Consider the following 57,671-nt stretch of genomic DNA (forward strand, 5'->3'; position numbering starts at 1 on the left):
CTGCGCCGATGGTAGTGTGGCATTTGCCCATGTGAGAGTAGGTCATCGTCAGACTCTTAATACCAAACCCCAGCTTCCAACGAAGCTGGGGTTTTTTTATGTCCGAAATTATAAAAATGATCGCAAAAGCAATCAGGGAAGCCATATTTCGAAAACACCACCACCTAAATCACCGCCATTGTGGAGCTTGATGTAGCCGCTTCGATCTCCTTCGTTGTGAAGGTTGGCAACGGCAGATACGAAGAAAAGGCCTAGGCTGGTACTTCCAGTATCAAAGTTCAAAGATTTGAAACTAAGGGTCCCTGTATGGTGCATACTCTCGGGGTAACCCTCTCCATCATCTTCTACCCCGATAACAAGGTAACCTCCACGTTCCGTTGCGGTTAATTTGATCTGGCTCTTTGTATACCGTATTGCGTTGTTGATGGTGTTGTTTAAGACGCCGGTAAGCAGATCTGCATCAAAGAACCCGTTGATGGCATCGGATTCAATAGAACACTCAATTCCCAACCCTTCCAGAAGTGGCGTATGCCTGGCAAGGTGTTCAGACAAGAATTCCGAGATCGGATGCTCTTCTATATGGGCTGACAGGTTGTTTTCCCCAAGTCTGTATATTCCCAGCAGCTGTACCAGATCGTTATGAATCCGCTCAGCTTCATATTGGAGGGTATTAAACTTTGAGGATTCGTTCAGCTTTGCTTCATTTTCGGTTCGTAGCTCATCCAGGGAGTTGAGCAGCATCCCAAGCGAGTTTTTCATATCATGTACTGCCAGAGCGAGAACCATAGAAAAGTCGATATTTCGGTTTTTCATGAAGTTAGTGCCTTCAGTTTTCGTTGCAGAGCCAGGTAACGCCTATATTGCCCATGCTGCTCCGGAAGGGCAGCCAAACGTCTAAGGTGATGCTGACAGCGTTCGATCAGCATATCGGCTGTACCTGTTTCTTCATATTGTTTGATTAACACCTGAACCAGATTGAGATTAAGCGCGGGGTGATTGGGGATTATCTCAAGTGCTTTAGAAAAAGTACGCTCAGCCTCTTTGAAGGCACCGGATTCGAAATCTGCGATCCCTTCCCGGTTAAGGCCGCGGGCTTTGATTTTCATACGGAAGCTGACGGGTTCGTCCAAGAGGTTTTCGATCTTTCTGGCAGCTTCAGGATCTTGACCATATCGCTCATGTAGACACCCGAGCAGCTTTATCGCTTCGCTTGCATGGTCCAGTCGATATAAGCTTTTTGCATAATCCAGCCCTGTGTCCAGATCCATAGGGCCGGTCTGGTTTACTCTGTCCCTGATGCTCTCAAGTATCGAATTGGCTTTTTCCGCCTCCCCACGCCTCGCCTTTATCCTGCATTGGATGATGAGGCTACGAAGTTCGATGACTCCGTTGTCCGAAAACTGTCTTTTCATGTTGTCTAGAACTGCAGTTGCTTCATGCGCTAATGCTTCGCTCTCTTCATCCATCTCACCGTCGCTCAGGTCACAAAGAGCTTGAGCCAGTGCGATATGGTGGTCAGAACTGTGGTGAATAGAATGGGCGCCAAGGCGAACCGTTTGCCGCCATGCATCTGCAGCTGCTTCCATGTCCTGATTGACTTCTGCCAACTCAGCCAGGTGTTTTTGTCGAAGCAGGGCGTTAGGAGAGTGAGTTGTTGCGTGCTCTAGAACCTTCTGGGCTTGACCGGAGCGATTTTGACGCTCCAGTCCCTCGGCTAGAAGATCGTAGGCCTCCATGTAATCAGGGTGGACCGTGATCAGCTTTCGCAAACTTTCAACTGCTTCATCGTAGCGATGGTTGGCAAGAAGCACCCTGTTGCGCCCGACTCGTGCCCATGAAAGTTCGCGTTGGGACAGAACGTCGTCGTACACCTTGATCGCGTGCGAGAGGTCCCCTAACAGAAAGTAGAGTTCTCCCAAGGTTTTCATCAGCCATGTTTTGTGGCGTGGCAGTCGGCTGAGGGCTGTGATGCAGAGCGAAATCGCTTCCGGAAAGTTTTCCCTGTCCATTTCACGGTTGATCGGTAGTAAGGCGTTGCGTTGGCTAATCAAGCTACTGAGGCGCTTTTCCAGCATTGTGCGGTTGATTGGTTTCGTGAGGTACGCATCTGGCTGGTATTCCCGTGCCCCCATAACCATTTCTCTGGAAGACTCCGAGGTAACCATGAGAAAAAGCGAGGACCGTTTCAGAAGCTTTTTATGACGAAGCTCCTCAAGAATGTGTTGACCGTTTTTGCCCTTGCCCAGGTTGTAATCACAGAGCACTACATCTACGTGGTTGTAGGTGCAGTAATCTATGGCGGGTTTGGCATGGGCGACCAGTTCAATATTATCGGCGCCGCAGCTGCGAAGCATGTGGCGCATGGAAATCCTGAAGTTCTCGAAATCGTCAACCACCAGATAAGAGAGCTTCGCGAACACACTCTTGACAGGGGCACTCATGAGCGTTTTTGCTTCAGTAACTTGTTCACCAAGGCTCTCAAGGCTGCTGGCTTAACTGGCTTGTAGAGAATCTGGTAACCACGATCAATCGCGTCATCCCGTACTTCTGGAGCCATATACCCGGTTATCAGAATGCCTGGTACGACGTGTTGTACCGATTCACGTATGGCATCCATTGCGTCCAGCCCGTTTTTGTTGTCATCAAGCTGGTAATCCGCAAGTATGATGTCGGGCTGCATACCCCCAAGCTTTTCCAGAGCGGTATCCAGGCTTTCAGCAGGGGTGATGTCGCATCCCCAGTTCCCTAACAAGGCGACCATTCCCTGCAGTATTGCAGGGTCGTTGTCGATGCACAGAACGTTCAGGCCACTTAGGCTGGAAACGCGCCGAGACGTTTTTGCGGCAATTTTCTCCGTGGCTTGGTGTGCCTCTACAGCTTGCGCGAGGGGAACTGTTATGGCAAAGACACTGCCTTTGCCCTGTACGGATTGGACATTTACAGGATAGTTCAACATGCCGCTGATACGGTCGACAATTGCCAGGCCCAGACCGAGACCTTTTTTGTCTCTTCCGTGTTGAAAGCGGCGAAACTCCTCAAAAATCAAGGTTAATTGATCTTCGGGTATGCCCGGACCAGTATCCCAAACCTCGATGCGCAGGTAGCCCTTCAGGCGCCTGCAGCCCATCAGGATTTTGCCTTGTGTCGTATAGCGAATTGCGTTGGAGAGGAAGTTTTGTATCACCCGCCGGAGCAGTTTCGAGTCTGAGTAGATCCATGCGGTGCTTGGTACTACATGCAGCTTGAGGCCTTGATCTTCTGCAATCGCTGTAAAGTCTGTTGCCAGATGGCGCATGATATCGTTAACCGGGAATACTCCTAGGTCTGGTTCCAGTGCGCCTGCGTCGAGCTTGGAAATATCGAGAAGGGTGCTGATGATCTCTTCCGCTGCTCCGAGTGAACTGTCGATGTGGTCGACAAGTTCTTCTGTCTCAGGACTGCTGGCTTTACCTGCAAGTGCTGAAGTAAAAAGGCGAGCAGCATTCAGAGGCTGTAAGAGGTCGTGACTGGCGGCCGCCAGAAAGCGGGTTTTACTTTGGTTCGCTTTCTCCGCAACCGACTTGGCTTTTAGCATCTGCTCGTTGATAACTTGCAGTTCCTGGGTTCTCTCTTTAACCCGCTGTTCAAGATAGGTGTTCGTTTCTTTGAGCGCCTGCTCAGTGCGGCGCATGGCTGTAACATCCTGGAATGTCGTTACATAACCGCCGCCGGGGATTGGGCTGCCATCTATCTTGACGACGGTTCCGTCTGGCCTCTGGCGCTCGTAGGATATACGTTTGCCTTCTCGCATGCTGGCATAGTGGTCTGAAATGATTTCATCAATACGCCGTGCTGGTAGGTGGACGTTTGTCAGGTTGTAGCGCATCAGATCTTCTGCAGGTCTACCGGCTTTTACAAAACCTTTCGGATAGCTGAATAGCTCAAGGTATCGTTGATTCCAGACGACCACCTGCTGTTGCTGGTTGACCACTGACACGCCAAGGCTAATGTTCTCAATAGCGGATTGCAGCAGCTCTCGGCTGAACGTCATGGCTTGCGAGGCTTCGTCGACGATGCTAACCACGTCTTCGATCTGCATATCGCGGCCCGTGAGGGTTGATTCCAAGACGACCCTTGCGGTAGAGGCCCCGATTACCGAGGCAAGCTGTCGCTCTACGTATTTCATCAAATGGGAGGATGCAGGGCGGTGCAGGTGAAGCCTCACCGCATTGCGGCGCTCATAATTATGAAAAATTGTTTCAGAGCGCTCCTCGCCCATAAACCTGTCGCTAAGTGCCTGAAGGTCTGATGTGAGTATTTCACCTTGCCAGCTCTGGTGATGGACGGTGTCGCCTTTCGGGTGAGGGTCTTGAAAGAACGAGGCAATCTGAATCTTCTCGCGCACCCTTTGCCGCGTGACTAGCGACAGCAGGACGTAAACCAGAGTGTTTGTTCCCAAGCTCCAGATAATGCCGTGACTGGTCTCGTCGAGGTCCAGCCCGAACAGCGCGGTTGGTCTGGTCCAACTCAGGCCCCACATGCCTTCGTTGATGAGTGAATCGCTAAACCAGCCTGTTGATGCAAGTGCGGGCAGCAGAAGGGTGTAACACCAGATGAAAAAGCCAAGCCCCAGACCCCAGGCGGCGCCTGTGGCATTCCCGCGCCGCCACAGAATGCCTCCTACTAATGCTGGCCCAAATTGTGCCGCTGCTGCGAAAGACAAAAGCCCGAACGACGTCAGGCTGTAATCTGCTCCTGCCATACGGTAAAAGCCGTAAGCCGTAAGCAGAACCACAAAAATTGCCACCCTGCGGATTCCCAATAGAAGGGAACTTAGATCGGCCTGCCGATTCATCCGAGGCCGGAAAAATTTGAGTAGAGCCGGCATGATGATTTCATTGCTTACCATGGTGGCGATCGCGACGGAGCATACGATAACCATGGCGGCAGCTGCCGACCCGCCTCCGAGGAAGGCGAGAATCGCCAGCCACTCTTTGCCAGCCATGATTGGTAGCTGAAGAATGAGGATGTCCGGGTTGCTCGCGATTGCTCCTGGTGCCAAAAGACCAGCCGCTGCAATGGGCAGAACGAAGGCGCTGGCAACAATGAGATATACGGGCATTGCCCAGCGTGCGACTTCGAAGTCCCGATGATCGGCGTTCTCGACCACCATTACGTGGAATTGTCTGGGCAGACAGATGATGGCAAGCATTGCAACGAGTGTCTGGGTGATGAAAGCAGGAGCCTCAAGGCCATCGGTTGTAAGAATGCCAGTTAGATCTGCTTGCTTTACATTGCTCACCAAATCGCCAAAGCCATTATAAAGCCCATATCCAACGAAAAGCCCAACGGCCACAAAGGCAATAAGTTTAATCAGTGATTCAAAGGCCACGGCCTGAATCATGCCGCGGTGGTGCTCGGTAGATTCCAGATGACGGGTGCCAAAAAGAACGGTAAATGCGGTGAGAGCGAGGGTGATGTACCAGGCAGCGTCACTCCATGCCGCAGTACTTAGCTGTTGGGCTCCGGTTCCGGTGTTGGACAGCACGCTAAAGCCCATGGCGATTGCTTTCAGCTGCAGAGCTATATACGGCACGCTACCAATCAGAGCAAAGGCGGCGATCATAGCTGCCAATAGCTGGGATTTGCCATAGCGAGACGCAATGAAGTCTGCGATAGAGGTACTGTTGTTGCGCTTACTTATATAGATGATGCGTCGTAGCAGTGGTGCACCGAATACAAAGACCAGCAAGGGGCCGAGATAGATAGGCAGAAATCCAAGACCTTCCTGAGTGGCCCGGCCTACTGCGCCATAGAACGTCCAAGAGGTGAAGTAGACTGCCAGCGACAGCGAGTAAACGTGCGTTCTGGCAAGGCGCCGACTATAAAGCCCCGGATGTTTATCACCCGCCCAGGCGATGATAAACAGGATTGATATGTAGGTGATGGAAATTAAAACCAGCAGCCAGACACTAATCATAGTTCTTTATTTCCGTCAGGTAGGGCAGGTTACCTGGTCTCCGTACCAGAATATCAGCTTGAACATACCGTTGAATAAAGTTTGTCGTTTCGTTCCAAAACCTTGAGGTTATCTATCCGCGGTGTTCCATCGGAGCCCAGAGGGACGAGTTCGCGGGTCGCACAGTTAATGATTTGGACCCTGTGAGATACCGAATCCGTTATCTTCTGTTCGAAGCGATACAGTGTAAATCTGACGATATCAGAATTGCGGGTATCTTCTCGGCTGATGCTGTCTGTATCCACGGTGGAGAAAGCGGTCACATACGGGTAGGCCAGGGACCAAGGCCGCCAGAAGATGCCTTTTCGCTCTGTACTCACGACCACGGCTTCATCTGGCAGGCGCGACTGTTTGTGGTCAAACCAGGTGTATTCTCCATAGATCAAATACCCAAGCATACCGATACCGGCAAATACCGGAATAATCCATTTAGGCGCCATGTTACGGGTTGCAGCGCGGATGCCCAGAGCGATACCGGCGGCACCCAGCCCGCAGAAGACGGTGGCGACAAGAGTCCAGAACATAAAATATTTTCCTTAAAAAAGAACGGGCTCCCTCATTGAGGAAGCCCGTCCAGAACAACCTGACAACTCGATGAGTCAATCAGGTCAGAGTGTTGCTTAGTGGTCTTGAGCTTGTCCGGCACCGCGGGGGTAACGAACGCTTTCAACCAGTTCCTGAATCTCAACGGGCGGCTCTTCAGTCGCATTTGCTACAACAAAGGCTACCGCAAAGTTGACCAACGCACCAATAGCACCGATCGACAGTGGAGAGATACCAAACACCCAGTTTGCAGGTGTATCCGCAAGGTTAGCTGTGCCTGGGATGAAGAACCATCCTTTGTACACAAAGATGTACGAAAGAGTGAATACCAGACCGCTCAACATGCCCGCAATAGCGCCGGTATTGTTAATGCGCTTGGAGAATATACCCATCATCAGGGCCGGGAACAACGAGGCTGCTGCGATACCAAAAGCCAGTGCTACAACCTGTGCTGCAAACCCTGGGGGATTGGCGCCGAGGTAGGTTGCAACAACAATCGCAACGGCCATGGAGATGCGGGCTGCCAGCAATTCGCCCTTATCTGTGATGCCCGGATTGATTGAGCCCTTAATCAAGTCGTGACTGATTGCCGAAGATATCGCTAGTAGTAGACCTGCCGCTGTTGATAGTGCCGCAGCAAGGCCGCCTGCAGCAATCAAGCCGATAACCCAACCAGGAAGGTTGGCGATTTCGGGGTTGGCGAGTACGATAATGTCGCGATTCACATCCAGCTCATTGCCTTCCCAGCCGCGAGCTTCAGCCTGAGGCTGGAACGCCTGGGCGGCTTCGTCGGATCCGTCGTTATACATCTGGATGCGGCCGTCTTCGTTTTTATCCACGTACTTGATCAGGCCAGTAACTTCCCACTCTTTAACCCACTGAGGGCGATCCTCATATCGAATCGGCTCTGCAGCAGTGCCATCCGGGTAAACGGTTGTCATCAGGTTCAGGCGAGCCATGGACGCAACAGCAGGCGCTGTCAGGTACAGTAGGGCAATAAACACCAGTGCCCAGCCAGCAGACCAGCGCGCATCAGCAACCTTCGGTACTGTGAAGAAGCGGATAATAACGTGGGGAAGGCCGGCTGTACCGATCATAAGGGTCAGGGTGAACAGAACCATGTTCAGGTGGCTGTCAACGTCTGCAGAATATTCACTGAAACCAACATCAGTAATAACCTGATTCAGTTTGTCGAGAATCGGCATTCCGGAATCGATGTGTGTTGAGAACAGACCCAGTGCCGGAATGGGGTTGCCAGTCAGCTGGAAGGAGATGAATACGGCCGGAATTGTATAGGCAACGATCAGTACGCAGTACTGGGCAACCTGAGTGTAGGTAATGCCTTTCATGCCGCCAAGTACGGAATAGATGAAGATAACGACCGCAGCGATCATCAGGCCTGTTGTGGAATCAACTTCGAGAAAGCGAGAGAAAGCTACGCCGGCACCCGCCATCTGGCCGATTACGTAGGTAAGGGATGCAACAATCAGGCAGATTACAGCAACCAGGCGGGCTTTTTTGCTATAGAAACGATCGCCGATAAACTCCGGAACCGTAAATTTGCCGAACTTGCGCAGGTAGGGAGCAAGTAGCATCGCTAACAGAACGTATCCGCCCGTCCAGCCCATCAGATAGGCGGAGCTTGCGTAACCACTGGCGGCAATAATACCGGCCATGGAGATAAAGGATGCTGCAGACATCCAGTCGGCACCGATAGCCATGCCGTTTGTGATGGGGTGAACTCCACCGCCAGCAACATAAAAGTCTTTGGTGCTTCCGGCCTTGGCCCAAACAGCGATGAGTATGTAGATGAGGAAGGACCCACCTACAAACATGATGTTGATTGCAAATTGGCTCATAAACTTACTCCTCGTCCACGCCGAATTGTTTATCGAGTCTGTTCATGCGCCACGCGTAGTGGAAGATAAGTGCAATGAACGTGAGGATGGAGCCCTGTTGAGCAAACCAGAAGCCCAGATCGGTGCCGCCGATAGGTATGCCGGAGAGCATAGGGCGCAGAACGATTCCAAAGCCGTAAGAGACCAGAGCCCAGACAATCAGGCTCCCAAATATTAAGCGAAGATTCGCCTTCCAGTACTTTTCAGCATCGTAGCTATGACCTGACATTAGGATTACTCCTGTCTTGTTGTTGTTTGTCTGCAGTGGGTATTTGGTGAGCTGAGAGAGCCAGAGAGATTGTTATTCATATTAGTATTTCCCCTACTTGTTCTCTTGACTGACTCTACCGGTAAGGTGATATATAGATATTGGCAAAAAGTCTAATTATGAGTAAAGAGTGGTAGCAGACGTCGGTTTTAGAAGGGATTATCGGCGAGATCACACACCATGAATGCTTTGTAGCCGGCGGTGATAGCGTAGTTTGTCGTGCAAGTGTTTTAGGGTTTTCAGGCCGCTTTTGTTGGCCCTGTTTAGCGCGATGAGGGTTAGCTCGGCAGTCGCCAGGGCGTCTGAGGCCGCGTGGTGCCTTGCACTGACCTCAAGGCCAAAAAAATCAGCCCAGTGATCAAGCCCTTTGCCTCCGGTGGGGGCATCCGGAAAGAATGCCGGTAACAGATCTGCCACATCCATCCATGTATGGTTTCGGGTATACCCGAGCTCAGCTTTGAGGGTTTTCTCCAAAAACTTTTGATCAAATGCAGAGTGGTATGCGAGCACCGGATCACCGTTCATCCATTCCAGCAAAAACAGTAACGCATCCTCAGTTTCATGGCCTTGAGTGAGAGCTTCCGGCCCAATACCATGAATCAATACTGTTTCGGTAATGTCCAGTTCAGGGCGCCTCAAAATCAGATCAAATTGGTCGCTGAGATCTATAGCCCCTCCGTTGATGGCGACTGCGCCGACTGCGATGACTTCATCCTTGCCAGCATTTAAGCCGGTGGTCTCGAGATCCAGAACGATCAGGCGACACTCTGAAAGGAGCTGATCCCCCGGGGTTTTGGGAGTAGGCGTATTCTCTGGGGCAGTGCTGCCCGATTGACCAGAGCGATGGCGTGCAATCCACTGTTTGATCTGTTTCAGCATGGGGCAGCGGCCTGAATTCAGAGTTGATAGGTAACTTCGAGTTTCTGTTGCAGGCGTTGGGCCTGCCGGAAAGACTCGCGGAGAATCCGCCTGTCCAGCGGGTTCAGATCGTCCGGATCGATGTAGTTGGTGAGCTCTTCTCCTCGTTCCAGCATTTCCTGGTGGGAGCGCATGCGAATGGCCTGTATAAGGCTGTAGGCGTCTTTCCATGCGTTGGCATCCTTGATATCAAAAACGCCTGCTTGGGCAAGATCGTCCATTCTTTCAAGTGTGTTTGCGCTTTTGATTCCATTAGCCAGCGCAAACACTCGCACTGATTCTACGAAGGGCGCAAGGCCTTGGCGCTTCAAATCCAGGCTGCGCTTGTTTCCGTCTGTGACATAGCGAAAGTTGCGAAACATGGTTAGCGGCGGTTTTCTCTGAAATGCGTTGCCTGCCAGCATTTTCTGGAACAGCGCGTTCTTCTGGATTCTCGAGAGCACTTTTGCAAGGAGCTCATCCAGGGAATCTGTTGGGCCAAAAATAGCTCTCATATCCAGGAAAATGGATGAATACACAAGGTTTTGTGGGGTGGAGGCATCTATGAATCGGATGAACCAATCATCCCATTCGCGGTCGCTCAAACACAGCTTGGGGTTGCTGGCCATGATGTTGCCCTGGCACAGAGTGAATCCGCACTCCGCAAGCTCATCGTTAACGGTTCGGGCAAACGGCAGTAGTTTTTCACGTACCTGATCTTCCGTCATTCCATCGGGTGTCTGGAAAAGAATGCCGTTATCCTGATCGGTCAGCAGGGTTTGCTCTTGCCGGCCCTCACTGCCAAATGTGAGCCAGGTAAAGGGTATTCCCGGGTCGTTTTTCTGGATATTCAGTTCAAGCACGCGCCGCACAGTAACGTCGTTAAGCGTGGTGATGATCTTTACAACTTGCCCGGAATCGGCACCGTGGGCCAGCATGGCATCCACCAGTCGCGAAACGTCGGTACGCAGGCTGACCAGAGTTCTCAAATGGGTAGCGGTGCCAATGGTCCTGGCAAGGCTGACCAGATCGACCCGTTGCAGGGAAAACAGGTCACGTTCCGACACCATTCCAATCAGGCAATTGTTCTCGTCCACCAGGCACAAATGCGAAAAATGGTGCTCTGCCATCAGCATGGCTGCCGCAAAGGCATCTGCAGTTGCGGGGAGGCAACAGGGGCTTTTCGTCATGATCTGGCGCACCGGAGCGTCCAGAGAGCAGGTGTCTTCTGCAATCATGGTGCGTAAGTCCCGAAGGGTGAAAATTCCTGCGGGATGTCGGTTGTCATCGGTGATGACAATACTGCCAACGTTGTTTTCATGCATGAGGGCAACCGCTTTGCGTATGGGCAAATCCGGAGTGCATACAATCGGATTGCGAAGCGCATAACGGTCAAGAGGCGTGCTCAAAGATATGCTGGACCCCATGGAGACCATGGCGCCGGTTTGTATGCGCTGGTTTACTTGATCAAGCAGGCTGCTGACACCGCGCAAGCAGAAGTCACGGAAGGGTTCGCTTTCGGAAATCAGCGTAATAAAAGCATCCTGTTCGATGCTGAGGCAGAAGGTGTCGCCGGCGGCGCGGTGTAGTGTACGGGTGGGCCGTTCGCCCACAATGGCCGCCAGGGGAAAGCACTCGCCTATGCTGATTTCAAACGTGGTTTCTGTTTTATCTGCTTTCTCATTATGGCGCTCTCCACGAATCCGCCCCTGTTTAACAACGTAGAATCTGTTAACAACGCCATCTTCGGCCGCAAGAACAACATCGCCATCGGCATAGAAACGCAGCGTGGAATGTTCTGCAAAGTGCGCAAGATGGTCATCATCCATGTTCGAGAAGGGTGCATGTGCTTGCAGGAAGACCATGATGGAGCGGGTATTCTGCGGGCGACTGTTGTCCTGATTTGCTGCTGCCATGGCCAATCCGCTCATTCGTTATTATTGTGAGTTTACAGTGTAGTTCACTGGCGCGCGCGTCCACCCTACGATGTTGGTCGCACCCGCGATCGATCAGTGGATGCTTGGGGGCAGGTACAGGCAACCCTCCGACTTTCTTTATGGAAAGTGTGGCGGGTGGTAAAGTTCCCTCATTCTGCAGGTTATTGAAAGCACGACCATGACTACCAAAAATGATCGCCTCAGCTTTCTTGAGGAAATGAAAGACGTTCGGCGCATCCGAAAGCCCAATCGCGCTGAGATAACGACGCCCCGTGAATTGACGCCCGGTCATTTGGAGCGTCAGCGATCTGCCGTGGAAACAACGTTCAGAGACGCAAATCCACTAACCTCCGACATTGTTGAACCCCTAACCGCTCACGACATCCTCAGTTGGCAACGCTCAGGGATTCAAAATGGCGTCTTCCGTAAGCTCCGGCTTGGGCAATACCCGATCGAGGCAAGGCTGGATCTTCACCGGATGACGGTTGAGCAGGCTCGCAAAGAGGTTTTCCAGTTTGTTGAGGATTGTGTCCGCTATGGCCTGCGGTCCGTCATAATTCTTCACGGCAAAGGCGAGCGGAATCCTGATGGAGTGGCACAGCTCAAAAGCTATCTTGCCAAGTGGTTGCCAGAACTCTTGGCTGTAATGGCGTTCCATTCGGCCCAAAAGCGCCATGGAGGGACCGGAGCGGTATATGTCATGGTGCGCAAGAGCGACAGGGAAAAGCAGCATAACCGGGAGTTATATGGGACAAGTTAGCACTATGCGCTTTGTTTCGTGCCCTGAGGGCTGAAATCAGCTCCACACCCCAAACTGAATTGAGGAGTTTTCGATGAAAAAAATTGCACTGATAATGTTTGCGGTTGTCGCGCTGGCGGGATGCAAAGACCGTGTGATCTGGGATGACAAAGGCAAAATTGAAGAAAAGACCCAGAATCGTGAGATTTGGGATTCGAAAGGCAAGATGAATACAGAAGACCGTGAAGTGTGGGTTAATAAAGACGGCGAGGAAGTTGTGAAGTAACGCCTGTACAGAAGGCGATAAAACAGTTTTCTGGTACATAAAACAAGAAGCCTGAGTAGTGCATCTGGAGAGTACGCCTGAATAGCACGCCGGGACAAACAGTGGGAGTAAACAGGCATGGCACTGAGCCTTACAGTTAACGGCGAGCAGCGGTCGCTGGATGTTGAGGGTGATACCCCCCTATTGTGGGTATTACGTGATGAGCTCGGGCTTAAAGGCACCAAGTTTGGATGTGGTGTGGGGCTTTGCGGTGCCTGCACTGTGCACCTGAATGGGCAGCCAGTGCGTTCCTGTTCAACACCGGTAGAGGTGGCCACCGGTGGTGAGGTAACAACCATAGAAGGCTTGGCAGAAGAGGGCCAGTTGCACGCCCTGCAAAAAGCATGGATTGCAGAGGGGGTGCCCCAGTGTGGCTACTGCCAGTCTGGCCAGATAATGAGTGCTGCACATCTTCTTGCAACCAATCCGGCGCCTGCCCGGGACGATATTGTTGCAGCCATGACCGGCAACCTTTGCCGCTGTGGCACCTACTCTCGAATCATTGCCGCAGTTGAGTCAGTGGCAGGAAGTTCTCTGGCATACGATGCTTCTGTGTCTGGAGAGGGAAACTGATATGACGATGAACCGACGTGATTTTCTAAAGGTGGGTGCAGGTGCATCCGGGTCATTGATGCTGTCTCTCTCACTCCCTGGTTGTTCCGGAATGCCGACAGGCTACAAAGAGGAAACGGGTGAGTGGAAACCGGATGCCTGGCTTGAGATAACGAATACGGACGAAATTCATTTTACCCTGGCCCGAGTTGAAATGGGGCAGGGTACCTATACCGGCCTGACCACTCTGATTGCAGAAGAGCTGGAAGTTGACCCGGAGGCGATCACCCCCAGGTTCGCGCCAGTGGCACCGGAATATCGTAACCCTTTGTACAAGCTGCAGCTCACAGGGGGCAGTACCAGTATATCCACCAGCTGGGAACCGCTACGGATGGCCGGGGCTTCGGCGCGGCAAATGCTCATTTTGGCAGCTGCCAGGGTTTGGAATGTGGATGCGGACAAGTGCACCGCACGCCAAGGCCGAGTATTTCACCCCAATGGCCTGGATTCCATGCGCTACGGACAGTTGGTAGAACTGGCCTCCAAAGAGATTATTCGCGGAGATGTTGCACTGAAACCTGCCAGTGAGTGGAAGTACATTGGCAAGCAGCGAGGCAGGCTTGATGCCCGTGCAAAGTCCACAGGCACCGCAGTTTACGGCATAGATGTTGAACTCCCGGGCATGGTTTATAGCGTGGTAAGCCGGCCGCCCCAGCACGGTGGCCGTGTAAAGGCTTTCAATGAAAGTGAAGTTCGCGCCATGCTCGGTGTTCTTGATGTGTTTGAGATTGAGCGCGGTGTGGCCATTGTTGCCGACAAGTACTGGCGTGCCCGAAAAGCCCAGAACGCGTTGAAAGTAGAATGGGACAACTTGGATGCCTTCTCGCTTTCCACTAGCGAGGTGTTTGATTCCTACCGAAAGGCCGCCGATGAAGATCGCGGCAAGTCAGAGCGTAGCGAAGGCGACTATGAGGGTGCGGTTAAAAAAGCAGGGAGGGTATTTGAGGCGGAGTACAGTCAGCCCTACCTGGCCCATTCAACGCTGGAACCGATGAACGCCACGGCGTGGTACAAAGGTGACAGCATCGAAGTTTGGGCGCCTACACAGGCTCCGGATCTGGGCCGTATAGCGGCTGCCCGGGTAACCGACCTTTCACCAAGTGATGTCACGATTCATACCACGTTTATTGGTGGCGGATTCGGTCGTCGCTTGACCCAGGATTTTATTGAAGAAGCAGCTGCAGTTGCTTATCGGGTGAAGCAACCGGTGAAGCTGATTTGGTCGCGTGAAGAGGATACGCAACACGACCTGTATCGCCCAGCCATGCTGCACAGAATGCAGGCCGGTATTGAGGCTGGGGAGCTGTCAGGCTGGCATCACCAGATCGTTGGTCCTCAGCTGCTGGACTGGTACGTGCGGAATGCCGCACCGGCGCAATACCCCTGGGCACCAAAGTTTATGTACGACACCCTTGGCAAAGTTGGTTTGTTAGCCGAAGGGATAGCAACCCCCAAGGATATGTCTGCGATTGAGGGGGCGATAGAGTACCCCTACAACGTGGACAACATAGACATCCGCCACACTCATACAGACCCGGGTGTACCTGTGACTTTCTGGCGCTCAGTTGGTTACTCGCATAATGGATTTGCTGTTGAAACCTTCATGGATGAACTGGCGCACGAAGTTGGGGAAGATCCTTACCGGTTCCGCCGCAACCTGCTTGCAGATCAACCGCGTCATCTGGAAGTGCTCGATAGAGCAGTGCGACTGGCTGATTGGGACACTCCTGTCGCGGAAGGTCGCGGCAGAGGCATAGCGCTATTCAAGAGTTTTGGAACCTTTGTGGCGCAGGTTGTAGAAGCCGGCGTGGAGAACGGAGTCATCAAGGTTTACAGGGTCACCTGCGCTGTGGACTGCGGCCAAGTGGTTAACCCCCGTATTGTGCAAGATCAGATAGAAGGCGGGATTATCTTTGGACTTACTGCAGCGCTGTACGGCGAGATAACCTTTGAGGGTGGCCGGGTGCAGCAGAGCAACTTCCACGACACTCAGCTAATGCGGCAGTACGAGCGGCCAGAAGTTACGGTGGATATAGTGCCGAGTACCGAAGGCCCTACCGGTGTTGGCGAGCCTGGAGTGCCGCCGGTTATCCCTGCTCTGGGCAATGCGCTGTTCGCACTGACTGGCAAACGTCAGCGTACTCTGCCTTTGAAAGCAGATGCCTGACACCCCATCACCACAGATGACCGGTGGCCATGGGTCAGTAATCCAAGATGTATTATCGTGGCTTGAGCAAGGCAGGCGGGTGTGGCTCTGTACTATTGTGGAAACCTGGGGCTCATCGCCTCGGCCCGCAGGCTCCTGGCTGGCGGTTAGTGATGCAGGGCAGTGGAGTGGTTCGGTGTCTGGCGGCTGCCTGGAAGAGGATCTCCTGCGCCGTACGGTAGAAGAGGGCGCGGACTACCCGCTGGTGGTGGACTATGGCATTACCGACAGTGATCGTGACGATTTCCAGTTGCCCTGTGGCGGCTGCATCCGGTTAATGGTGGAACCCTTGGGCGCGGTAGCTAGCGCAAACAGTGCTCTGGAACATGTGCGCCAGCTGGCGGAAACCTTGAAGAGCCGCCAGCCCGTCTCTCGCAGAGTCAGCCTGCAGGGCATTGTTGAACTGGAAATGCCGGGGCCAACTGCTCGGCCGGGCATTGTGTTTGATGGTGAAGAACTGCTCCAGACACTGCAGCCGGAGTGCAGGTTACTCCTGATCGGGGCTGGTGAGGTGGCGCGTTATGTAGCTGAATTTGCGACTGCCGCGGATTTCACCGTAACCCTTTGCGAGCCGCGGGAAGCTTTTTCCTCTGGTTGGGGGTATCCGCACCTGCCACTCGACCGGCGCTTGCCAGATGATCTGGTCGCCGAGTCCTTTAATGATAGCTGGTGCGGCGTCTTGGCTCTGGCTCATGATCCGAGAATAGACGATATGGGACTGCTGGCGGCCTTGCAGTCGCCGGCATTTTACGTGGGTGCTATGGGCTCAAAACGAACCTCTGATACCCGACGGGAGCGGTTGTTATCGCTGGGGATTAGTGAGGCTGATTTGCAGCACCTCAGGGCACCGATTGGCATTAACATTCCCAGCAAAACCCCTGCAGAAATTGCCATTTCTATAGTTGCTGATCTGATTACAGCACGGCATCATTTGCGTATAACTCATGAGCCATGCCCTTCACCATTTGGAAAGTAAAACCGTGTTTGATGTAAACCAATACTCTGTTGTTGCCGAATCTATAGTGGATGCCGGGCGTTTTCTGTACGAGCGGGGCTGGTCTCCGGCCACAAGCAGCAATTACTCTGCCCGAGTAGACCAGGATCATATTGCCATTACAGTGTCCGGTCGCCACAAAGGGCAGTTGGGTGCAGGTGATGTCATGGTGGTCGATCTTCAGGGCAGGCCGGTACAGAGTAACAGCCGCGCCTCTGCAGAAACCTTGTTACACACAGCGCTGTATCAGGTTTTTCCGGATGCTGGCGCGGTTCTTCACACCCACTCTGTGAATGCGACAGTGCTAAGCAGGCTGGTAACTGCTGGGGAACATTTAAGTTTTGAAGGCTATGAACTGCAAAAAGCGTTTGATGGTGTGGAAACCCACGAAACAGCTGTAACGGTTCCGGTTTTTGATAACACTCAGGATATTGAAGCTTTGGCCAGAGACACCCGGGAGTGGTTCCTCAAACATCCTGAACAACCCGGTTACCTGATTCGCGGGCACGGGCTATATACATGGGGCAAAACCATGGCCGATTGCCTGCGGCATGTGGAAGCCTTTGAATTTTTATTCGAGTGTGAGCTCGCAACCATGAGGGTTCGCCCATGACGACATTGAGTGTTTTTGACGCCCAAAACCCGGAAGCTGCACCGGCAGTCACCCGGGATTCTGGTGAAATAGCGGCGCTGCTGAAAAGCAGGGGCGTTCGTTTTGAACGCTGGCCAACCCAGAGCCTGCCGGCGGATGCAGCACCGGAGCAGATTCTGCAAGCCTACAGCGCTGAGATTGCGAAGCTGAAGGCAGAAAGCGGTTTTCAGACCGCCGATGTGATCAGTCTGAATCCGGATAATCCCCAGAAAGGCGCGTTTCGCAAGAAGTTTCTGGATGAGCACACCCACAGCGAAGATGAAGTGCGATTTTTCGTGCGCGGGCAGGGCATATTCTATTTGCATCTTGGCGATCAGGTATTTGCGGTTCAGTGTCAGAAAAACGACCTGATCAGCGTGCCGGAAGGCACCAGACACTGGTTTGATATGGGGCCGGAGCCTGAGTTTACCTGTATTCGCCTGTTTACCAATCCTGAAGGCTGGGTTGCGGATTTCACCGGAGATGATATTGCCGGGCAATTACCGCGCTATGAAGCACTGGAAGGAGAGACGCTATGATTCGCGTAATTCTTACGGACATTGAAGGCACTACCAGTTCAATATCCTTTGTGCACGATGTGCTTTTTCCCTATGCCGCCGAACACCTGCCGGAATTTGTACGCGAACACTGGGATAGCCCCGAAGTGTCGGAACAACTGGATGGAGTGGCAGAAGAGTCCGGCGCAGACCGCGAGGATGCCGGGGCATTGATCGAAGCACTTCAGGGGTGGATTTGTGAAGACCGCAAGGCTACATCGCTCAAGGCGCTTCAGGGCATGGTTTGGGAGCAGGGCTACCAACAAGGTGAGCTCAACGGCCATATCTACGAAGACGCCGCTCAGTACCTGCAGCACTGGCATGATCGTGGCCTGCGATTGTACGTTTATTCGTCTGGTTCGGTAAAAGCCCAAAAGCTTATTTACGGCTTTACCACATCTGGCGATTTCACACCGTTTTTCTCTGGTTATTTCGACACCCGGATTGGTGGCAAGAGAGAGCCGGAAGCCTACCGGAACATTCTTGAGGAACTCGGTGTAGAGGGCGCGACTGTCCTGTTTCTCTCGGATGTTGAGGCTGAGCTTGTGGCAGCAGAGGCCGCAGGTATGAAAACTGCCTGGTTGATCCGGGATGGTGATTTGCCCGAAACAGAGCGTTTTGTCGCCCGGGATTTCGCCGAGGTGGACGCTGCCCTGCTGCGGAAGCGGTAGTCGTTCGCTCGCGAGCACAAGCGGGTGCCGGGAGGTAAATATGTGTGCAACCCAAATTGTCAGGTTGCTTGTCTCCAGTGCAATTATCTTGCTGCTTGCCGGGTGCAATCCATTCTCCAATGCCCGCCCCATGATGGACGAATACGTGGAGCGGGTTGGTCGGGTTCTGGACACAGAGCCAGAGCTTTCAGAGATTCCTTCAGCAAGCCCTATTCCCAGACGCCGTAACCGCGTACTGCTAATGCCCGAGCTGGAGCTGGGCATGCTGGATTTCCTGTCGCTGTACGGCTGCGAGCTGCAGTATGTGGTGGGGGAGAAAAACTCCGTGATGGGCAAGGTTATGCAGCCCCTGAATCGCTTGCGCTATGAGGTGCGCTTCATCCAAGCAGCTGCAGAATGCTTGAAAACGGTGGAGGATGAAGAACTTCAGGATGTTTTAAATCAGGCTATTGCCAGCAAGCGTGAGTCACTGCCAATAGCCATCTGGAACGCTACCTGGGGCTTGGAGGAAGTAGAAACCCTGTTCACGCTCGCCAAGGGCGAGTATCCGGTTGGGGCTGAATATCCTCTCTCGGACCTTGCCCGGGATGTCCGTCAGTTAAACAAAACCGTAGCAGCGCTTCTCGATCAGAACCTTGATGTAGATCTGGGCTTCTGGGGTAACGTGCATCAGCGCTGGCAAGCGGAATATAGGGCAGGGCAACTCATCAACAGCAGCAAGCTGGTCGCTACACGCCTCGACGATGCCACTCACCTGATCCAACAGCGCTTGGATAGCCGGCCACTCTGCTTCAACGGCAAGCCCAACAGCCAATCGGATATCGTTCAGGGCATGTTTTTCAGTATCTACATAGGAAAAGTTCAGCCCTATCTGGCCGACTTGCGACGGGCTCGTAGGGGGTTGATCGAACCTTTGTCCGAGCTGGCGGATATGCAGGCAGAGGTGATGCCAGCAGACTTTCGTGAGTGGCGTCGCTCAACGCTTGCCCTTGAAGGCCATGAAAGTGCCTGGGCCAATCTGGATCGCGCTGTGGAGAGCCATACCAAAGCCTGGCAGTTATTGCTTGAGCAGTGTGGGCTCAGACCTGGCGCATAGGGAGAAGGCCTCCCTCAATTGACTGTGAGATTACCTTTGCATCAGCGCTGGCTTGCCGGCGTTACCCTGAGTATTTCTTCAACCGTGGTCAGGCCGCTAGCCACTTTCTGGGCGCCGCTCAAGCGTAGCGACTTCATGCCTTCCCGGTAGGCGTCCAGCCGCAACTGTTCCAGCTCGCAGTGGTCTGTAATCTGGCTTGTCAGTGCACCGGAAAGTGTCATGATTTCATACACCCCTGCACGGCCAAGGTAGCCTGTGTTGCGGCACTCCAGGCAACCCACGGGTTTATGGAATTCCTTTGGTGGCGGAGCTTTCCACGGCTTGGTAAGGGTCTGCCATGCCTGAAGGTCAACAGGCGCCGTTGCTTTGCAGTAGGAGCAAAGTGTTCGAACCAGGCGTTGGGCCATAACGCCTAACACGGTTGCGCGAATCAGGTAGGGCGGGATGCCCAATTCCATCATTCGCGTCAGGGCACTCGGCGCATCGTTGGTATGCAAGGTAGAAAGTACCAAGTGCCCGGTCAGTGCTGCTTGCACTGCCATTTCTGCGGTTTCCAGATCGCGGATTTCACCAATCATGATAATGTCCGGGTCTTGTCTGAGCAGGGCCCGAACACCCGATGCAAACGTCAGGTCAATGTTGGTTTGAACCTGCATTTGGTTGAACGCCGGCTCAACCATCTCGATGGGGTCTTCAATGGTACAGACGTTCAGTTCGGCAGAGGCGATCTGTTTCAGGGTTGAATACAGGGTCGTGGTCTTACCTGAGCCTGTGGGACCTGTAACCAGTACGATCCCGTGGGGTTTCGATGTAACTTCCTGCCAGCGTTCCCGGTCCTCGCGATTGAACCCCAGCTGTTCGTAAGATTTCAGCAGCACATCCGGGTCAAATATCCGCATTACCATTTTTTCCCCGAACGCCGTTGGCATGGTGGCCAGGCGCAGCTCGACTTCGCTGTTGTCGGGTTTTCGGGTTTTCAGGCGGCCATCCTGAGGGCGGCGCTTTTCCGCGACGTTTAATCGCCCCAAAATCTTCAATCGGCTGGTGATGGCCATGCCCACATGTTCAGGAAACTCGTAAACACTGTGCAGCACGCCATCAATGCGAAAGCGGATGTGAGTCAGGGTGCGGCGAGGCTCTATGTGGATGTCTGATGCGCGCTGATCAAATGCGTACTGCAAGAGCCAGTCCACGATGCGCACAACGTGCTGGTCGTTGGCATCGGCACTGTCGCTGGCACCTAAATCCAGCAGCTGTTCGAGGTTTTGTTGGCCCGCCTTGTTAGCGGGGGCTTGGCCACCACTGGCCTTGTTGACGGAGTTGGCCAGTTGGTAGAACTCGACGGAGTATCGGCGGATGTCTTCAGGATTCGCCACCACCCGGCGGATATCCTTGCGTACTGCCTGACGAAGGTTGGCTTCCCAGTCAACCTTGAAGGGCTCGGCGCTGGCTACCAGTATTTCATCCTGCCCGATCTCAACCGCAAGTATGTCGTGGCGCTGGGCAAAGGCATAAGACATGACCCGGGCAATGGCCGGCGTGTCTATTTTCAGAGGGTCGATATGGTAATAAGGTTGGCCGGCCCAATCTGCCAGCCACTTTGTGAGTCGCTCAAGATCCAGAACCTTGCCACTTTTTTCACTGGTGAGCCCTGCAATGGCCACAAGCTCCAGCGGATGGCGCTTCGCTGTGTGGTTGCTGGCGGCACCAAGATTGGCGGAAAGCACCCGTTCAGCGCTCTCCTGGCCGATTTCGCCATCGGTGACCAATGCCGTACAGACATCCCGCAACGTCAGAGTGCTGCGCGGGGGCGCGGGCGGCTTCAATGGAGATGCCAGCGATGCTTGCTCTGTTTTAGTGGAGTTAGGCATAGGGTGTCACTTTCCGGTATTGGAGCATGTCAGCCTGCAAGCGGCCGGTTCACCTTCAGGTGAACCATTGCCATGATGAATAACAGGAGCGTGAGTATCATAAGAACGACCGGGCCAAGTGCGCCCTGACTTAACCACGATGTAACGACCGCTTGGGTGAAATAGAAAATTACCACAAAGGCCAGCCAGATATAGCCACGATTGTTGCCACGGAACACGGGAACGATCAGCGCCAGCAGAGGAATCAGCTTGACGGATAACATCAGGGCAATGGAGACCCCTTCGATGGGCGCTGGATAAAAGGTTGTAATCAGAAGTGTGGCCAGCACCGCCAGATAGAGAAACTGGGTTGCTTTTGCAGTGTTCCGGGCTTTGGGGTTGTGGAGCATTATCAGATTCCAGAAAAGTATAAAAAGCGTTACGCGGCATGGCCGTGTTCGTATCAATCAGCCAGTTTGAGCGCCAATTTTGCCAGGCGTTCACCGAAGAGCTGACAAAGCGCCTTCTCATGGTTGCTCAGGGGTTGCTGCTCACCGGTGCCGGCCCAGTGCGAGGGGCCGTAAGGTGTACCCCCGGTTGTGGTCTTACTCAGGTTTTCGTCTGTGTAGGGTAAACCGCACAACACCATGCCGTGATGAAGCAGCGGGATCATCATGGTCAGGATTGTGGCTTCCTGACCACCGTGCAGGCTGCCGGTTGACGTAAATGCCCCAGCTGGCTTGCCAACAAGCGCGCCGTTCAGCCACAGATCGCCGGTTGTATCCAGAAAGTGTTTGAGCGGTGCTGCCATGTTGCCAAAGCGGGTAGGGCTGCCAATGGCCAAGCCGGCACAGTTGGCGAGATCGGACTTACTGGCATAGGGAGCGCCGGCATCAGGAACCGCTGGTAACGATGCCTCGGTGTCGGGTGAGACTACAGGAACAGAGCGCAGCTTTGCCTCAATACCGCGCACCCTGGCGACCCCGCGGCCTATTTGGCTTGCCAACTCTGCGGTCTGCCCTGTGCGGCTGTAGTAGAGAATCAGGATGTACGGCAGTTGCTCGGGCACTTTGGTTTCCTTAAAACGGTGTTCGTGTAATTAAAGAATTTTGAGTACGTTCTCAGGTGGTCGGCCAACGGCGGCTTTACCATTGGCAAACACAATAGGCCGCTCAATCAGTTTCGGGTTTGCTACCATAGCAGCAATCAGCTGTTCGCGGCTCAGATCCGGGTTGTCCAGGCCAAGTTCCTTGAATTCACGTTCGCCGGTACGCATGAGCTCGCGGGGTTGGCGGTCGAGCGCGTCAAGGATATCGGAAAGCTCCCGCTCTGTTGGTGGCGTTTCCAGGTAGCGTATAATCTCCGGCGCAATACCTCGGTCTGTTAGCAGTTCAAGTGTCTGGCGAGATTTTGAACAGCGCGGGTTGTGGAAAATCCGAATGGGTTCTGTCATGTTCGTGCCTGTTTGTTGAAGTGGAGCCGCAATAGTTTGTGGCGAGCAGTCTAACAGGAGGTTTTCCCTTGCAGAACCCTGTCATTCCCCGGTTACCGCGGAGAGCAGTCGTTACAGTTGCCCTGTTTCTAATAGCTTTACTGGCAGGCTGCCAAAAAATTGAGCTGGAAAGGGCAGAAGGCACAAAACTGGCCTGGAGCGACCTGCGGGGTCAGTGGGTTTTGGTGAACTACTGGGCCGAGTGGTGCAAGCCCTGTCTGGAAGAAATACCGGAGTTTAACGAACTGGACAATGCCCCTGACATTACTGTGCTCGGGGTTAATTTTGACGACGTGAAGGGTGAGCAACTGGTTGCTCTCGGCCAGCGTATGGGTATTGAGTACACCATGCTTGCAAACGATCCAGGCCCTGAATTTGACTGGCAGCGCCCGGTTGCCTTGCCAGCAACCTTTGTTGTGACCCCCGACGGAGATCTTCTGGAGGCCCGTTTTGGTCCCCAGACAGAAGAAGATATACGTGCATTGATTGGCGACTGATTGCTATAGGCATTTTAAAGAGGCATTTTCAGGCGCCGTTAATCGACACTCTAAATAAATAAGCAGGAACCAGCTGACGCTATGTCGCAGACTTTTGTACACCTTCGCGTGCACTCAGAACATTCCATGGTGGACGGCCTCGTTCGCGTTAAGCCTCTGGTCAAACGAGTGGTGGAATTGGGCATGCCGGCCGTAGGCCTGACCGAGCAGTCGAACATGTGCTCTCTGGTCCGGTTTTACAAGGCAACGACCGGTGCAGGCGTTAAGCCTGTTATAGGTGCGGATCTCTGGCTGGAGAACCCGGATGAGCCGGAGAGCCCGTTCCGCCTGACGCTGCTGGCCCGGAATAACAAAGGCTACCTCCACCTTACGGAAATCATTTCCCTTGGGTATACCGAGGGGCAGAAGTACGGCAAACCGATTATCCAGCGCAAATGGCTGGAGCCAAGAACGGAAGGCCTTATTGCCATGTCTGGCGCCAAAATGGGCGATGTGTGCAAGGCTTTGCTGGCGGATAAACCCGGGCTTGCAAAAGCCAGGGCAGAGTACTGGATGAAACTCTATCCCGGATCTTATTATCTGGAGCTGCAAAGAACGGGTCGTCCCGGTGACGAAGATTGCCTGCACATGAGTGTTGAGTTGGCCCAACAATTGGGGCTGCCGGTTGTTGCTACCAACGACGTGCATTTTCTTGAGGCTGAGGATTTTGAGGCCCACGAGGCTCGAGTCTGCATCGGTGAAAGCCGGGCATTGGATGATCCGCGCCGTGATCGCCGTTTTAGCGATCAGCAATACCTGCGCAGTGCTGAGGAAATGATTGAGCTGTTCAGTGATATCCCCGAAGCCATTGCGAACACCGTGGAGATAGCTCGGCGCTGTTCGGTCACCGTGCGTATGGGCGAGTACTTCCTGCCCAATTACCCGGTGCCGGAAGGCATGACCATGGACGAGTACTTCCGCAAGGTATCTGAGGACGGTCTTGAAGATCGTTTGGCAAAAACCCTTTCTAAAGACGACCCGGAATACGACAGCAAGCGTGACGCCTATTTTAAACGGCTGAAATTCGAGCTGGATATCATCATCCAGATGGGATTCCCCGGTTACTTTCTGATCGTTATGGACTTCATCAAATGGGCCAAGAATAACGGCGTGCCCGTTGGGCCTGGCCGTGGTTCCGGTGCTGGCTCGCTGGTTGCTTATGCCCAGTTGATTACGGATCTGGATCCGCTTGAGTACGACTTGCTGTTCGAGCGATTCCTTAACCCCGAACGGGTATCCATGCCTGACTTCGACGTCGACTTCTGTATGGAAGGGCGGGATAGGGTTATTGCCTATGTGGCTGAAAAGTATGGCCGGGAAGCGGTATCCCAGATTATTACCTTCGGTACCATGGCGGCGAAGGCAGTAGTAAGGGACGTTGCCCGGGTTCAGGGTAAGTCCTACGGCTTGGCAGATAAACTGTCCAAATTGATCCCTTTTGAAGTGGGGATGACTCTGGACAAAGCGATAGAGCAGGAGCCTGCGCTCAAGGAATTTCTGGAGCAGGATGAAGAAGCCCAGGAAATTTGGGAAATGGCCCTGAAGCTAGAGGGTGTGTGCAGAAACGCAGGTAAGCACGCTGGTGGCGTGGTAATCGCGCCTACCAAAATTACCGACTTCTCACCGCTGTATTGCGATGATGATGGTGGCAGCCTGGTGACCCAGTTCGATAAAAACGATGTGGAGGATGCCGGGCTGGTGAAGTTCGACTTCCTTGGTCTGCGAACGCTGACCATCATCGACTGGGCCCTGAAAATGATTAACCCGCGGCGGGAAGGTCGAGGCCTTCCTCCATTGGACATCAGTGAAATTCCACTGGATGACCCGGCTTCGTTCGTCATGCTGAAGAAGGCGGAAACCACCGCCGTGTTCCAGCTGGAATCCCGCGGCATGAAGGACCTGATTCGCCGTCTGCAGCCCGACTCCCTGGAAGATATGATCGCACTGGTGGCGCTGTTCCGCCCAGGGCCACTGCAGTCAGGCATGGTTGACGACTTTATCGACCGTAAGCACGGCAAACAGCCGATGTCCTTCCCGCACCCGGACTACCAATATGAAGGCCTGAAACCGGTTCTGGAACCCACCTACGGGGTTATCCTTTACCAGGAGCAAGTAATGCAGATTGCTCAGGTGATGGGTGGGTATAGCCTGGGTAACGCGGACATGTTGCGCCGTGCCATGGGTAAGAAAAAGCCCGAGGAAATGGCCAAGCAGAAGCAGTTCTTCCTCGATGGTTGCGAAGGCAATGGCATTAACAAAACACTCGCGGAAAACATCTTTGATCTCGTTGAAAAGTTTGCTGGCTACGGCTTTAACAAATCCCACTCCGCCGCCTATGCGCTGGTGTCTTATCAAACGTTATGGCTGAAGGCCCATTATACGGCCGAGTTTATGGCTGCTGTTCTGACCGCAGATATGCAGAACACAGACAAGGTCGTCACGCTGGTTGAAGAGTGCCGCAATCTTAAGCTGGATTTGGTACTGCCAGATGTCAGTCGTTCGGAATACACCTTCACCGTTAACGACGAAGGACAGGTTGTATATGGCCTTGGCGCGATCAAGGGGTTGGGTGAAGGCCCCATCCAGGCCATTGTGGAAGGGCGTGCAAGTGGCGAGCCGTATCAGGATATTTTCGATTTTTGCCGCAAGGTTGATCTGAAAAAAATAAATAAACGAGCAATGGAAGCGCTGATTCGCTCAGGGGCCATGGACAAACTTGGTGCCAGCAGGGCCCAGTTGATGGCCAGCATTCCTAAAGCGGTTCAGCAGGCTGATCAACAGTCGCGCAACGAATCCGTAGGCATGATGGATATGTTTGGCGATATGCTGGAAGCCGAGGATGGCGGCGATCCTTATGTCGATGTGGCTGACGTGCGTGAGTGGCCGGAGAAACAGCGGCTGAAAGGTGAGAAAGACACTCTGGGCCTCTATCTTACTGGGCACCCGTTCGATGAATATGAGCGCGAAGTTCGCCGTTTTGTGCGTTCTTCCATCTCGGACCTGAAACCCAACAAATCTCCTCAGCGGGTTGCCGGGCTGGTGATAGCACAGCGCACCATGAAAACGCGCACAGGCTCCACCATGTGCTTTATCACGCTGGATGACCGCAGTGCGCGCATTGAAGCCACCCTGTTTTCTGAAGCCTTCTTCGAGAATCGGGAGTTGCTGCAATCGGATCAGGTGATTGTGGTTGAGGGACAGGTGAGCCACGATGATTATTCTGGCCAGATGAAAATGCGCGTCAGCTCGGTAATGGATGTGCCCAGCGCCCGGAAGCAGTTCAGCAAAGGATTAAAATTGAACCTTCACGCCGACCAGCTTCAAAATGGCTTTCTGGATAAGATTGATAGCACACTAAGGCCGTTTCGTTGCGAGGGTAGCCCGGTGTGGATTGAGTACAGCAGCCCCGAAGCCAGCACCCGAATTGAGCTGGGCGAAACGTGGCGTGTGCGGCCAGATGATAGCTTGTTGCTGGAACTGAAGTATCTGGTGGGCGACCAGTGCGTGGAACTGGTCTATGATTGAGTGAGAAAGACAAAGAGCGGCGCGGAAAGTTAAATATCTGTCAGATTGCGGACTCATACCAATGTCCGCTTTAGCCATGACCCGGGCACTGCTATCTTTGTACCAAATTCTGAATAGGCGGCGCGCTGTCCCGCCTGGTAATAAAATGATGGAACATCATGAACCCTAATTATCTGGATTTCGAACAGCCGATTGCCGACCTTGAAGCGAAGATTGAAGAGCTTCGCATGGTGGGCAACGACACCGACATCAATATTTCTGACGAGATTACACGGCTGAAAAAGAAGAGCGTCAGTCTGACGGAGAGCATATTCTCCGATTTGCACCCGTGGGATGTTGCTCGTCTTGCCAGGCACCCACGCCGGCCCTACACCCTGGATTACATCGAGATGATCTTTGATGATTTCGATGAGCTCCATGGCGACCGCCGTTATGCAGATGATCAAGCCATTGTGGGCGGCACTGCACGGTTGAACGATAAGCCCGTGATGGTTATTGGTCACCAGAAGGGGCGGGAAGTGCGGGACAAGGTAAAACGCAACTTCGGAATGCCGCGCCCGGAAGGCTATCGCAAGGCCTTGCGCTTAATGGAAATGGCAGAGCGCTTCAGAATGCCAATTCTGACATTTATCGATACTCCAGGAGCCTATCCCGGTATTGGCGCTGAAGAGCGCGGTCAGAGTGAAGCCATCGCGTTTAACCTGGCGGTGATGTCTCGCCTAAAAACACCCATCATTTCCACTGTTATCGGCGAAGGTGGGTCGGGTGGTGCGTTGGCCATTGGCGTATGCGACCAGTTGAATATGCTGCAGTACTCGACGTATGCGGTGATCTCGCCGGAAGGCTGTGCGTCTATTTTGTGGAAGAGTGCGGAATTTGCCTCTCTCGCAGCAGAGGCCATGGGTGTTACTGCAGATCGCCTGAAAGATCTTGGGCTTGCGGACAATGTAATCACTGAGCCTTTGGGTGGTGCTCATCGCAACCCGGAGAAAATGGCTGAAGGGCTGCGCGAGACCCTCGCGAACGGTATGGCAGAGCTAAGCCGTCTGCCTTTGGATGAACTAGTCTCCCGGCGGTACGAGCGGTTGACCCGCTATGACACCGGGCGTTAAGCCCGCAATGGGGTACGCCTTTCCGGAGGCGTTGCTTGCGCCGGTTAAAGCCATTTCTGGCTACCGGCGTCTTTGGGTTGCCCTCAGTGGCGGCCTGGATTCCACCCTTCTTTTGCATCTTGCCGCACTCTGCCATTCCGGAGTGCGAGCGTTGCATATCAACCATCAGCTTCAGGCCAATGCTGGCGATACGGAAGTCTTTTGCCGGGAATTCTGCGCCGAGTTGGATATTCCTCTTACTGTTCAGCCAGTGTCGGTCAAGCTCGGTGCCGGCCCTGGAGAGGGCCTCGAAGAGGCGGCACGTAAGGCCCGCTACAGTGTTTTCGAAACACTTCTTGAGCCTGATGATGTGTTGCTGATGGCCCATCATGGTGATGATCAGGCTGAAACAGTACTGTTTCGAATGTTCCGTGGCAGCGGTGTCGCCGGTCTTGCAGGTATGCCTGAAACCCGCCCCTTAGGTCAGGGCCGCCTTGCCAGGCCGTTGCTGGGAGTCGATCGGGCGGAACTCGAGCTTCACGCTCGTCAGGCCGGACTTTCCTGGGTTGATGATCCCAGCAATACAGATCAGAAATTCGATCGAAACTTCCTCCGTATCAGCATTCTTCCGGCATTAAAAAAGCGCTGGCCCGGGCTGAATCAGCGACTGCGGCACAGTGCGGGCGCTTGCTCAGAAAGCGATTTTTTGAACCAGCGGCTGGCGGAGTTGCAGTGGCGGTCATTGGGAGGGCATAAACGTCGCCTCCCGGTGGCGGGGTTGGGTGCGCTTTCTCTGGTGGAACAGAAGAATCTTCTGCGTTGGTGGGTCCTGCGAGCCGGATATGATGTCCCTTCAATAAGTGATTGGTCACAGGTGTTGGGCGATCTATTGCAAGCTGCGGAGGATCGATCTCCGGAATTGCGGGGTGACAATTACAGCCTTCGACGTTTTCAGGGCGAGCTGTATTTGGTTCCTGAGTCCGCTGACTTGCCAAAGGAACCTGTAACGCTTCAATTTGGCGAGCCGGTGCAGTGGGGCGAATGGACGATCCGTCTGATTCCATCGTTTACAGCGAAAGCCGCTACGCCGCCAATACGAATATGTACGAGGCAGGGTGGAGAACGCATACGTTTTCACGCTGGAGGTCAGTCAAAATCACTGAAAAAGTGGCTGCAGGAACAGGCGGTTCCACCTTGGGAAAGGCTGCGTCTACCCTTGGTTTTCAGGGGTGTGGAGCCGGAAAAAGAACTCATCGCCATTGGCGATTTATGGTGTTCTGAACAATACTGCGGGAAGGCGCCGGCTGCAGGCTTGCAGCTGATTGTAGAGCGGGATTGTGATTGAGTCGTTGAGGGCTTTCTGGTAGTCTGGCGTCCCATCTTGAGATGACAATCTCCCTCCTTCACAGAACCTGATAATCATGGAATCTGCATGACGCGTTATATTTTCGTCACCGGCGGTGTTGTGTCCTCACTGGGGAAAGGTATCGCATCGGCCTCATTGGCTGCGATCCTTGAGGCACGCGGCCTGAAGGTCACTATCCTCAAGCTGGACCCATACATAAACGTTGACCCAGGCACCATGAGCCCGTTCCAGCACGGTGAAGTCTATGTCACCGAAGACGGCGCTGAAACCGACCTCGATCTTGGCCATTATGAGCGTTTTATTCGCACGCCCATGAGCCGCCGTAATAATTTCACGGCTGGCCGGGTGTATGAAGAGGTTATACGCAAAGAACGCCGCGGTGATTATCTTGGTGGTACTGTTCAGGTTATTCCCCACATTACCGACGAGATCAAGCGTCGCGTGGTCGAAGGCGCAGCCGGTGCGGATGTAGCTCTGGTTGAAGTGGGCGGTACCGTTGGTGATATTGAATCCCTGCCGTTTCTCGAAGCCTGCCGTCAGCTGAAGGTTGAAGTGGGTTCTGCCCGTGCGCTGTTTATGCACCTGACGCTGGTGCCTTACATTGCGACTGCCGGCGAAATCAAAACCAAACCGACTCAGCATTCCGTGAAGGAAATGCGCTCTATCGGTTTGCAGCCAGACATTCTGCTGTGCCGTTCAGAACATGAAGTGGACGCCAGCTCCCGTCGGAAGATCGCGCTGTTCACCAACGTGGAAGAGCGCGCTGTTATTCCGATGCGTGATGCAAAGTCCATTTACGCTATTCCCCGCATGCTGCACGAACATGGCCTGGACCAGTTGGTTATTGACCACTTCAGGCTTGATGCACGCGAAGCGGACCTTGGTGATTGGGACGGTGTTGTCGAAGCACTGATGAACCCTGAGCAGGAAGTGACGATTGCCATGGTTGGCAAATACATGGAACTGCTCGAGGCCTACAAATCACTGATCGAATCCCTGCTGCATGCTGGCATCAAGACCCGTACCAAAGTAAAGATCAATTACATTGATTCAGAAGACATCGAACGCGACGGCACTGCTGTGCTTGAGAGTGCTGATGCCATTCTGGTTCCCGGTGGTTTTGGTGAGCGTGGTGTGGAGGGCAAAATCCGCACGGTTCAGTATGCCCGAGAGAACAAGGTTCCCTATTTGGGTATTTGCTTGGGTATGCAGGTGGCTGTTATCGAATACGCTCGTAACAAAGCCGGTCTGGTTGATGCCCACAGCACCGAATTCCGTGCGCACACGCCAGAGCCAGTTGTGGGCCTTATCACCGAGTGGCTGGATGCGACCGGTGAGCGCGAAGAACGCACAGACGACTCCGATCTTGGCGGCACCATGCGACTGGGTGCGCAGGATTGTGTGCTGACTGAGGGCTCGAACATTGCCAACTGCTACGGCAGAAGAACTATCCGCGAACGTCATCGCCACAGGTATGAGGTAAACAACCACTTCCTGCCACAGCTGGAAGCCGCAGGTTTGGTTGTTTCCGGTCGCTCCACTGACGGTAAGTTGGTAGAAGTGGTGGAAGTGGCGGACCATCCCTGGTTTGTTGCCTGTCAGTTCCACCCGGAATTCACTTCGACACCCCGCGATGGCCACCCGTTGTTCAAGGGGTTCGTTGAAGCAGCGCTGGCGAACCGCAAGGAATCCTGATCATGGCTCAGAGCACCGTTACTGTTGCTGATATCGACATCGCCAACGACAAGCCGTTCGTGCTGTTTGGCGGTATGAACGTTCTGGAGTCCCGCGACCTGGCGTTTGAGGTTGCTGAAAAATACGTTGAGGTGTGCAGCAAGTTGGGCATTCCTTACGTATTTAAAGCGTCTTTTGATAAGGCCAACCGTTCTTCGGTTAACTCCTTCCGGGGGCCGGGTCTTGAGAAAGGCTTGCAGATTCTGGCCGATATCAAAAGCAAGTACGGTGTTCCGATTATTTCTGATGTTCACGAGCCAGAGCAGGCAGCGCCTGCCGCTGAAGTGTGTGACATCATCCAGTTACCTGCTTTCCTGAGTCGCCAGACTGATCTGGTGGTCGCCATGGCGAAAACCGGCGCGGCGATCAACATCAAGAAGGCCCAGTTTCTTGCTCCGCAGGAGATGAAGCACATCATCATCAAGTGCGCAGAAGCCGGAAACGACCGGGTTATCTTGTGCGAGCGGGGCAGCAGCTTCGGGTACAACAACCTTGTGGTCGATATGCTTGGTTTTGGCATCATGAAGGCCATGAATGTGCCGGTAATGTTTGATGTCACTCACTCGCTACAAATGCCGGGTGGGCGTTCCGATTCGGCCGGTGGTCGCCGTGCTCAGGTTACAGACCTGGCGTTGGCTGGCATGACCCAGGGTTTGGCTGGGCTGTTTCTTGAGGCTCACCCGAACCCGGATGAAGCCAAGTGCGATGGTCCTTGTGCGCTGCGTCTGAGCCAACTTGAGCCGTTTCTGCAGCGAGTTAAGGCTGTTGACGACCTTGTGAAGAGTTTTAAACCTATCGACACCGCCTGAATGGCGGTGTTCGTGTTTTAGCCTTGGTGGCACGAGCAAGCTGGTAGGGCCTTACGAAACACGCTGTGAATACGTCCATGTACGCTTGGCTACGCCATCCATGGCTTCGCACAGTTCCGTAAGGCCCTACCAGCTTGCTCTTGATCAGACTTCTGTTAATGACCTTTGAATTGAAAATCTGGAGACTCCTAGAATGACCAAGATTGCCAACATTAAAGCCCGTGAGGTTATGGACTCCCGTGGTAACCCTACTGTCGAAGCAGATGTGATTCTGGAAGACGGTACACTTGGCCGCGCTTGTGCACCCTCTGGCGCTTCCACCGGTTCTCGCGAAGCGCTGGAGCTGCGCGATGGCGATGCATCCCGTTATCTGGGTAAGGGCGTGCTGAAGGCAGTTGAGGCCATTAACAGCAAGATCCGTGCTGCGCTGCAGGGCAAAGATGCCGCTGACCAGCGTGGTCTGGATAACATCATGCTGGAATTGGATGGCACGGAAAACAAAGCCAACCTGGGCGCAAACGCTATTCTGGCAGTCTCTCTGGCTGCTGCTAAAGCCGCTGCGGCGTCTTTGGGTAAGCCGCTTTATGAGCACATTGCTGACATCAACGGCACCTCCGGCAAGTTCAGCATGCCGGTGCCGATGATGAACATTCTGAATGGCGGTGAGCACGCGGATAACAACGTAGATATTCAGGAGTTTATGGTTCAGCCGGTTACTGCCAAGAGCTTTTCTGAAGCTCTGCGCATTGGCGCCGAGATTTTTCATAGTTTGAAAAAGGTTTTGCAGGCTCAAGGTCTTAATACAGCGGTAGGCGACGAGGGCGGTTTTGCGCCGAACCTGCCGTCGAATGAAGCAGCTCTGGCGGTGATTCAGGAGGCTGTTGAAAAGGCAGGCTACAAGCTGGGCACGGACATTACCCTGGCTCTGGACTGTGCCGCTTCTGAGTTTTACAAGAATGGCCAGTACGTATTGGCTGGTGAAGGCAAGAGCTTCGATTCTGAAGGTTTTGCGGATTACCTGGCTGGTCTGGCTGAGCGCTATCCAATTGTGTCCATCGAAGATGGCATGGACGAGAGTGACTGGGACGGCTGGAAGGTGCTGACCGAGAAAATCGGTGACAAGGTACAGCTGGTGGGTGATGATCTTTTTGTCACCAATACCAAGATTCTCAAGCGCGGTATTGATACGGGTGTGGGTAACTCTATCCTGATCAAGTTCAACCAGATTGGTAGCTTGAGTGAAACTCTGGATGCTATCAAAATGGCTCAGGATGCCGGCTTTACGGCGGTTATTTCTCACCGTTCTGGTGAAACTGAAGATACTACTATTGCGGATCTGGCGGTTGCGACCCGTGCTGGCCAGATCAAAACGGGCTCGCTTTGCCGTTCTGACCGCGTAGCCAAGTACAATCAGCTGCTTCGCATTGAAGAGGCGTTGGAAGGTAAAGCACCTTATCTGGGTCTCAGTGAGATCAAAGGGCAAGGCTGAATTTAGCAGCTGTTTTTTTACCTGTGACCCTCAAGGTCGCAGGTAACAAAATGTTAAGGCCGTCGTGGATTGAATGAAAATTCAGTCACGATGGCCTTTTTGCCCAATCAGTTAGAAGAACTTGTTGCGAATTTGCTCTAAGGTCTATACTTATCATCCGGTGTTTGATTTTTGATCGCTTAACTCCTGAACGGAATTGGTATTAATGAAGTTGCTTTGGGCCCTCATGGTTGTTCTCATTCTCCTGCTGCAGGTGCGTCTGTGGATTGGTGAGGGTAGTTTTGCGCAGGTATGGGCGTTAGAGCACTCTATTGCCGAGCAGCGTGAGGAGAATGCTGAGCTATCTACCCGCAATGAGCGTCTTTACGCGGAGGTGCGCAACCTTCGTAATGAGCAGGGCGCTGTTGAAGAGCGGGCCCGGATGAATCTTGGGCTGATTCGCGATGATGAGACCTTTTTTCTTGTTGTTGAGCAGTAATTTTTTTGGTCCGAAGCATTGGAGTACTGAGCGGCAGGGGCGTCCTTTTCAGGACACGCTATGAACACTTCCCTGTGCGCTTGACGGTGGCCATCCTTGGCCACCGACATTCCTGAAAAGGACGCCCCTGCCACTCTTTCAGCTATGTGCGAAACCCTCATGAGTGACTCTAAACTCTGGTTGATTGTTCCCGCCGCAGGCATTGGTCAGCGCATGCAGGCTGAATGCCCAAAGCAATACCTCCGTATTAATAATCGCTTTATACTCGATATCACTTTGTCACGCATGTTGAGTTCCGGGGTTTTTGCCGGCTGCATGGTTCCGTTGAATTCAACGGATAGTTGGTGGCCAGAGTCTGACGCCAGTAATGATGACCGTATTCAAACCTGTAGCGGCGGCGCGGAGCGGGCGGATTCTGTGCTCTCGGCGCTGCACGCTCTCAAAGAACAGGTGGCTGCGGATGACTGGATGCTGGTTCACGATGCGGCTCGTCCTTGTGTTCATCCGGCCGATCTTGCGAATCTTGTTTCAACACTGGCGGATCATCCAGTAGGTGGCCTGCTCGCGGCTCCGGTTGCGGATACGCTTAAAAAGGCGGAGTCGGGCGATTTGCCTGAGGTAGTCGAGACCGCGGATCGCAGCCGGCTTTGGCGTGCGTTAACACCCCAGATGTTCCGTTATTCCATGCTGGTTGCGGCATTGGAGAGGGCGCTGAAGGAGAAGCAGCCGGTTACGGATGAGTCCTCGGCTATGGAGTTTTCCGGTAATATGCCGGTTCTTGTGGAGGGTCGGCCGGACAATATCAAGATTACCGTGCCTGCTGATCTGGATCTTGCTGGCTTTATTCTTGGCCGGCTCTGAATGTCTGAATTTCCCCGGAGTTGATTATGCGAATTGGTCAGGGCTTTGATGTTCATGCCTTCGGCGAGGGCGATGCCGTTATTATTGGCGGTGTTTCCATTCCTTACAGCCAGGGTTTGAAAGCCCACTCTGATGGGGATGTGTTGCTGCATGCTTTGGCAGATGCCTTGTTAGGTGCAGTTGCACTGGGTGATATTGGGCATTTGTTTCCGGACACCAGTGCCGAGTGGGCGGGCGCGGATAGCCGTGATCTTTTGCGTAAGGTTATGGTTCGTGTCGCAGAAGAGGGATTTAGTGTGCTTAACGTAGATACCACCATTATTGCGCAGGCACCTAGAATGGCACCGCACATTGAGGCAATGCGTCTGAATATTGCGGATGATCTGGGTATCCCGGCGAGCCGTGTGAGTGTCAAGGCAACCACCAGCGAGAAGTTGGGCTTTACCGGTCGAGGCGAGGGTATTGCTTGTCAGGCAGTGTGTCTGCTTGAGCCGGTGACGGTGTGAGTGATACCGGGATTAATGAAAAAAAATGGCGGTTGGACTGGCCAGTATCCGGTGGTGCACGGGTAGCCAGTGCGCAGTTGAAAACCACACCGGAAGATTTCCGGGTAACTGAGATTTTGGATGAGTTCCCTGACCAGGCAGAGCCATCTAATCACGTAAGCGTTACCGGCGAAGGTGAGCATTTGTGTTTGCGTATCGAAAAAACGGGTGACAATACGGAGTTTGTGGCGGGAGAGTTAGCTACTCTTGCGGGTTGTCGGTCTTATGACGTGGGGTTTTGCGGGCTCAAAGATCGCCATGCTGTGACCAGTCAATGGTTCAGTCTTTATCGTCCCGGTATGATGGGAGACGACACAGCTTTGATAGCGCAGATTTCAGAGCGCTGGCTGGTGCTGTCGGCTCATCGCAGTGTGCGCAAACTGCGCCGTGGTGATCATCAAGGCAACCGTTTTGTAATTACGCTCAGGCAGGTTAATGCTGATCGCGAGCGGGTTGAAGGTGCCCTTGAACGCCTGAAAGGGCAGGGCGCACCAAACTACTTTGGGCCCCAGCGGTTTGGCTTTGCCGGCGGTAATCTGGATCGAGCGGTTCATATTGACCCTGCAGCATTGAACCGCGGTGGCGGGAAAGGTAAACGCAGAGGCCGGGGGCGCAGCGCGGGCAAGTCAGGCGGTGGCAGAGATGATCGGAAAAACGTATTGTACTTTTCGGCCGCCCGGTCCTGGTTGTTTAATGAAGTGCTTGCAGACCGGGTAGCAGAGGGTAGCTGGACAATGCCGATACCGGGCGAACCTTCGGAGTATCCAACCGGCCCATTGTGGGGCGATGGCGGAACAAGCGCCAGTGGTGAGGCAGAGCAGCGTGAACGGGAAACAGTGGCCCAAACACCCGAGTTGGCATCGCTGTTTCTGGCGACGCGAATGAAGCCCGAGCGTCGCCCGCTGGTTGCCATGGCAAAGGATTTAATCTGGAGCTGGCTTGAAGATGGTAGCTTGCAGCTTGATTTCGTTTTGGATCCGGGCCAGTACGCCACTACGGTTTTGGGTGATATTTTTGAGCTTGAGGACATGAGCCTCAGCCAACATAACAAATAACACAGCTAACTGGTTTCGGTTGGCTAGTGTTTAGCTAGCAAATATCTGGAGTGTACTTTGCGTATTCTGTTGTCTAACGATGATGGTGTTCATTCACCAGGGCTTATCGCCCTGTATGAAGGACTCAAAGGCTTGGGTGATCTTGAGGTGGTTGCACCGGACAGGGATCACAGCGGCGCGAGTAACGCGTTGACGCTCAATCGCCCCCTTACGGTCGAGCGGCATCCCAATGGTTTCCGTTCTATCGATGGCACGCCCACAGATTGTGTGCATCTGGCAGTTAACGGATTATTTGATGAGCCTTTCGACCGGGTGGTTTCGGGTATCAACACCCACGCCAACCTGGGTGACGATATTATCTACTCAGGTACCGTAGCTGCAGCCACCGAAGGCCGTCATCTTGGTTTGCCAGCTATTGCGGTATCTCTGGTCAGTGAGGGGCGCAATCATTACGACACGGCTGCCAGGGTTGTACGCATGCTCCTTGAAAGCCAGCGCCCGTTTGTTTTAGGGCCGCGCTCTATTCTGAATGTGAACGTGCCAGACTTGCCGTGGGAAGAGCTCGCGGGGTTCCGCGTAACCCGCCTGGGTGATCGGGAGCGAGCGGAAGGTGCTGTACCTATGACCTGCCCGAGGGGAAAGGAGCGTTACTGGATTGGTGCTGCAGGCAAAGGCGGTGATGCCGGCCCGGGAACCGACTTCCATGCGGTTGCGCAAGGTTACGTTTCTCTTACGCCGGTACACATTGATATGACTCGCCATGAAGCCCTCGTATCGCTCAGAACCTGGGTGGATTCCCTTCAGACATCCATGGGGGATGATGTGTGAGTGGTGAGATTCAAGGTATAGGGATGACCTCCCGGCGCACACGCATGCGCCTGGTTCAACGCCTCAAGGAATCCGGCATCAGCTCTGATCGCGTGCTGGATATTATGGGGCAGGTTCCCCGTCATATCTTTCTCGATGAGGCATTGTCCCATCGGGCTTATGAGGACACGGCCCTGCCTATCGGCTATGGGCAGACGCTGTCCCAGCCCTACATCGTTGCTCGAATGACCGAACTGCTTCTCGGGCACGAACCTGCCAGAGTGTTGGAATTGGGTACCGGGTCAGGCTATCAAACGGCGGTTTTGTCCCAGCTGTTTGATCAGATTTACAGCGTTGAACGGATCAAGCCACTTCAGGATCGTGCCCGTGATCGGTTACGGCAACTCAATATCCGGAACGTCATGCTCAAGCATGCAGACGGAGGTATGGGATGGCCGGATAGGGGGCCATTTGACGGCATTATTGTTACCGCCGCTCCCGTGGAGATCCCCTCAGAGCTTTTGGATCAGCTTGCTGACGGGGGAGTATTGATAGCACCTGTCGGTGAAGAGCACCAGGTATTGGTTGAGGTGATACGCAAGGGTGATCAGTTTGAGCGGCGAGAATTAGAACCGGTTCGCTTCGTACCCCTGTTGGGTGGGGTTGTCCGTTGAACGGTCAGCAACATCCCGCCTCGGTGTTTCTCAAAGGCATGGCGATGGGAGCGGCAGATATTGTTCCCGGTGTTTCCGGGGGGACAGTGGCCTTCATCACCGGTATATATTTTCGGCTTCTTGAGGCGATTAATGCAGTTCCGGGAGCTGTGTTCAAGGATCTGCTCCGGGGCAATGTGAGGTCCTTCTGGCAGGCATGTGATGGCACTTTTCTCAGCACGCTGCTGCTGGGTATTCTTGTCAGCATTGTGACTCTGGCCTCTGGCATAAGCTATATGCTGGCCGAGTATCCAATTCTTGTCTGGAGCTTTTTCTTCGGGCTAATTCTGGCGTCTGTCTGGCACGTTGGGCGTCAGGCAAGGCGTTATCGGTCAGCGTTGCTTGGCCCCCTTATTTCGGGCATTGCGATTGCCTGGTGGATCACAACCTTGTCTGCAGGGCAGGTTAACCCTTCGGCGCTGACATTTTTCGCCGCTGGCGCTGTCGCAATATGCGCGATGATTCTGCCCGGAATTTCCGGGAGTTTCATTCTGGTCATTATCGGTATGTACGCACCGGTTCTTTTAGCGATTAAATCCCTCGATATCACCGTGCTGTTCTTGTTTATGGCTGGCTGTCTGGTGGGGCTTCTGTCTGTTGCAAGGCTTATCACATGGGCTTTTCACAAGTACCACGACCATGTTCTGGCCCTGCTGACTGGCTTCATGATAGGCGCATTGAATAAAGTTTGGCCGTGGAAAGAAACTCTTAGCTGGAGAGCCAACAGTTCCGGCGAGCAAGTGCCCCTGACTGAAGTCAGTGTCAGCCCTTGGCAATTTTTTGAGCTGACAGGGGCTGACCCGCAGATTGCCACCGCGCTGGCGGCCGCTGCAGCAGGCGTAGTGCTCGTCTTACTGATTGAATGGCTGGGTGGGCGAGGGCCGAAAAGTGAACAAGCGTTAGGCGATAGCATTGGTTAAGTCGTGTTACCTTTTCAGGCATGCTCTTGTTTCCACCCGTAACAAAGAGCGGAGCGGGTAACGGAGATAGTCAGCAAGTAACTTGGAATTGATTTTAAAATGTGTAATAAATTAGCGAGTTACTTTTGAAACTTCAGGATCTTCTTTGATCAGAATCAGAGTCTATAAAGATTAGGTCTAACCGAGCTGGTGCTATTCCTGTGAGATTATTTCGTGGGTCAGCTAAAGCCGCGCAGTCGGCTTCCCCGCGGTTCCTCGTTGGTGCCCAGTTTACCTTGTGGGTTTCTCAAAACAGTCGAGCCTGCCTGTTTCTGTTGGGGTTCCTCGTACTCTCGGGTGCCTTGTCTGGTTGTAATACCCAGGCCCTTCACCAAGACGATATCTACAACCCTCCGGTGTACTGGGGGCGCCATGTTGTGCGCCCGGGCGAGACTTTGTACGGCATTGCCTGGACTTATGGGCGCGATTACCGAGAGCTGGGCAGTGCCAATGGAATCAGTCCACCCTGGACTATCCGTGCAGGGCAGGTGCTTCGCCTGGATCTTCGCGGCACCGCTCAACCAGACAGTAATTCACGGGTCGCAACGAAGCCAACCAGATCAACGGGCACCACGTCGGCTGGAGCGACCCGGGCTACCCCCCCTGTACCAACGCCTGCAAATACCCGGAAACCTGCGGTTACTCGCAAGCCTGATACATCTGCACCAATAGCATCGCGAACCCAAACTGTGGCCGGTGTTTCATGGCGTTGGCCACACTCTGGCACCGTAATTGCAGGCTATTCAGCATCCGGAAAAGTCAACAAAGGCGTTGATATTGCGGGGAAAGCCGGGGATGCTGTTAGATCTGCCGCAGATGGAAGTGTGGTCTATGCCGGCAATGGTTTGCTTGGATACGGCAATTTGATTATTGTGAATCATAACGAGCGCTATCTGAGCGCTTATGCTCATAATCGGAAGATTCTGGTCAGCGAAGGAGAGGGGGTGAAAGCCGGGCAAGTCATAGCAGAACTGGGTAGTAGTGGTGTAGATAGGCCGAAGTTACATTTTGAAATTCGAAAAAATGGAAACCCGGTTGATCCAGCACATTATCTGCCACCTCGCTAGTGACAAGCACGGTTCGACAAAACAAGAAGAAAAGGTGGTCAAAGCGCCAAACTGGCCATTGAAGAAGTCCTGAATAAAAAGCGAAGTATCCAATGTCCGCAATAAAAAGAAGTATCGGGCGAAAAAACAGGATTGTTGAAAGGCGGGGTAATAGATATGTCAGCAGAACAAGAAGATATCATTATTGATCGCATAACAGATGTTGATGGCTCTACAGACGTTGAAGATTCTGAGGAGCAACTTCTCGCAGAAGAAGAAAATGATAAGACAGCCCCAGAGGTTACTGAGGTTGAAGGTAAGTTCTCCACCAAAGGTAGCTACTACAGTAGTGCCTCCAAACAGCTGGATCCTACACAGCTTTATCTCAACGAAATTGGTTTTTCGCCGCTCCTGACTCCGGAAGAGGAGGTCTACTTTGCACGTCTTGCGCGTAAAGGAGAGGAGTCTGGCCGCAAGCGAATGATTGAGAGTAACCTTCGACTGGTTGTGAAAATAGCACGGCGCTATGTGAATCGTGGCCTGACCCTGCTAGACCTGATTGAGGAGGGTAATCTCGGCCTGATTCGTGCGGTTGAGAAGTTTGACCCGGAGCGAGGCTTCCGCTTCTCTACCTATGCAACATGGTGGATCCGCCAGACGATTGAGCGGGCCATTATGAACCAGACCCGCACCATCCGGTTGCCTATCCACGTAGTTAAAGAACTCAACTTGTACTTGCGGGCAGCGCGAGAGCTGACGCAAAAGCTTGATCACGAGCCGACAGCCGAAGAAATTGCCCAGTTGGTCGGCAAGCCAGTCAACGATGTAAAACGAATGCTAGGCTTGAATGAACGTGTTGCATCCATGGACACGCCCATTGGCCCCGGCGGCGAGAAATCCCTGCTTGATACTGTCGCAGATGAAGGCGCATCTGACCCTGCCGATGTGTTGCAGGAAAACAACATGAGCGCCTGCATTGGGAAGTGGATAGATCAGCTAAGTGAAAAGCAGCAGGAGGTTCTGTCCCGCCGTTTCGGTCTTCGGGGTTACCCGGTTAGCACACTGGAAGAGGTTGGCCAGGAAATTGGCCTGACTCGCGAACGTGTTCGCCAGATCCAGGTAGAAGCGTTGCGGCGCCTGCGTGAAATCCTGGAAAAAGAAGGGCTCACAGGGAGCCTGCTATTTAAATAGCTTTTCTGACGCAGCACTCTAAACGCCGGCCATGCATCATGGCCGGCGTTTCGTGTTTTACTGGCGCTGAAAAAATATATCTGCATAAACAACTTGTAAAAAAGTAACCCTGCAAATGAGAACCAGGTGGCGCTTAACCCGAGCCGGTCGTTGGTAGAATAGCTACGCCGGGGGCTAAGGATTTGTACTTGGTGACGAATGAAATCTCATAATAATGACTGAAAAGGAAAGGACTATGAAAAAAACGTTTTTGACGGGCTTGGCATCTCTTATGTTGGCGGCCACACTCGCAACGCCTGCTGCGGCAGTAACGGTTGGCGGTGTTGACGTTCCAGATACTTATACTGCAGGCAGCACTGAGCTTCAGTTGAACGGTGCAGGTACCCGGTCCAAGTTTTTCATGGATCTGTATGTTGGCAGTCTTTATGTGCCCCAAGCGCAAAAGGATGGTACTGCCGTTGTTGAAGCGGATGAGCCCCAGGCTATCACGCTGCATATTACTTCGGGCATGATCACCAGCGACCGCATGACTGAAGCAACCATGGAAGGTTTTGAGGCTTCAACAGATGGTGATATGTCATCGGTTAAGGCTGATATTGACCAGTTCATGTCTGTGTTCAAAGAAGAGATCAAAGAAGGTGACGTGTTTGATCTTGTTTATGTGCCGGGGGAAGGTGTGAAGGTCCTGAAAAACGGCGAGCAAAAAGATACTGTGGGGGACCTGGCGTTCAAAAAAGCGCTGTTCGGAATCTGGCTATCGGATGCTCCTGCGCAGAAGAGTCTGAAGAAAGAAATGCTCGGCAAGTAATAAGAGCTACCCCAGCATCCCACTAAAAAGCCGGCAATTGCCGGCTTTTTAGTGCACAAAACGAATGTTTACTGGTAATCGTTTTTGTCCTTGAACTCGCAAAGATCTTCGATAATGCAGGCACCACACCTGGGCTTTCGGGCTACGCAGGTGTAGCGCCCATGCAGGATAAGCCAGTGGTGCGCGTCCAGCAGAAAATCTTTGGGTACCAGCCGCATCAGACGCTTTTCAACCTCTAACACGTTTTTCCCCGGAGCGATGCCCGTGCGGTTGGATACCCTGAAGATATGGGTGTCTACCGCCATGGCGGGCTGTCCGAATGCTGTGTTGAGAACCACGTTTGCGGTTTTGCGGCCAACCCCGGGGAGGGCTTCAAGATCCTCTCGGTTATCAGGGACTACGCTGTCGTGCTTTTCAATCAGCATGCGGCACGTCTTGATAACGTTTTCAGCTTTGGTGTTGAAGAGCCCGATGGTCTTGATGTATTCCTTTAATCCATCCACGCCAAGCGCAAGTATGGCTTCGGGCGTGTTGGCGACAGGGTAGAGTTTGTCGGTGGCCTTGTTGACGCCGACATCCGTTGCCTGGGCAGACAGAATAACGGCAATCAGCAGCTCAAAGGGGTTGTTATAGTTTAGCTCGGTTTCTGGTTTGGGGTTGGCATCCCGAAATCGAGAGAAAATTTCAATACGTTTTTCTTTATTCATGATGTTTCGTTACGGCTCCGATGATAAATCATGAGACGTTTCCGGTGACGCGCACGCGCTTGCTACCGGGAGTTGTTGTTGGCTGGAGTGCCTTCTGACGCTCCTTGAGATGCCGATCAATGCCGTTTTTCATGGCTATTAACAGGCCGAGACCGACGAATGCGCCGGGCGGCAGTACCATGAATAGCATATCGGGGTAGTTTGCGAATGGCTCGATAACCCAGTCTGAAGCCATGGGGCCGAGTAGTAGATGCATGTCAGCAAATAGGGTGCCTTGGCCGATGAGTTCGCGCATGCCGCCGAGGATGATGAGCACGACAAGAAAACCCGCACCCATCATCGCGCCGTCAAGCAGTGCAGGACCTGGGGCATTGCGAGAGGCAAAAGCATCGGCCCGGCCAAGAATGGCGCAGTTGGTGACTATGAGGGGGATAAAGATACCCAGAATCTGGTACAGCTCGTAGGTGTATGCCTGCATCAGTAATTCAGCGCAGGTTACGAACGAGGCAATAATCATCACGAACGCGGGTAGCCGTACAGATTCACTGACGAAGTTCCGGATCAGCGACACCGCGAGGTTCGAACCCATTAGCACCATCAGGGTTGCCAGACCAAGACCAATTGCGTTAACGACGGTGCTGGTAACCGCAAGAAGTGGGCACAGCCCCAGTACCTGAACCAGGGCAGGGTTGTTGTCCCAAAGCCCGTCACGAATGATCTCACTGGAGGTTTTAGTTGCCATGATCAAAATTGCTCCACGTTCAGGGATTCATCCGTCAGATCTCCGGGTGTTACCACCGGGCCTTGTCCTGCTGGGGTGCTGTTCAGTTGAGCCTGGATTGCCTGCTGGTTCTGCCGGAAATAGATCAAGGATTTCTGCACGGCTTTCACCACGGCTCTTGGCGTGATGGTGGCTCCGGTAAACTGGTCAAAAACGCCGCCGTTCTTTTTCACATTCCATTGCTTTGGTGTGGGGTTCCCGAGAGAGCGCCCCTCGAAATCTTTAACCCAGTCGGATTTCCGGGTTTCTATCCGGTCACCCAAGCCTGGGGTTTCCTTGTGTGCGATAACACGAACACCCAGAACCTTTCCCTGCAGATCAATGCCGACCAGCAGTTTGATCGTGCCCGAATAGCCGTCTGGCGCAACCGCCGGCATGATCATGCCGACTGGCTCTCCGTCCTGGCGGGCGACCCATACTGTAACCGGGCCTCCGGTTGCCGAACGATCACTGGCAGGCAGTACCAGCGTATCCTTGAGCAGATCGTTGTTGTGATCACTCTCAGGAATAATCGCGAACAGTGCTTTGGCTTCTGCCTTGGCGGCTTGTTCCTTGATGCGCTCGCTGGTCAATGCTTGCGTAAACGCAATGGTGCCGCCAGTAATGACAGCAAATATACCAAGGCCAATGGCGCTGCGCCGAATCGATTGAATCATGGTGGCCATGATCAGCTCCTGCCCCCGCCAGAAAACCCCCTGCGGGCCTTGTGATGGCCGTAGGTTCGCGGCGGCGTGTAATGGTCGATAAAGGGCACGGCAAAATTCATAAGCAGCACACTGAATGCAACGGCATCCGGATAGTTGCCCCAGCTCCGGATCAGATAGATCAGTACGCCAATACCCGCGCCATAAATCAGTTTGCCCTGATGGCTGGTTGCTGCAGAAACCGGATCGGTGGCGATGAAAAATGCACCGAGCATGGTGCCGCCTGCCAACAGGTGCAGTGAAAGCGGTGCGAACTCGTCGGCGTTGCTACCAAAGGCCAGGCTCATAACGATCAGTGCGCCCAGAAACGCTGCTGGAATGTGCCAGGTGATAATTCTGAGGCCGATCAGCACAAGCCCGCCAGCCAGAAAGGCAGCATTTACCCATTCCCAGCCCCTTGCAAACCCATCGCCGAACGTGGGGTGGACAAGAACTTCCTCCGAAGTGTGAGTCGCAATTTTATGTTTGTATTCATCGAGCGGGGTGGCCATGGTCCAGCCATCAACCGCGGTTTGCTGTCCTGAGGCAATGGCCGCCAGTGTATCTCCGAAGCCAGGAGCCTTGTCCCAGAGTAATGCCGGCTCAGCCCAGTTGGTGGTCATGGCAACGGGGAACGAGATCAGTACCAGCGCGTAGCCCACCATGGCAGGGTTGAAGGGGTTAGAGCCCAGCCCGCCATAAAGCTGTTTGGCGATCACGATTGCGGAAATGACGGCCACTGCGGATACCCACCAGGGTGCAAACTGAGGCATGGATAGCCCGAGCAGAAGCCCGGTTACAGCGGCGGTGTTGTCCTTGAGAACAAACGCTACCGGTTTGCTGCGCAATTTGAGAACAGCGGCTTCCGACGCCAAGGCGATGGCAATGCACCAGACTACGTTGATGAGGTTGCCCCAGCCAAAAAACAGGGTTTGTGCCAGCAACCCGGGCAAGGCCGCGAGTATGACCCACAGCATCACCTTTGAGGTAGGGCGAGCCTTGTGAGCATGGGGTGAAGACTGTTGAACAAACGCCATGAAAATCGGGCCTGATTCGAATTATTTGATGGATTGTGGTTCAGTTTGAGCTGCCAGCGTTTTGCGTGCATCCGCAAGGGCTTCCTCTGCCCGCTTAACCCGGTCGTGGTTCTTGGCAACGGCTCGTTCAAGCTTGTCCACGTTGTCTGCCTGTTGTGCTTTTGCATCTCCAAGCATGGCCTGCATGGTTTCCAATTTGGACAGCGCCTGAGAGAACTGTTTTTCCAGCACATCCAAATCGGGCGTTTCCTGCTCTGGCTCTGGCTCTGGCGGGGCTGTTACCTTTGCACTGCTGGCTTCTGAACTGGCTTTTTTCCGCGCCAGAGCTTGCTCCACCAAGGCGGATTTCGCCGCTCGCTCGTCAACAGCCTCTCCATTGGCCGTGGCCTGCTCGGCTTCTGCTTTCTTCAGGGCCTGAGCTTGCGCAGCGGCTTTGGCGCGCTCTTTGCGGCGCAATTCTTTCTCCTGCTGTTCGCGCTCAAGCCTTTGCTGGCGGGCTTCGAAACGCTCCCGTGCTCTATCGGCTTTCAGCTGTTCTGCACGCTGTACGCGGATCTCGCCCTTGGCGTAGCGATAGTATTGCACCAGCGGGATGGAACTGGGGCAAACGTAAGAACAGGCACCGCACTCTATGCAGTCGAACAGGTTCAGATGCTCTGCTTTTTCGAACTCGGTAGCTTTGGAATGCCAGAATAACTGCTGCGGTAGCAGTTCCATGGGGCAAACCTCTGCACATTGGCCGCAGCGGATACACGCTTGCTCCGGTGGCGGTGCAGGCAGCTCACTGGCGGTCGCAGCAATGATGCAATTACTGGTCTTGATAACCGGCACAGCTGTGGTGTTCAGGGTGTAGCCCATCATGGGGCCACCCAGTACCAGGCGACTGACCAAGTCATGCTGCAAGCCCGCTTGTTCCAGTAGATAGGCAATGGGTGTGCCAAGCAATACATCAAAATTGCCCGGGCTTTCAGCGGCTTCACCGCTCACAGTGACCACCCGATTAATAAGCGGCGAACCCTCGAAAACAGCGTCGGACACGGCTACGGCGGTACCAACGTTCTGGCACATGACACCTATATCTGCCGGAATGCCGCCACTGGGCACTTCCATGCCAGTGAGAATCTGGATCAGTTGCTTTTCCCCGCCCGAGGGGTATTTGGTCGGGATAATCGCTATTTCAATTTGCGTGCCGTGGATGGCTTCGCGCAGTGTTGCGGCAGCTTCCGGTTTGTTATCTTCTATGCCGATCACGCAACGCTCGGGTCGCAGTATCCAGGCCATTATCTTTAACCCTGCCACGACCTTATCGGCACGCTCGCGCATGGTCATGTCGTCGGCAGTGATGTAGGGCTCGCACTCCGCGCCGTTGAGAATCAGCGTATCGACTTTGCGGTCCCGGGGCGGCTTCAGTTTTATATCCGTAGGAAAGCCCGCGCCGCCCATGCCGGAGATGCCGGCTGAGTGAATAATGCCAAGCACCTGATCCCGCTCAAGAGTGCGGTAGTCGCTGATCGGGAAGCGCTCGCACCATTCGTCCTTGCCATCAGGCTTCAAAACGATGCACTGGTCTGTCATGCCGGAAGGGTGAGGTACCGGGTAGTCACCAATGCTCTCGATCACGCCAGATGTGGGTGCGTGCAGTGGAACGCCCATGCCATGGCTTACGTCGGCTATTTTCTGGCCTTTGAGGACAACATCGCCAATCGCCACTACAGGCTCTGCGGGCTCACCTATATGCTGCTGCAGCGGCAACACCAGTTGCCCGGGAATGCCTGCAGCCTGAATTGGCCGGCGGGTTGAAATCTGCTTGTTCTCTGCGGGGTGAATGCCGCCGCTGAAGTCCCAAAGCTTGATAGTTGAGGGCATCAGGAGTTGGCCTCCTGTATGTCTGTTGCAATGATTCGGGGCTGAGACCAGGTCCATCCGCGGATATCCGGTTCGATAGTAATCATGTCGATGCAATCGACCGGGCAGGGCTCCACGCATAGATCACAGCCTGTGCACTCACTTTCGATAACCGTGTGCATGTGTTTTGCAGCACCAAGAATTGCGTCTACCGGACAGGCCTGAATGCACTTGGTGCACCCTATACATTCATCTTCCCGTATCACGGCAACTGTTCGAGCTTGTTCTACCCCGTGCTCTGCATCCAAGGGTTGGGGCTCCACATCGAGCAGGTCGGCCAGCGCTTTGATAGTGGACTCGCCGCCGGGAGGGCATTTATTGATGGCACCACCCTCGGCAATGGATTCGGCATAGGGACGGCAGCCAGGGAAACCGCACTGGCCACATTGGGTTTGCGGCAGCATTGCGTCGATCTGTTCCACCAGCGGATTGCCTTCTACCCTAAAGCGCTCCGAGGCAAAGCCCAGCAAAGCGCCAAACGCCAGTGCGAGGGCAAGCAGAACCAGAACGGCGATAAGAATGCCTGTCCACATAAAACTGCGTCTCCGTTAAACGCTGACCAGGCCGGTAAAGCCCAGAAACGCCAGTGACATCAACCCTGCGGTTACCATGCCAATCGCGGCGCCCTGAAAGGACACTGGGACATCAGACACGGCAATGCGCTCGCGCATTGCGGCAAAGAGCACCAGCACCAGCGAGAAGCCGGCGGCAGCGCCAAAACCGTAGAGCACTGATTCAACGAAGTTGTTGTTTTTGTTCAGGTTAAGAAGCGCTACGCCGAGCACGGCGCAGTTGGTGGTAATCAGCGGCAGGAAAATACCCAGCACCCGGTAGAGCAGAGGGCTGGTTTTACGCACAACCATTTCAGTGAACTGAACCACCACAGCAATCACCAGAATGAAAGTGATGGTTTTCAGAAACACCAGGTCCAGAGGCGCCAACAGGTAGGTATAGGCAAGATAGCTGCATACCGATGACAGAGTCAGCACAAACGTGGTGGCCAGCGACATGCCCATGGCCGTTTCCAACTTGCCTGAAACCCCCATGAAGGGGCACAGGCCAAGAAACTGCACCAGCACGAAGTTGTTCACCAGAATGGTGCTGACCAAGATCAGTAAATATTCTGTCATTGTTGCATCACCGGATCGCTCTGCCTCGACCTTTGTTTACATCACACGCATGCCGGGTGTGGCACCCGAATCAGGAGACAGGATAAAGATATCCTTGCCGCTCGGGCCAGCTGCCAGAACCATGCCTTCGGACATGCCAAACTTCATTTTACGGGGTTTGAGGTTGGCTACCATGACGGTCAGGCGACCCTCCAGATCCTCGGGCTTGTAAGCCGACTTGATACCAGCAAACACGTTGCGCTCGCCTTGCCCCAAATCAAGCGTCAGGCGAAGAAGCTTGTCTGCGCCTTCCACATGCTCGGCTTTAACGATTTTTACCACTCGAAGGTCCACCTTTGCGAAATCATCAAACTCGATTTCATCGGCGATGGCTTCGCTATTGTCAGGCTTGGCTGCCTGGGCTGGCTTACCGATGGCCGCAGGCATCTCTTCTTTCGACGCATCCAGCATCTTTTCGATCTGCGCCATGTCTACCCGGCTCATCAATGGGGTGAATTTGTTGATGCTGTGGTTTTCCAGTCGCTCGCTGCGATTGTTCCAATCCAGTTTGGCGTTCAGGAACTCCTCGGATGCCTTGGCCGTCTCTGGCAGCACCGGAGCAAGGTAGGTCATCAGCAGGTGGAACATGTTCAGGGCGTTGGTGCAGATGGCCTGCAGTTTTTCGTCCTGACCTTCCTGCTTGGCTACGACCCAGGGCTGCTCATCGTTCACGTACTGGTTGGCAATGTCTGCCAGTTCCATGATGCGGCGCATGGCACGGCCAAATTCACGCGCTTCATAGAAAGCTTCCAGTTCTTCGCCCGCTTCAATAAATTTCTTCAGCTTGTCGTGTTCGGTCACCTGGCCAAGCTTGCCGTCAAATCGCTTGGTAATGAAACCGGCACTGCGGCTGGCAATGTTAACTACCTTGCCGACCAGATCTGAATTCACTCGCGCGGCAAAGTCCTCGAGGTTCAAGTCCATGTCATCCACGCCGCCAGTCAGTTTGGCGGCAAAGTAATAGCGCAGATATTCCGGGTTTAGATGATCCAGATAGGTACGGGCCATAATGAACGTGCCCCGGGATTTGGACATCTTCTTGCCGTTAACGGTTACAAAACCGTGGGCCCAGACTGCTGTTGGCGTGCGGAAGCCCGCATCGTGCAGCATTGCCGGCCAGAAGAGGGCGTGGAAGTTGATAATATCCTTGCCGATAAAGTGATAAACCTCGGCAGTGGAATCTACCTTCCAGAAGTGTTCGAAATCCACGTCTTCCCGGTTGCAGAAGTTCTTGAAGCTTGCGAGGTAGCCAATAGGCGCATCCAGCCAAACATAGAAAAACTTGCCGGGGGCATCGGGAATTTCAAAGCCAAAGTAAGGTGCATCACGGCTGATGTCCCATTCTTGCAGGCCTGCATCAAGCCATTCAGCCAGCTTATTGGCAACTTGAGGTTGCAGCGCGCCACTGCGGGTCCACTGAGTCAGGAACTCGGTGAATTCGGGCAACTTGAAAAAGTAATGCTCGGAATCCTTCTCAATTGGTGTAGCGCCGGACACTGCTGAGCGAGGGTTGATCAACTCAGCAGGAGTGTAGGTTGCGCCGCAAGCTTCGCAGTTATCGCCATATTGATCGTCAGTTTTACACTTGGGGCATGTGCCCTTGATGAATCGATCCGCAAGAAACATGTTCTTCTCTGGGTCGAAGAACTGAGTGATGTTGCGAGTCGCGATCTTTCCGTTCTGTTGCAACTGACGGTAGATGTACTCAGAAAAGTACCGGTTCTCTTCCGAATGGGTGGTGTAGTAGTTATCAAAGCGGATGTGAAACCCGGCGAAATCCTGCTGATGTTCCTCACGGATGCGGTCAATCAACTGCTCGGGCGTGATGCCTTCCCGCTCGGCACGAAGCATAATGGCGGTGCCGTGGGCATCATCGGCGCAAACGTAGTAGCAAGTATGGCCTCGCATATTCTGATAGCGCACCCAGATATCGGTCTGAATGTATTCCAGCAGGTGGCCCAGGTGAATGGGGCCATTGGCATAGGGCAGGGCGCTGGTAACCAGAATATCGCGCTGTTGCTTTGAACTCGCTTGCGTCATGGTGTGTCCGAACCTTTCATCAGAGTAAGGGTTGTATGGTCAGAAACGGGCACAGATGATACCTTTTGAACAGATAATTTTCACCCGAAACACCTGTTTTCATGCTGAAAACCCGCATGAGCTAATTTACGGAGAGCCAGATGACACAGATTTCAGAGCAGGCCCTGCAAAAGGCCGTTCGTGAATACCGAGATCCCTACCTGGAAAAGGATCTTTACGAGCTGGGTGCCGTAAAGTCGCTGGTAGCTGATGAAGCAGGCAAAGTTACGGTGATGGTAGAGCTGTCATACCCGTCAAAAGGCATCGCAGGCGGCCTGAAACAGTTGGTCGCCAATGCGCTGGAAAATGTTGATGGTGTTGAGACTGCTGAAGTGCATGTGGCTCAGAAAATCCACTCCTACAAAGTCCAGAAAGACCTGCCATCCGTTCCTGGCGTCAAAAACATCATTGCGGTTGCCTCGGGTAAAGGCGGCGTTGGCAAATCCACCACCGCTGTCAACCTGGCTCTGGCACTCCATGCCGAAGGCGCTCGCGTAGGCGTGCTTGACGCTGATATCTATGGCCCTAGCATGGGCATGATGCTGGGGGTTCCCGAGGGCAAGCGCCCGGACGTGCGAGAAGAAAAGTACTTTGTCCCCATGGAAGCCCACGGCCTCCAGTGCATGTCTATGGCCTTCGTAACCACCGATAAAACCCCCATGGTATGGCGCGGCCCCATGGTTAGTGGTGCTGTTATGCAGCTCTTACAGCAAACCCTGTGGGATGAACTCGACTACCTCATCGTCGACATGCCCCCGGGCACTGGCGACATTCAGCTCACGCTGGCCCAGAAAGTTCCGGTTACCGGTGCGGTCATTGTTACCACCCCTCAGGATATTGCTTTGCTTGACGGCAAACGCGGCATAGAAATGTTCCGCAAAGTCGAAATCCCCGTACTGGGCGTTGTGGAAAACATGAGCGTTCACATCTGCAGCAACTGCGGCCACGAAGAACACCTATTCGGCGACGGCGGTGGCGAGCGCATTGCCGATGAATACGAAACAACCCTGCTGGGCCAGCTGCCCTTGCACATGACCATCCGTGAGCAAACAGACGGCGGCAAGCCAACTGTGGTTGCTGTCCCTGAATCTGAAGTAGCACTCCGTTACCGTGATATTGCCCGCCGGGTTGGGGCAGAGCTTTCCACAAGGGAGCGAAACCTCAGCGGCGCCATCTCAAGTGTGTCTGTAAAGTCGCACTAAATATGAGTTGGTTTGCTCGGCGAGCTGCTCAATAGTCTGATCGCAGGCGCGGGAAAGGCGGTTCAAAAATGTCGTAGGCCAGGGATGGCCGGAGACAAGCCCACATGGATGTGCTCGAAGCGGTTTTTGAACCGCCTTTCCCGTGACTGCAGCCCCCGAGGAAACTGTTCCTGTGGCCACCAAATGCCGGCAATCAATGGCTTCGACAGAACCCAACCGAACAGGTAAACTACGCCCCAATTTTCCCAAGTAGAAACGAGATTTCGCCATGAGCATCAAAGCTGACAAGTGGATTCGCCGAATGGCTGAACAGCACCGCATGATCGAGCCCTTCGAAAGCGGCCAGGTTCGTGACGGTGAGCAAGGCCGAGTTATCTCCTACGGTACCTCAAGCTACGGCTACGACGTACGTTGCAGCAACGAATTCAAAATCTTCACCAACGTACACTCCGTCACCGTCGACCCCAAAAACTTCGACGAAAAAAGCTTCGTAGACTTCACCGGCGACGTTTGCATCATCCCGCCGAACTCCTTTGCCCTAGCGCGCACCGTCGAATACTTCCGAATTCCCCGCAGCGTACTCACCATCTGCCTGGGTAAATCCACCTACGCGCGCTGCGGCATCATCGTAAACGTCACACCGCTGGAGCCAGAGTGGGAAGGGCACGTAACCCTGGAGTTTTCCAACACAACCAACCTCCCGGCGAAAATCTACGCCAACGAAGGTGTAGCCCAGATGCTCTTCTTTGAATCTGACGAGATTTGCGAGACCAGCTACAAAGATCGGGGCGGAAAGTACTTTGGCCAGACTGGCGTAACACTGCCAAAAACATGAACGCCAACCAGTTTCTTAAAGCAGTAGCCCAATTGCAGGGATGGCGTGAATGCGCCTTCCTGCTGGCACTTGCCGAGCGCTCGTTTCCGAACTATGCGCTCTTTGCCGAAGCGGTTGACCTGAAAACCGGCGGCAAAATGCACCAGATACTCGATCTCGCCTGGGGCACACTTCAGGAAGATGTAGCCGAATCCGCCATACCGCAACTGCTGGTAAAGCTCGAAGCCTTGTCTCCGGATGTGGGGGCTTATGACGCTTATGGTGTATACCCGGCGTTTGATTTCTGTCAGCTGCTAGAGCAAGCGTTACTGAATCGACTGAATCCCTCAAAACACCGTGCGACAGAAGCCTCACAATTGGCAACGAGTACGGTAATGAGTTTCATTGAGCTGTCTGAAGGTGACGGGCTGGAAGAATATGAGCTGGTCCGCCTGCTCGACTCACACCCCCTGATGAAAGAAGATAAAGCCTTTCAGCGCAACCTCGTGCTTGAGCTGAAACGCCAGCGCACCCCAGTAGAGCAATTTATTACCGAAGTACGGGAAACTGCTGCCAACGACGGCGTCAGTAATCTTGGTATCTCGCCAGGAGACTGAATCCTTCCCCGTCTTGGAACTGGTTTTCGCCACTCCCGCTAAATGTTCAGTACCGACCCTATGGATGCAACCCCATGAAACTCTCCACTTTTGGCCGTAAGTTCACCGCCGACGCAGGCATCACCTCGCTGATGGATGATCTGGGTAACGCCATGGCTTCTGGCGGCGACATGATCATGATGGGGGGTGGGAATCCGGGGCACATCCCTGAAATTCAGGCGCGAGTGCAGGAAATTTTGGCGGACATGAGCAAGAGTGAAAGCGACGTTCGCCGGTTGGTGGGAATATACGATCCCCCCCAGGGAGAAAAGCAGTTTATTACGTCACTGGCAGACCTGCTAAGCCGAGAGTATGGCTGGGATCTGAAGCCGGAAAACATCGCACTGACCAACGGCAGCCAGGCCGCTTTTTTCATGTTGTTTAACATGTTTGGTGGCGATTACGGCGAAGGCCAGCGAAAGCACATACTCCTGCCACTGGCGCCTGAGTACATAGGTTATGCCGATGCTGGTATTGAGCCGGGGTTATTTCACGCGGTGCAGCCCGATATTTCGTTCACCGATGCCCACGAATTCAAATACCGTGTGGACTTTGATGCGGTAGAAGTAACGGGAGAGACGGGGGCCATTTGTGTATCCCGACCAACTAACCCGACCGGCAACGTGGTGACCGACGAAGAGTTGGCCCGGTTAGAGGAGATGGCGCGTCAGCACAACATACCGCTGATTGTGGATGGGGCCTACGGCACACCTTTTCCAAGCCTGTTGTTTGTAGATGCCAAGCCCACCTGGAACGAACAGATTATCCTTTGTCTGAGTTTGTCCAAGCTTGGTTTGCCGGCTGCCCGCACCGGGATTGTGATTGCTTCAGCGCCCGTTATCAAAGCGCTGTCTGGAATCAACGCGATCATGAACCTGGCAACAGGTAGCTTTGGTGCCATGCTGGCCGAGCCGCTGGTGCGTTCCGGAGAAATCCTCTCATTGAGCCGGGATGTCGTTTGCCCGTTTTATAAGCGAAAGATGGAGCGGGCGGTAGCCGCGTTTCGTGAGGCCATGGGCGAAGACAGCTGTCGCTGGTATGTGCACAAACCTGAGGGCGCCATGTTCCTGTGGCTGTGGTTCCCGGATTTGCCCATCACCAGTCTGGAGCTATACCAGCGGCTAAAAGCCCGGGGCGTTCTGGTGGTTTCAGGGCATTACTTCTTCCCGGGATTGCCGGAGGATGGCTGGAAACACCGTGATGAATGCTTGCGTGTGACCTATTCCCAGGACGACGAGCGGGTGGCTCAGGGGCTGCGCATTATTGCGGATGAAGTTAAAGCCGTGTGGGCCGAGGCGGGTCGGGAGGTTTAACCTCCCAGGTCCACGCTCTTGAGTTTGAGTTCATACTTGCTGCCGTCTGGCTCAACCTGAAGCAGACGCACCAGTACGAACTGGCTGGCCGGATCAAACCACATCAAGGTTTCGCGTTTGGAGTTTTCACGAACCTTCTCGGCTTTGAGTAGTGATGATTGGGCGCCATCTGAACTGCTTGCGTTGTCGTTCACAACGGCAAACCGCTCACTGTCAATCTTACCGCGATCCAGAACCTGATACTCCATCTCGCGCTTTCCGTTCAGAACATCCTGGTGCAGTTGCACCTGAAAGCCAAGAGGATCGAGAATACCTTCCTGCAGCTCTACTTTGAATGATTTACCCCTGTAATCTCCCGTGGCTACTCCGGCCTTCCAATCGAAATCGATAGATTGGGTTCTGTCTTTAATAAGGAAGCCAGACAAGCGATATCGATACCTGAGGGGAACAACCTTGCCATCCTCCCATTTAAGTATCAGAGACTCGTCCAGATCGGCAATAAAAGACTTTACCTCTGTGCGGTACAGCCAGACATCATTGCCCTGGGAGGTGAGGATGCGTTTGGCGCTGCCATTCAGGGAGACGCCCTTTTCCATGGATGCGCCATAACTGACTTCAAAAGGAAATAAATCCGGGGCTGGCTCTGCCTGTGCAGCGTTACTTGGCAGCAGTGCGAGCGCGCACAGGAGGCTGGCTGCGATGTTTCGGCCTGTTTTCAGGGAGGGCGCAATAACTAGAGCTGGAAACATGTCGTTGACCTCGAGTCCTTCAAGTATGCTGAAAGTCTAGCGGGTCGGTGGGCATCACGTGGTGACAGTCTGTTAAGGTGCGCCTCAACTGTCGGAGAGGCGCATGGGTTTTTCCATAACCTGGCCATCGAACAGCACGTAGTCGCTGCCCAGTTGTATTCGGCCTTCGCAGAACCAGCGCACCACGATTGGGTACAGCAGGTGCTCTTTAAGCTGCACTTTTTCGGCAAGCGAATCACTTGTGTCATCTGGCATCACAGAGACCTCTGCTTGCGCAATCACCGGGCCGCCGTCCAGTTCCTCGGTTACGAAGTGAATTGAGACACCGTGAGTACTGTCACCAGCATCCAGCACTCTTTGGTGAGTGTTCAGGCCGGTGTACTTTGGCAAAAGCGATGGGTGAATGTTCAGCAGTTTGCCGCGGAATGCCTGTACAAAGCTCGGGGTGAGGATTCGCATAAAGCCTGCAAGTACGATGACATCCGGGCTGTAGCGCAGAATGTGAGCGATTAGAGCAGCGTCGAACTCGTCTCGAGAGCCAAATCCTTTATGATCAACGACAAAGGTTTCAATGTTGGCTTGGGCGGCGCGTTCAAGGGCAAACGCTTTGGGCTGGTTGCAGCCCAAAGCGATGACCTGGCCCGGAAAATCCCGTTCCCGGCTTGCGTCTACCAAGGCCTGGAAATTGGTCCCGCTGCCGGAAGCCAATACCAGAATTTTGGGTAGAGTTGGTTGGTCTGCCTTCATTCTGACAGCAGCCCCGGTGCATAGCGCACTACCGCGTCTTCTTCAGGGTTCTCAGCGCGCTCAATAGCGCCCACCTGCCAGGCAGTCTCTCCGAGCGCCTTCAGGGTATCCAGAGCCAGTTCTTTCTGGCTATGTGGGATGCAAACGATCATACCAATGCCGCAGTTAAAGGTGCGGTACATTTCTTCAATGGCAACACCACCCGCCTCTTTAAGCCATTGGAATACGGGAGGTAGCTCCCAACTTGTGGTATCGATAGCAGCAACCATACCTTTGGGCAGAACTCTGGGGATGTTTTCTGGTAAACCGCCACCCGTGATGTGGGAGAGAGCGTTTACGTCCACCTGCTGAATGAGCTTCAGCACGTTTTTGACGTAGATCCGTGTGGGCTCCATCAGTGCATTTTCAAGAGTGGTATCGCCAATAGGCTGCTTAAGGTCGGCGCTGCTAACCTCAAGGATCTTGCGAATCAGTGAGTAACCATTGGAGTGGGGGCCTGACGATGCCAGTGCCAGCAGCACGTCGCCTTCGCGCACATTACTGCCATCTATAATTTCGCTGCGCTCTGCTACGCCAACGCAGAAGCCGGCCAGGTCGTAGTCGTCGCCTTCATACATGCCCGGCATTTCAGCCGTTTCGCCACCTACCAGCGCGCAGCCGGACTGTTCGCAGCCTTCGCCAATTCCAGCCACTACCTTCGCGGCTATGTCTATGTTCAGTTTTCCAGTGGCGTAGTAGTCCAGGAAGAACAAGGGCTCTGCGCCACCTACGATAAGATCGTTCACGCACATGGCGACCAGATCAATACCAATGCTGTCATGCTTTTCGAGTTGCATGGCCAGTCTGAGCTTTGTGCCCACGCCATCGGTGCCAGACACCATGATGGGTTCTTTGTACCCTGGAGGGATCGCGACCATGGCACCAAACCCGCCAAGTCCTCCCAGAACCTCAGGGCGCCGGGTACGTGCGGCGGTTTCCTTGATACGGCTGACAAGTTCATTACCGGCGTCAATATCAACGCCCGCATCGCGGTAGGTCAGGGAAGGCTTCTGTTCGCTCATGGGAATCTTAACCAATTAGGCAAGTGGGTCAGGCCGCGGATTTTAACAGGTGCGGTGTGGGGGTCCAAGTGCAATTGCTGCGAGCGAGTGCAGATTCGACGAGTAACTGTGCAGTCCGGGGTGGACAAGATTGCATTTCAGCAACCCGGGTCGGCTACTCAGGCTCCGGGCCATGGTGTATCCTATGCGCCATTCATGCGAACAGCAGGGTGTTTCATGCCAGTACCAAACAAGATCCGGGCTTTAAAGCCCTCACCAGCCCTTTGGCTTGCCATTTTTTGTGCCTTTATGCTGGCAACATCTACCCCAGCGACGGCCGTTACGGTATCAGGGCTTTATACAGTAGAGGTTCCTGTGGCCGGCTCCGGCCCGGGTGCTCTAGCACAGGGCTATGCAGATGGATTGGCTCGGGTTTTTGTGCGAATTTCCGGTACCCGTGAGGTGCTTGCGCTGGATGGTGCCAAGGCATTGATGGCGGATGCGGAGTCCTTGCTGCTGTCCTATCAGGTGCTTCGTGGCGCAAATGGTGATAGCCGGCTGACGATGGCCTTTGGTGCGGTGGGCGTAAACCGTGCTCTCGCGTCGATTGATGCCCCAGTGTGGGGTGCAAACCGGCCTTTGACTCTGGCGTGGGTCGCTGTTGAGGATCGTGGTGTTCGCAGGCTAGTGACGGGCTCCGGTGGAGATATGACAAATAGTGGAGACTCCGGAATCTGGTCTTCCGCGTTTGCCCGAGCGGCTGAGGAGCGAGGGCTTCCCGTGACACTTCCACCGGCGGAATTCAGCGATAACAGAGAGTTGTTGTCGGACATTTGGGGGCAGTTCACCAGTCGTGTGCGCAGCGCATCAGAGGGCGTTGAGCATGATGTGCTTGCCCTGGTTCGTGTTAGCCGCTCTGGCAGCCAGTGGCGTGCAGGCTGGGTATTTGAAGGCGCAAAGCTCAACAACAGTGAAGAGTCGGTCAGTGCCGATACGCGGGAAGCTTTGGCGGAGGCGCTGGTTAATCGTTGGGCAGAATTGTACGCCAGTCGTTACGCTGTT

At 53.8% G+C, this 57,671-nt stretch carries 54 protein-coding genes (1 of these 54 running past the window's edge); 31 read left to right on the forward strand and 23 right to left on the reverse strand.

Annotated elements, in window-relative coordinates:
- Positions 1–132 precede the first annotated feature (132 nt).
- From Q0824_RS00005 to Q0824_RS00040, 8 genes are all read right to left on the reverse strand, one after another.
- Positions 133–813, reverse strand: coding sequence for a HAMP domain-containing sensor histidine kinase (locus Q0824_RS00005; RefSeq protein ID WP_298446722.1), 681 nt, complete (start codon positions 811–813; stop codon positions 133–135).
- The gene (locus Q0824_RS00010) at positions 810–2,441 is read right to left on the reverse strand and encodes a response regulator (RefSeq protein ID WP_298446724.1); all 1,632 of its coding nucleotides are present in this window, start codon (positions 2,439–2,441) and stop codon (positions 810–812) included. Before Q0824_RS00010 ends, Q0824_RS00005 begins: the two co-directional genes overlap by 4 nt.
- The gene (locus Q0824_RS00015; protein WP_298446725.1) at positions 2,438–5,959 is read right to left on the reverse strand and encodes a PAS domain-containing hybrid sensor histidine kinase/response regulator; all 3,522 of its coding nucleotides are present in this window, start codon (positions 5,957–5,959) and stop codon (positions 2,438–2,440) included. Before Q0824_RS00015 ends, Q0824_RS00010 begins: the two co-directional genes overlap by 4 nt.
- 53 nt (positions 5,960–6,012) lie before the next feature.
- On the reverse strand, positions 6,013–6,522 hold the full coding sequence (locus tag Q0824_RS00020; protein ID WP_298446727.1) for a hypothetical protein: 510 nt from the start codon (positions 6,520–6,522) through the stop codon (positions 6,013–6,015).
- A 96-nt stretch (positions 6,523–6,618) separates the two neighbouring features.
- A complete protein-coding gene (locus tag Q0824_RS00025; protein ID WP_298446729.1) occupies positions 6,619–8,400 on the reverse strand; it encodes a sodium:solute symporter family protein in 1,782 nt (593 codons plus the stop codon).
- 4 nt (positions 8,401–8,404) lie between these two features.
- The gene (locus tag Q0824_RS00030; RefSeq protein ID WP_071268071.1) at positions 8,405–8,668 is read right to left on the reverse strand and encodes a DUF4212 domain-containing protein; all 264 of its coding nucleotides are present in this window, start codon (positions 8,666–8,668) and stop codon (positions 8,405–8,407) included.
- 210 nt (positions 8,669–8,878) lie between these two features.
- Positions 8,879–9,586, reverse strand: coding sequence for a 3'-5' exonuclease (locus Q0824_RS00035; protein WP_298446732.1), 708 nt, complete (start codon positions 9,584–9,586; stop codon positions 8,879–8,881).
- 17 nt (positions 9,587–9,603) lie between these two features.
- On the reverse strand, positions 9,604–11,520 hold the full coding sequence (locus Q0824_RS00040) for a putative nucleotidyltransferase substrate binding domain-containing protein (RefSeq protein ID WP_298446734.1): 1,917 nt from the start codon (positions 11,518–11,520) through the stop codon (positions 9,604–9,606).
- 199 nt (positions 11,521–11,719) lie between these two features.
- Between Q0824_RS00040 and smrA the strand changes: the two genes are divergently transcribed.
- From smrA to Q0824_RS00085, 9 genes are all read left to right on the forward strand, one after another.
- Positions 11,720–12,301: a DNA endonuclease SmrA gene (smrA, locus tag Q0824_RS00045; protein WP_298446735.1), complete on the forward strand. Its 582-nt coding sequence runs from the start codon at positions 11,720–11,722 to the stop codon at positions 12,299–12,301.
- Positions 12,302–12,374: 73 nt separating this feature from the next.
- Positions 12,375–12,566: a hypothetical protein gene (locus Q0824_RS00050; RefSeq protein WP_298446737.1), complete on the forward strand. Its 192-nt coding sequence runs from the start codon at positions 12,375–12,377 to the stop codon at positions 12,564–12,566.
- 117 nt (positions 12,567–12,683) lie between these two features.
- Positions 12,684–13,178 (forward strand): (2Fe-2S)-binding protein, encoded by a 495-nt coding sequence (locus tag Q0824_RS00055; protein WP_298446739.1) that lies wholly within the window; start codon positions 12,684–12,686, stop codon positions 13,176–13,178.
- 1 nt (position 13,179) lies between these two features.
- A complete protein-coding gene (locus tag Q0824_RS00060) occupies positions 13,180–15,384 on the forward strand; it encodes a xanthine dehydrogenase family protein molybdopterin-binding subunit (protein WP_298446740.1) in 2,205 nt (734 codons plus the stop codon).
- 16 nt (positions 15,385–15,400) lie between these two features.
- On the forward strand, positions 15,401–16,399 hold the full coding sequence (locus Q0824_RS00065) for an XdhC family protein (RefSeq protein ID WP_298449456.1): 999 nt from the start codon (positions 15,401–15,403) through the stop codon (positions 16,397–16,399).
- Positions 16,400–16,403: 4 nt separating this feature from the next.
- Positions 16,404–17,030: a methylthioribulose 1-phosphate dehydratase gene (locus tag Q0824_RS00070; RefSeq protein WP_298446741.1), complete on the forward strand. Its 627-nt coding sequence runs from the start codon at positions 16,404–16,406 to the stop codon at positions 17,028–17,030.
- Positions 17,027–17,587, forward strand: a complete 561-nt coding sequence (locus Q0824_RS00075) for a cupin (protein ID WP_298446743.1) — start codon at positions 17,027–17,029, stop codon at positions 17,585–17,587. The genes Q0824_RS00070 and Q0824_RS00075 overlap by 4 nt, the downstream gene beginning before the upstream one ends.
- Entirely contained in the window at positions 17,584–18,276 is a 693-nt protein-coding gene (gene mtnC, locus Q0824_RS00080) for an acireductone synthase (RefSeq protein WP_298446745.1), read from the forward strand. The genes Q0824_RS00075 and mtnC overlap by 4 nt, the downstream gene beginning before the upstream one ends.
- A 40-nt stretch (positions 18,277–18,316) precedes the next feature.
- Positions 18,317–19,372: a DUF3080 domain-containing protein gene (locus Q0824_RS00085; protein WP_298446747.1), complete on the forward strand. Its 1,056-nt coding sequence runs from the start codon at positions 18,317–18,319 to the stop codon at positions 19,370–19,372.
- Positions 19,373–19,413: 41 nt separating this feature from the next.
- Here the strand turns inward: Q0824_RS00085 and Q0824_RS00090 are convergent, their stop codons facing one another.
- From Q0824_RS00090 to arsC, 4 genes are read right to left on the reverse strand one after another with little or no spacing between them, the layout of a single operon-like run.
- A complete protein-coding gene (locus tag Q0824_RS00090) occupies positions 19,414–21,243 on the reverse strand; it encodes a GspE/PulE family protein (RefSeq protein WP_298446749.1) in 1,830 nt (609 codons plus the stop codon).
- A gap of 29 nt (positions 21,244–21,272) precedes the next feature.
- A complete protein-coding gene (locus Q0824_RS00095) occupies positions 21,273–21,632 on the reverse strand; it encodes a DUF2069 domain-containing protein (protein WP_298446751.1) in 360 nt (119 codons plus the stop codon).
- 53 nt (positions 21,633–21,685) lie between these two features.
- A complete protein-coding gene (wrbA, locus tag Q0824_RS00100; RefSeq protein WP_298446753.1) occupies positions 21,686–22,291 on the reverse strand; it encodes an NAD(P)H:quinone oxidoreductase in 606 nt (201 codons plus the stop codon).
- A gap of 30 nt (positions 22,292–22,321) precedes the next feature.
- Complete coding sequence (arsC, locus tag Q0824_RS00105; protein ID WP_298446754.1) at positions 22,322–22,675, reverse strand: arsenate reductase (glutaredoxin); 354 nt, start codon at positions 22,673–22,675, stop codon at positions 22,322–22,324.
- A 68-nt stretch (positions 22,676–22,743) separates the two neighbouring features.
- Between arsC and Q0824_RS00110 the strand changes: the two genes are divergently transcribed.
- The 17 genes from Q0824_RS00110 (at position 22,744) to Q0824_RS00190 (ending at position 41,727) form a co-directional block, all read left to right on the forward strand.
- Positions 22,744–23,211: a TlpA disulfide reductase family protein gene (locus Q0824_RS00110; RefSeq protein ID WP_298446756.1), complete on the forward strand. Its 468-nt coding sequence runs from the start codon at positions 22,744–22,746 to the stop codon at positions 23,209–23,211.
- A gap of 81 nt (positions 23,212–23,292) precedes the next feature.
- A complete protein-coding gene (dnaE, locus tag Q0824_RS00115) occupies positions 23,293–26,775 on the forward strand; it encodes a DNA polymerase III subunit alpha (protein ID WP_298446758.1) in 3,483 nt (1,160 codons plus the stop codon).
- 158 nt (positions 26,776–26,933) lie between these two features.
- A complete protein-coding gene (gene accA / locus Q0824_RS00120; RefSeq protein ID WP_298446760.1) occupies positions 26,934–27,887 on the forward strand; it encodes an acetyl-CoA carboxylase carboxyl transferase subunit alpha in 954 nt (317 codons plus the stop codon).
- A complete protein-coding gene (tilS, locus tag Q0824_RS00125) occupies positions 27,871–29,211 on the forward strand; it encodes a tRNA lysidine(34) synthetase TilS (protein WP_298446761.1) in 1,341 nt (446 codons plus the stop codon). The genes accA and tilS overlap by 17 nt, the downstream gene beginning before the upstream one ends.
- Before the next feature lie 87 nt (positions 29,212–29,298).
- Positions 29,299–30,927, forward strand: a complete 1,629-nt coding sequence (locus Q0824_RS00130) for a CTP synthase (protein WP_298446762.1) — start codon at positions 29,299–29,301, stop codon at positions 30,925–30,927.
- 2 nt (positions 30,928–30,929) lie between these two features.
- Positions 30,930–31,775, forward strand: a complete 846-nt coding sequence (gene kdsA, locus Q0824_RS00135) for a 3-deoxy-8-phosphooctulonate synthase (protein WP_298446763.1) — start codon at positions 30,930–30,932, stop codon at positions 31,773–31,775.
- 193 nt (positions 31,776–31,968) lie between these two features.
- Positions 31,969–33,264: a phosphopyruvate hydratase gene (eno, locus tag Q0824_RS00140; protein ID WP_298446764.1), complete on the forward strand. Its 1,296-nt coding sequence runs from the start codon at positions 31,969–31,971 to the stop codon at positions 33,262–33,264.
- A 205-nt stretch (positions 33,265–33,469) separates the two neighbouring features.
- Positions 33,470–33,742: a septum formation initiator family protein gene (locus Q0824_RS00145; RefSeq protein ID WP_298446765.1), complete on the forward strand. Its 273-nt coding sequence runs from the start codon at positions 33,470–33,472 to the stop codon at positions 33,740–33,742.
- A gap of 159 nt (positions 33,743–33,901) precedes the next feature.
- Positions 33,902–34,603 carry a 2-C-methyl-D-erythritol 4-phosphate cytidylyltransferase gene (gene ispD, locus Q0824_RS00150; RefSeq protein ID WP_298449458.1) on the forward strand — a complete coding sequence of 234 codons (702 nt, stop codon included), beginning with the start codon at positions 33,902–33,904 and terminating at the stop codon, positions 34,601–34,603.
- Positions 34,604–34,629: 26 nt separating this feature from the next.
- Positions 34,630–35,109, forward strand: coding sequence for a 2-C-methyl-D-erythritol 2,4-cyclodiphosphate synthase (gene ispF, locus Q0824_RS00155; RefSeq protein WP_298446766.1), 480 nt, complete (start codon positions 34,630–34,632; stop codon positions 35,107–35,109).
- Positions 35,106–36,203 carry a tRNA pseudouridine(13) synthase TruD gene (locus tag Q0824_RS00160; protein ID WP_298446767.1) on the forward strand — a complete coding sequence of 366 codons (1,098 nt, stop codon included), beginning with the start codon at positions 35,106–35,108 and terminating at the stop codon, positions 36,201–36,203. Before ispF ends, Q0824_RS00160 begins: the two co-directional genes overlap by 4 nt.
- Positions 36,204–36,260: 57 nt before the next feature.
- Positions 36,261–37,031, forward strand: coding sequence for a 5'/3'-nucleotidase SurE (gene surE / locus Q0824_RS00165; RefSeq protein WP_298446768.1), 771 nt, complete (start codon positions 36,261–36,263; stop codon positions 37,029–37,031).
- Positions 37,028–37,684, forward strand: coding sequence for a protein-L-isoaspartate(D-aspartate) O-methyltransferase (locus Q0824_RS00170; RefSeq protein ID WP_298446769.1), 657 nt, complete (start codon positions 37,028–37,030; stop codon positions 37,682–37,684). Before surE ends, Q0824_RS00170 begins: the two co-directional genes overlap by 4 nt.
- 38 nt (positions 37,685–37,722) lie before the next feature.
- A complete protein-coding gene (locus tag Q0824_RS00175; RefSeq protein WP_298449460.1) occupies positions 37,723–38,643 on the forward strand; it encodes a DUF368 domain-containing protein in 921 nt (306 codons plus the stop codon).
- A 305-nt stretch (positions 38,644–38,948) separates the two neighbouring features.
- Complete coding sequence (locus Q0824_RS00180; RefSeq protein ID WP_298449462.1) at positions 38,949–39,749, forward strand: peptidoglycan DD-metalloendopeptidase family protein; 801 nt, start codon at positions 38,949–38,951, stop codon at positions 39,747–39,749.
- Positions 39,750–39,905: 156 nt separating this feature from the next.
- Complete coding sequence (gene rpoS / locus Q0824_RS00185; RefSeq protein WP_298446770.1) at positions 39,906–40,919, forward strand: RNA polymerase sigma factor RpoS; 1,014 nt, start codon at positions 39,906–39,908, stop codon at positions 40,917–40,919.
- Between the two features lie 235 nt (positions 40,920–41,154).
- Positions 41,155–41,727, forward strand: a complete 573-nt coding sequence (locus tag Q0824_RS00190; RefSeq protein ID WP_298446771.1) for a chalcone isomerase family protein — start codon at positions 41,155–41,157, stop codon at positions 41,725–41,727.
- A 68-nt stretch (positions 41,728–41,795) separates the two neighbouring features.
- Here the strand turns inward: Q0824_RS00190 and nth are convergent, their stop codons facing one another.
- Genes nth through metG form a run of 8 tightly spaced genes read right to left on the reverse strand, consistent with a single transcriptional unit; the run spans position 41,796 to position 50,049 of the window.
- Positions 41,796–42,434: an endonuclease III gene (gene nth / locus Q0824_RS00195; protein ID WP_298446772.1), complete on the reverse strand. Its 639-nt coding sequence runs from the start codon at positions 42,432–42,434 to the stop codon at positions 41,796–41,798.
- A gap of 28 nt (positions 42,435–42,462) precedes the next feature.
- Complete coding sequence (locus Q0824_RS00200; protein WP_298446773.1) at positions 42,463–43,176, reverse strand: electron transport complex subunit E; 714 nt, start codon at positions 43,174–43,176, stop codon at positions 42,463–42,465.
- 2 nt (positions 43,177–43,178) lie between these two features.
- Positions 43,179–43,880, reverse strand: coding sequence for an electron transport complex subunit RsxG (gene rsxG / locus Q0824_RS00205; protein WP_298446774.1), 702 nt, complete (start codon positions 43,878–43,880; stop codon positions 43,179–43,181).
- Positions 43,881–43,882: 2 nt separating this feature from the next.
- Entirely contained in the window at positions 43,883–44,935 is a 1,053-nt protein-coding gene (rsxD, locus tag Q0824_RS00210) for an electron transport complex subunit RsxD (protein ID WP_298446775.1), read from the reverse strand.
- A 21-nt stretch (positions 44,936–44,956) separates the two neighbouring features.
- Positions 44,957–46,801 (reverse strand): electron transport complex subunit RsxC, encoded by a 1,845-nt coding sequence (rsxC, locus tag Q0824_RS00215; RefSeq protein WP_298446776.1) that lies wholly within the window; start codon positions 46,799–46,801, stop codon positions 44,957–44,959.
- Entirely contained in the window at positions 46,801–47,373 is a 573-nt protein-coding gene (gene rsxB / locus Q0824_RS00220) for an electron transport complex subunit RsxB (RefSeq protein WP_298446777.1), read from the reverse strand. Before rsxB ends, rsxC begins: the two co-directional genes overlap by 1 nt.
- Before the next feature lie 15 nt (positions 47,374–47,388).
- The gene (rsxA, locus tag Q0824_RS00225) at positions 47,389–47,970 is read right to left on the reverse strand and encodes an electron transport complex subunit RsxA (protein ID WP_200204228.1); all 582 of its coding nucleotides are present in this window, start codon (positions 47,968–47,970) and stop codon (positions 47,389–47,391) included.
- A gap of 36 nt (positions 47,971–48,006) precedes the next feature.
- On the reverse strand, positions 48,007–50,049 hold the full coding sequence (metG, locus tag Q0824_RS00230) for a methionine--tRNA ligase (protein WP_298446778.1): 2,043 nt from the start codon (positions 50,047–50,049) through the stop codon (positions 48,007–48,009).
- A 140-nt stretch (positions 50,050–50,189) separates the two neighbouring features.
- Here metG and apbC point away from each other — a divergent pair, with 140 nt between their 5' ends.
- From apbC to Q0824_RS00250, 4 genes are all read left to right on the forward strand, one after another.
- Complete coding sequence (gene apbC / locus Q0824_RS00235; protein WP_298446779.1) at positions 50,190–51,290, forward strand: iron-sulfur cluster carrier protein ApbC; 1,101 nt, start codon at positions 50,190–50,192, stop codon at positions 51,288–51,290.
- Positions 51,291–51,558: 268 nt separating this feature from the next.
- Positions 51,559–52,125: a dCTP deaminase gene (gene dcd, locus Q0824_RS00240; protein ID WP_200204240.1), complete on the forward strand. Its 567-nt coding sequence runs from the start codon at positions 51,559–51,561 to the stop codon at positions 52,123–52,125.
- Positions 52,122–52,721, forward strand: coding sequence for a YjaG family protein (locus Q0824_RS00245; protein WP_298446780.1), 600 nt, complete (start codon positions 52,122–52,124; stop codon positions 52,719–52,721). The genes dcd and Q0824_RS00245 overlap by 4 nt, the downstream gene beginning before the upstream one ends.
- Before the next feature lie 74 nt (positions 52,722–52,795).
- The gene (locus Q0824_RS00250; protein ID WP_298446781.1) at positions 52,796–54,073 is read left to right on the forward strand and encodes a valine--pyruvate transaminase; all 1,278 of its coding nucleotides are present in this window, start codon (positions 52,796–52,798) and stop codon (positions 54,071–54,073) included.
- Here Q0824_RS00250 and Q0824_RS00255 read toward each other — a convergent pair.
- The 3 genes from Q0824_RS00255 to purM all read right to left on the reverse strand — a co-directional run bounded on the left by Q0824_RS00255 (position 54,070) and on the right by purM (position 56,630).
- Positions 54,070–54,822, reverse strand: a complete 753-nt coding sequence (locus tag Q0824_RS00255) for a DUF3108 domain-containing protein (protein ID WP_298446782.1) — start codon at positions 54,820–54,822, stop codon at positions 54,070–54,072. The two genes, Q0824_RS00250 and Q0824_RS00255, sit on opposite strands and share 4 nt — an antisense overlap.
- A gap of 84 nt (positions 54,823–54,906) precedes the next feature.
- On the reverse strand, positions 54,907–55,569 hold the full coding sequence (gene purN / locus Q0824_RS00260; protein WP_298446783.1) for a phosphoribosylglycinamide formyltransferase: 663 nt from the start codon (positions 55,567–55,569) through the stop codon (positions 54,907–54,909).
- Positions 55,566–56,630, reverse strand: a complete 1,065-nt coding sequence (purM, locus tag Q0824_RS00265; RefSeq protein WP_298446784.1) for a phosphoribosylformylglycinamidine cyclo-ligase — start codon at positions 56,628–56,630, stop codon at positions 55,566–55,568. The genes purN and purM overlap by 4 nt, the downstream gene beginning before the upstream one ends.
- A gap of 216 nt (positions 56,631–56,846) precedes the next feature.
- On the opposite strand from purM, the gene Q0824_RS00270 reads away from it, so the two are divergent.
- Positions 56,847–57,671: the 5' portion of a DUF2066 domain-containing protein gene (locus Q0824_RS00270; protein WP_298446785.1), read on the forward strand. 501 nt of this gene lie beyond the right edge of the window; only the first 825 of its 1,326 coding nucleotides appear in the window; it begins with the start codon at positions 56,847–56,849; its stop codon lies off the right edge, out of view.

This window comes from uncultured Marinobacter sp., from assembly GCF_947488835.1.
In the GTDB taxonomy this organism is placed as follows: Bacteria; Pseudomonadota; Gammaproteobacteria; order Pseudomonadales; family Oleiphilaceae; genus Marinobacter.

Excerpts from the sequence above, each read along its gene's own strand:
- Q0824_RS00005 (WP_298446722.1), bottom strand. The coding sequence starts at position 813 with ATGAAAAACCGAAATATCGACTTTTCTATGGTTCTCGCTCTGGCAGTA.
- Q0824_RS00010 (WP_298446724.1), bottom strand. The coding sequence starts at position 2,441 with ATGAGTGCCCCTGTCAAGAGTGTGTTCGCGAAGCTCTCTTATCTGGTG.
- Q0824_RS00015 (WP_298446725.1), bottom strand. The coding sequence starts at position 5,959 with ATGATTAGTGTCTGGCTGCTGGTTTTAATTTCCATCACCTACATATCA.
- Q0824_RS00020 (WP_298446727.1), bottom strand. The coding sequence starts at position 6,522 with ATGTTCTGGACTCTTGTCGCCACCGTCTTCTGCGGGCTGGGTGCCGCC.
- Q0824_RS00025 (WP_298446729.1), bottom strand. The coding sequence starts at position 8,400 with ATGAGCCAATTTGCAATCAACATCATGTTTGTAGGTGGGTCCTTCCTC.
- Q0824_RS00030 (WP_071268071.1), bottom strand. The coding sequence starts at position 8,668 with ATGTCAGGTCATAGCTACGATGCTGAAAAGTACTGGAAGGCGAATCTT.
- Q0824_RS00035 (WP_298446732.1), bottom strand. The coding sequence starts at position 9,586 with ATGCTGAAACAGATCAAACAGTGGATTGCACGCCATCGCTCTGGTCAA.
- Q0824_RS00040 (WP_298446734.1), bottom strand. The coding sequence starts at position 11,520 with ATGGCAGCAGCAAATCAGGACAACAGTCGCCCGCAGAATACCCGCTCC.
- smrA (WP_298446735.1), top strand. The coding sequence starts at position 11,720 with ATGACTACCAAAAATGATCGCCTCAGCTTTCTTGAGGAAATGAAAGAC.
- Q0824_RS00050 (WP_298446737.1), top strand. The coding sequence starts at position 12,375 with ATGAAAAAAATTGCACTGATAATGTTTGCGGTTGTCGCGCTGGCGGGA.
- Q0824_RS00055 (WP_298446739.1), top strand. The coding sequence starts at position 12,684 with ATGGCACTGAGCCTTACAGTTAACGGCGAGCAGCGGTCGCTGGATGTT.
- Q0824_RS00060 (WP_298446740.1), top strand. The coding sequence starts at position 13,180 with ATGACGATGAACCGACGTGATTTTCTAAAGGTGGGTGCAGGTGCATCC.
- Q0824_RS00065 (WP_298449456.1), top strand. The coding sequence starts at position 15,401 with ATGACCGGTGGCCATGGGTCAGTAATCCAAGATGTATTATCGTGGCTT.
- Q0824_RS00075 (WP_298446743.1), top strand. The coding sequence starts at position 17,027 with ATGACGACATTGAGTGTTTTTGACGCCCAAAACCCGGAAGCTGCACCG.
- mtnC (WP_298446745.1), top strand. The coding sequence starts at position 17,584 with ATGATTCGCGTAATTCTTACGGACATTGAAGGCACTACCAGTTCAATA.
- Q0824_RS00085 (WP_298446747.1), top strand. The coding sequence starts at position 18,317 with ATGTGTGCAACCCAAATTGTCAGGTTGCTTGTCTCCAGTGCAATTATC.
- Q0824_RS00090 (WP_298446749.1), bottom strand. The coding sequence starts at position 21,243 with ATGCCTAACTCCACTAAAACAGAGCAAGCATCGCTGGCATCTCCATTG.
- Q0824_RS00095 (WP_298446751.1), bottom strand. The coding sequence starts at position 21,632 with ATGCTCCACAACCCCAAAGCCCGGAACACTGCAAAAGCAACCCAGTTT.
- arsC (WP_298446754.1), bottom strand. The coding sequence starts at position 22,675 with ATGACAGAACCCATTCGGATTTTCCACAACCCGCGCTGTTCAAAATCT.
- dnaE (WP_298446758.1), top strand. The coding sequence starts at position 23,293 with ATGTCGCAGACTTTTGTACACCTTCGCGTGCACTCAGAACATTCCATG.
- accA (WP_298446760.1), top strand. The coding sequence starts at position 26,934 with ATGAACCCTAATTATCTGGATTTCGAACAGCCGATTGCCGACCTTGAA.
- tilS (WP_298446761.1), top strand. The coding sequence starts at position 27,871 with ATGACACCGGGCGTTAAGCCCGCAATGGGGTACGCCTTTCCGGAGGCG.
- Q0824_RS00130 (WP_298446762.1), top strand. The coding sequence starts at position 29,299 with ATGACGCGTTATATTTTCGTCACCGGCGGTGTTGTGTCCTCACTGGGG.
- kdsA (WP_298446763.1), top strand. The coding sequence starts at position 30,930 with ATGGCTCAGAGCACCGTTACTGTTGCTGATATCGACATCGCCAACGAC.
- eno (WP_298446764.1), top strand. The coding sequence starts at position 31,969 with ATGACCAAGATTGCCAACATTAAAGCCCGTGAGGTTATGGACTCCCGT.
- Q0824_RS00145 (WP_298446765.1), top strand. The coding sequence starts at position 33,470 with ATGAAGTTGCTTTGGGCCCTCATGGTTGTTCTCATTCTCCTGCTGCAG.
- ispD (WP_298449458.1), top strand. The coding sequence starts at position 33,902 with ATGAGTGACTCTAAACTCTGGTTGATTGTTCCCGCCGCAGGCATTGGT.
- ispF (WP_298446766.1), top strand. The coding sequence starts at position 34,630 with ATGCGAATTGGTCAGGGCTTTGATGTTCATGCCTTCGGCGAGGGCGAT.
- Q0824_RS00175 (WP_298449460.1), top strand. The coding sequence starts at position 37,723 with ATGGCGATGGGAGCGGCAGATATTGTTCCCGGTGTTTCCGGGGGGACA.
- rpoS (WP_298446770.1), top strand. The coding sequence starts at position 39,906 with ATGTCAGCAGAACAAGAAGATATCATTATTGATCGCATAACAGATGTT.
- Q0824_RS00190 (WP_298446771.1), top strand. The coding sequence starts at position 41,155 with ATGAAAAAAACGTTTTTGACGGGCTTGGCATCTCTTATGTTGGCGGCC.
- nth (WP_298446772.1), bottom strand. The coding sequence starts at position 42,434 with ATGAATAAAGAAAAACGTATTGAAATTTTCTCTCGATTTCGGGATGCC.
- Q0824_RS00200 (WP_298446773.1), bottom strand. The coding sequence starts at position 43,176 with ATGGCAACTAAAACCTCCAGTGAGATCATTCGTGACGGGCTTTGGGAC.
- rsxG (WP_298446774.1), bottom strand. The coding sequence starts at position 43,880 with ATGGCCACCATGATTCAATCGATTCGGCGCAGCGCCATTGGCCTTGGT.
- rsxD (WP_298446775.1), bottom strand. The coding sequence starts at position 44,935 with ATGGCGTTTGTTCAACAGTCTTCACCCCATGCTCACAAGGCTCGCCCT.
- rsxC (WP_298446776.1), bottom strand. The coding sequence starts at position 46,801 with ATGCCCTCAACTATCAAGCTTTGGGACTTCAGCGGCGGCATTCACCCC.
- rsxB (WP_298446777.1), bottom strand. The coding sequence starts at position 47,373 with ATGTGGACAGGCATTCTTATCGCCGTTCTGGTTCTGCTTGCCCTCGCA.
- rsxA (WP_200204228.1), bottom strand. The coding sequence starts at position 47,970 with ATGACAGAATATTTACTGATCTTGGTCAGCACCATTCTGGTGAACAAC.
- metG (WP_298446778.1), bottom strand. The coding sequence starts at position 50,049 with ATGACGCAAGCGAGTTCAAAGCAACAGCGCGATATTCTGGTTACCAGC.
- apbC (WP_298446779.1), top strand. The coding sequence starts at position 50,190 with ATGACACAGATTTCAGAGCAGGCCCTGCAAAAGGCCGTTCGTGAATAC.
- dcd (WP_200204240.1), top strand. The coding sequence starts at position 51,559 with ATGAGCATCAAAGCTGACAAGTGGATTCGCCGAATGGCTGAACAGCAC.
- Q0824_RS00245 (WP_298446780.1), top strand. The coding sequence starts at position 52,122 with ATGAACGCCAACCAGTTTCTTAAAGCAGTAGCCCAATTGCAGGGATGG.
- Q0824_RS00250 (WP_298446781.1), top strand. The coding sequence starts at position 52,796 with ATGAAACTCTCCACTTTTGGCCGTAAGTTCACCGCCGACGCAGGCATC.
- Q0824_RS00255 (WP_298446782.1), bottom strand. The coding sequence starts at position 54,822 with ATGTTTCCAGCTCTAGTTATTGCGCCCTCCCTGAAAACAGGCCGAAAC.
- purN (WP_298446783.1), bottom strand. The coding sequence starts at position 55,569 with ATGAAGGCAGACCAACCAACTCTACCCAAAATTCTGGTATTGGCTTCC.
- purM (WP_298446784.1), bottom strand. The coding sequence starts at position 56,630 with ATGAGCGAACAGAAGCCTTCCCTGACCTACCGCGATGCGGGCGTTGAT.